Below are 56314 nucleotides of genomic sequence, written 5' to 3'. Positions count from 1 at the left end.
ACCTGCTCGAGGTTGTCGTCGAGCCCGTCACGATCGGAGTCGGTCTGCGCCAGCGGGGTGAGCGCGCCGTCCATGTGCCCGTCGGCGTCCGAGTCGGGCGAGCGCGGGTCGAGGCCCTGGGCGAGCTCGAAGGCGTCGTTGAGCCCGTCGCCGTCGGTGTCCGCCTTGCGGGCGTCCGTCCCGTACGAGACCAGCTCCTGCGCGTCGGTCAGGTTGTCGCCGTCGGTGTCGGCCCGCAGCGGGTCGAGGCCGAGCCGGCGCTCGAGCGCGTCGCTGAGCCCGTCGTGGTCGCTGTCCGGCCCGCCGAGGTTGGGCGGCGGCTGCGGCACGAACGGCTGCGGCGCGGTCTGGGGCATGAGCTGGGACAGCGGGGTCATCACCGGGTTGGCGATCGGCGTCGCCGTGCCGTCCGAGATGCCGGGGATCACGGCCGCGAAGTCGAACCGGTCGCCCGCGTTGGCCTCGCGCACGCCGGCCCGCGGGTTGGCCGCCTCGACCACCTTGCCGTTGCCGAGGCTGATCGCGACGTGGGCGCCCGGGGCGCGGCCGTCGCCCGGCCGGGGCTCGCGGTCGAAGTGGAACAGCAGCGCACCCGGCGTGTCCTTGGCCTTCGCCGGGTCGATCAGCATGCCTTTCTGCTTGAAGAACATGTATTGCGCGGTGGCGCCGTCGGGGATTTTCGCGCCGGCCTGGAACGCGGCCCACTGGGTGAATTCCGAGCAATCGAAAACCGCCGGATTGGGGTCACTCAGTTTGACCTCGGCTCCGAAGACATAGCGGTCACCTATTTGCGCTTTGGCAACTTTCAGGAATGTGTCGAGTGCGGCGTTGCCGCCGGGTGCGGCCGCGGCCGCCGGAGCCGACGGCATCGAGGCGAAGGCCATCGGCGTGCCGGCGACGTCGTGCACCGCCACCCCGGCCGGGTCGTCGCCGGCCGAGGCCGCGACGTGATCGCCGTACCCCCTCGTGCCGGTCCACATGCCACGGCCGGGCCCGTCGCCGTACGCCACCGCGGCCGCCTCGGCGTCCTCTTTGAACCGGACGTATCGCGAGCTGAGGCCGCCGTGCGTGGTCGTCCAGGGTGAAACGTCGTTGCCGCCGTGCGAGACCTCGAACGCCGCCCGTGCATTGTCGACCGGGTCGTAGAGGTTGTACTTGGTCAGGAAGTTCGGGTGCGCCTTGGCGTTGATCTGCCACAGCCCGCGGCTGTCCTCGCCGTGCGGGTTGTGCGCCTTGCTGTTGCCCCCCGACTCGGCCAGCGCGATGGCGGTCATGGTGGCCGACTCGTCCGGCGAGAAGCCTGCCCGGCGGGCGAAGCCGTAGATCTGTTCGGCGGAGTACCTCGGCATGTCACGAGGGTAGACACCGTATTCCACTCTGTATACGGGCCGATCGGGTTGCACGAAAGGGCAGCGAAAGGGGCAACAGAGTTGGATCAACGACAGAGCCGATCGAGCTATTGTTTTGATCGACATTCGAGGGCCATCATGTCTTGGCAGTCGCCCGCTCCCCGGGCGCTGACCAGGGGGAACGCATGATCTCGACCCGGCCGCCGACCGTATGGATCGACGACAGCCACGCCATTGTCCGGCGGGGCATGGCGGCCTGCCTGCAGCAGGCGGAGTTCGTCGTCCGCGGCGAGAGCTCGGCGCTGTCCCCCGAGCCGGCGATCGCCGATCTCGACGTGCTCGTCTTCGAGTACGCGGGACCCACCCTGCGCCGGGCCGTGCGCCTGGCCGACGGCCGCGGCATCCGCCTGGTCGCCACCGTCCGCGACCCCACCGAGCAGGCCGTCCGCGAGATGGTCGACGCCGGGGTCAGCGCGATCCTGCCGCACCGCACGCTCACCGCCGACACGCTGGTCACCAGCCTGCGCTCGGTGGTGGCCGGCAATGTCGCGCTCCCCGCCGACATGCTGTCCCGCCTGCTGCTGCACGTCACCCAGACCTCGCACCTCGGCCCGGCCGGGCTGAACACGCGGGAGCGCTCGGTGCTGCGGCTGCTGGCCGACGGCATGGACACCCGCGGCATCGCGGAGGACCTGTGCTTCTCCGAGCGCACCGTGAAGAACGTCGTCCACGACGTGCTGACCAAGCTGAACTGCCGCACCCGGGCGCAGGCGGTCGCCGTCGCCACCCGGGAAGGCGTGATCTGAGCCGCTCGTGGCCGACCAGTGGATCGTCCTAGCCGACGCCTTGCTCCAGCGCGAGGCCCTGATCTGCCGCCTCGCCGAGGGGCGGCCGCCGCGCGACTTCGCCGGGCTCTACGTGGCCGACGAGGAGGTCGAGCGGCTGCTGGCGACGCTGCCCGGGCTCGACGGTCCCGGGCCCGAGCGGGTCACGGCGGTGCGTGCCGGTGCCGCCGCGCCGGTCGCCGCCGCGCGGGCCGGCTTCGCCGGGGAGGGCCGGTTCTACGACGTGGTGGCGGCGGCCGGGCTGGACCGTGACGAGGCCGAGGTGCTGGCCCTGCTGCTGGCCGTCGAGATGTCGCCGGCCCGGCAGCGGCTGGTGGCGTACATCCAGGACTCGGTGCAGCTGCCGCGGCTGACGCTGGCCACGCTGGGCCGCATCTTCACCGAGAAGGAGCACGTGGGGGTGCGGGCGCTCGCGCCGGGCGGCGGCCTGATCCGGGCGGCGCTGGCCCGGGTGACCGGCGACGGCCCGTGGGCGACGCTGGTGGCCGAGCCGGCCGCCCGCCTGATCTGGCACCTGGCCGGCGACGACTCGCCCGACCCGGCGCTTCCGCCCGGCACCGCGCGAAGAGACGCGAAAAAGGGCGCGGCCGGCGGCGGCCTCGGTGGGCGGGTCACGCTCGTGCATGGCGGAGACCGCGAGAGCCGGCTCCACGCCCTCGCCGCCGGGCGGATGCTCATCGCGCCACCGCCGGAGTCGGACGCCGGGTGGCAGGCGCTGATCCGGGAGGCGACGCTCACCGGGCGGACCATCGTGCTCGAGCTGGAGAGCGCGCTCACCGCGACCGGGCGGGACGTCATCGAGCGGGCCACGCACGTCGGCTGGGTGCTGAGCTCGGCGGGGGAGCAGCCGCTGGAATCCGTCCCCGACCGGCCCTGGCGGGAGATCGCCGTGCACGACGGGGCGGCCGGGCCCGACGACTGGCACGCCCTGCTCGGGCGGGCGCCGGACCCGGCGTACCGGCTCAGTCGCGAGCAGCTCCGCCTCGTGGCCGCCGCCGCCGGCGCCGACGGTGGGATGATCTCGCCCGCCGTGCGCCGGCTCGCCGGCGGGCACCTCGACGGGGTGGCCGTGCGGATCCGCCCGCGCCGCACCTGGGAAGACCTCATTCTCCCGCCGGAGGAGGCGGTTCAGCTGCGCGAGCTGTCCGAGCGGCACCGCTGGCGCGACACCGTCTACGGGCAGTGGCACTTCCGCGCGGCGCCGAGCACCGGCGTCGTGGCGCTGTTCGCCGGGCCGTCCGGCACCGGCAAGACCCTGGCCGCCGAGGTGGTCGCCGGCGAGCTGGGGCTCGACCTGTACAAGGTGGACCTGTCGGCGGTGGTCAGCAAGTACATCGGCGAGACCGAGAAGAACCTCGAGCGGATCTTCGGCGCGGCGGCGGCCGGTGACCTCGTGCTGTTCTTCGACGAGGCGGACGCCCTCTTCGGCAAGCGGTCCGAGGTCAGCGACGCGCACGATCGCTACGCCAACATCGAGGTCGCCTATCTGCTGCAACGGCTCGAGACGTACGACGGCCTGGTCGTTCTCGCCACCAACCTGCAGCGGAACATCGACCCCGCGTTCCTGCGCCGCATCTCGGTGGCCATCGACTTCGTGCCGCCGGAGGAGCCCGAGCGCCGGCAGATCTGGGCCCGCGCGTTCCCGCCGACCGCGCCCGTCGCCGATCTGGACGTCGAGTTCCTCGCCCGCCAGTTCAAGATCACCGGCGGCGTGATCAGCAACGCCGCCCTCGGCGCGGCGTTCCTGGCCGCGGCCGAGGACAGCCCGATCACCATGCGGCACGCCGTGCTTTCGGTGAAGCGCGAGTTCCAGAAGCTGGGCCGGCTGCGCACCGAGACCGAGTTCGACCGCTACTTCGACCTAGTGAACAGGGACCCGGATGCTGCACCTGCTGGATGAGACCCTCGAGGCCTTCCTGCGCGACGTGGTGCCGTTGCCGGCCCGCGACGTCGACGTGGCGTTCGAGGCGCCCGACGGGGAGTGGTCGGCCGCGCTGTCCTCGCGCCCGACGGTCGACCTCTACCTCTGGGACGTCCGGCCCAACCTGGCCGAGCGCGACTACGGCGAGGTGATCGTGGAGGAGGAGGACGGGCGCCGCTTCCGGCGCGACCCGCTGCCCCGGGTCGACTGCCGCTACCTGGTGACGGCGTGGACCAGCGAGGTGCGGGACGAGCACTCCCTGCTCGGCGACGTGCTGAACGCCCTGCTGCTCAACCCGGTGATCAGGGCCGACCATCTGCGGGGTGCGTTCTCGGCCGTACGCCCGCTGCCGTCCCTGCGTCTGCGCAGCGGCGACGGGAGCGAGAACTCCGACTTCTGGTCGGCGCTCGGCGGGCAGCTCAAGCCCGGGCTCGACCTGGTCGTGACGATCACCGTCGACGCGGCGCTGCGTGCGGCCGCCGGGCCGCCCACCGAGAAGGTCGAGGTGCGCACCGCCTCCGTCGGCGACGCTCAGCGGTCCTGACCGGTACCCCGATCGATGGTCCGGCGTGGTTCGGTTGCGGCCGTTCGCGAGAGGGACGACAATGGCCCGAGGTTGATGACCCAGCCGCCCCTGCTCCGTGAGGAGATGGCTGGTGTCCGAAAAATCCCTTTCCGGCATATTCTCGCCCCCGTGCGAGCCGAGTCAGTTCGCCTGGTCGCGGGTTGTCGTCGACGGCGCCGATGTGATCTATCTGTCCGGCGACCTCGACATGGCGACGGTGGACGACCTGCGCGCGCGGCTGATGAACGTCGTCGAGTCGAGCACCGCCGGCGCCATCGTGATCGACATGTTCGGCGTGGACTTCATCGACGCCGGCACCATCGGCGTCATCATGGCCGCCTGGGACGTCGCCCGGACCCGTGGCCGGCGGCTCCGCGTCGACCGGGTGCACGGCACACCGGCGCTGGCGTTCAAGAAACTGGAACTGGAGCCGATACTGATACTCCCACCAGACACGAGCGGTCGCGGGAGGAGTGCGGGTGAGCGGGCAGGACCGGCCGGTGCCGTCCGGGGACGAGCTCTCGCCGGGAGAGCGGATGCGGCGCGCTGACCTGTGGGAGGCCGGCGCCGACGAGCGCGAGCGGCTGGCCGACGAGCGCGAGCTGCTGGCCGACGAGCGGGAGGCGCTGGCCGACGAGCGGGACCGGCTGGCCGATCGGCAGGAACGGTCGCAGGACGAGCGGGAGGCCGACGAGGCGGCACTCGCCGCGGCGGCCGGCGAGATCGAGGACGCGGGCGAGGCGGCCGCCACCGAGGCGGCGGTGCGGCGGGCCGAGGCCGCCGTCCGCCGGGCCGAGGCCGAGCTGGAGCGCACGCGGCAGGCTGCCGACCGGCTCCGGGCTCGCGCCGCCCTGCGCCTGGCCGGCGTCGAGCGGTCCGCGATCGCCCGGCAGGCCGATGCGACAGCCGATGCCGAGGAGTCGGCCTGGTTCGCCGACCGGCGCGATTTCGTCGCGGCCGAGCGCGAGCGCCTGGCCACCGCGCGGGACGGCCTCGCCGACCGGCGGGACGACAGCGCCGGGCTCCGCGAGCGGATGGCCGACCAGCGCGAACACGAGCTGCTCGACCGGGAGCGGAGGTCCGGCCGCCCGGGTGGCGCCGGGCGGCGGGACCGGCCGGCGACGCTTCGCCCCGAACGGGACCGGGCGGCCGACGCCGGGGCGCGGGCCGGCGGCGAGCGCCAGCGGGAACGGGCCACGGCGAGCCGGCACGCCGCGGCGCGGGACCGGGCCCGGGCCGCGGCCGAGTGGGGCCCCCAGGCGTACGGGCCGATGTTGCTCGCGAGTTTCGCCCCGCTGGCGCGGCAGCTGTTCGCCAGCGACAACCTCCGGGATGTGCTGTCAGAAGTCCTGAAGTTCACCGTCGGCGCGGTCGCCGGGTGCGAGTGCGCGAGCGTCACTCTCCACCAGCACGGGCGCGTGGTCGACACGGTGACCAGCGACGCGACCGCCGCCGAGCTCGACGACATCCAGTTCGCGACGGGCATCGGCCCCGGCCCCGAGGCGATGGCGAGCCAAGATCCGATCCACGTGGCCGACCTGGCCACCGCGCCCCGCTGGCCGGTCCTGCGTGCGACCGCGGCCGAGCTGGGCGTGTGCAGCGCCCTCAGCTTCGGCCTGTACGCGCACCGCCCGGCCCAGTGGTCGGCGCTCGGCGCGTTCACCCTCTACGGCGCGGCGGCCGACGCGTTCAGCGACGACGACGAGGAGTTCGGCTCGATCCTGTCGGCGTACATGGCGATCGCCGTGGCCACCGCGATGCGCCACGACGAGATCGACCGGCGCGAGGCCGCGCTGCACCGCGCCCTGAGCACCCGCGACGTAATCGGCCAGGCGAAGGGCATCCTGATGGAACGCCGCCACCTCTCCGCCGGCGACGCGTTCGACCAGTTGCGGCGGGCTTCCCAGCGTCTGAACCGCAAGCTGGCCGACGTGGCGCAGGAACTGGCCGAGACCGGGGAGCTTCCCTAGGGCTGGGCGACAAGCTGTTGCTGGTTGTTGTTCGCGCCGGTCTGGGTGACGCTCCAGCCGGCGCCGGTCAGCAGGGGGATGCCGTTCGTGCCGGGGTACGCCTCGCGGTAGCAGAGCGTCGCCGTCGCGGACTGGGGCATCCAGAAGCGGACGCGGTTGAGGTCCTCGGCGCACGGCGCGCACGGGTTCCAGTCGAACATGTCGATCGTCAGGCTCACCGCGCGGGCCAGGAGCTGGCGGTTCTCGGGCTTCGTGGCCCACTGCACGAACTGCGGCTCGGCGTGGCTGCCGTTGCTGGTGACCCGCCAGTCGAGCTCGCCGGTGTTCCAGGTCAGCACCTGGATGGTGTCCGGCTCGGCCGCCTCCGGCGCGAACAGGAAGCCGCCCGACGCCGAGCGCGGGGTGCCGCCCTTGCCCTCGGTGGTGGTCGGCGGCAGCGCGGCGGGCTGGCTCTCCCACCCGGTCTCCGGAGTCCAGTGCCGGCCGGGCTGCGGGGTGACCCCGGCCAGCGGGTTGCCGGTGACCTTGAGCGTCGCGACCATCCGGACGGCCCGCCGGGGCGGCGCCAGCAGCACCAGCTCCTCGGGCGGGCTGGCCACCGCGATCACCGGGATGCCCTTCTCGGTCTGCTCGCCGAGGCTGAGGCTGACCAGGCCGCGGTTGGAGTACTCGGCCAGGATCTGGGCCAGGATCTCGTCGACGCCGTGCCGCTCGTGCGGCGACTTCAGCCGTTCCACCACGCGCTTCTTCGCGGCCGCCTTCACCCGCGGCGGATCCCACGGCCCGCTCTCGTCCTCGGCCGGATCTTTCGCGCCGCCCAGCCCGAGGGCCGACAGCGCCGCCTTGCCGAGGTCCACGGCCTTCTTGAACAGCCAGTCCAGTGCCTCGTCGATCAGCTTGCGCAGCCCGCCGATCAGCTCGACCAGCTGCTGCGGCACGTCGCCGAGCCCGACCTGGTTGGCGAGGAAGCCGATCGCCACCGGCACCGCCGCCGCCAGTCCCTTTTCGACCTTCTGGGCGCCGGCGGTCACGTTGCCGGCGGCGATGGCGGCGAGCGTGGTCACGTAGTCGTTGACGATCATGAGGATCTCGCGGACGTAGTCGATCACCGACTGGACCGCCTTGAAGAACGCGATCCCGCTGTTGACCACGGCCATGATGCCGGTCGGGTCGAGCATCGAGAGCAGCTTGACCGTGGCCTTCTCGACGATCTCCTGGACGATCCAGTCCTTGACCATCCCGAGCAGCATGTCCCAGAGGTTGCCGAGCTGGCCCTCGACGTGCTTCCAGATCGCCGCGACGCCGTTCTCCTGCACGTCCTTGACGAAGTCGAACGCGCCCCCGGCCATGGTCAGGCCCTTGCGGATCTTGTCGACGACGTCGTGCCCGATCTGGTCGCCCAGCTTCTTCCACAGCTTCTCGGCGGTCACGTCGAGCACCTGCAGCACGAGCGTGAGGATCGAGCGGAACGACAGGTCGGGCGGCTTCTGGATGCCGAGCTTGCCGAGCCCGCGGAAGATCCAGTCGGCGAGGCCGTCGAGCAGGTAGCCGACGGCCCGGTCGATGAACCCGAGGAAGCCCTGTTTGAGCGCCTCCAGCATGTTCATGAGGAAGGCCACCGGGTCGCGCTTGATGTCCTCGATCGCCGCCATCGCCCTGTCGATGATGCTGCCGAGCAGGTCGGGCGGGAAGTTCATCAGCCGCAGGATCAGCGTGACGACGACCTTCAGCACCTCGCCGGCGAACTCGACGATGCGGCCGAGCGGCTCGCCGAACCTCTCCAGGATGCGCACGAACGCGCCGAGCGGATTGACCAGGTCTTCCAGCGAGAGCGAATCCCAGATCGCCCGGAACGTGCCGACGATCATGTCGACGCTGATCCCGAGCCGGGACATCGCGCCTTCGATCTTGGCGGCGGCCTCGGCGATCACGCCGGCCTCGGCGAGCTTCTGGTACGTCGCCTCGCCGCCGGGCAGGAGGGCGATGAAACCCCCGATCAAATTCTCGGCGGTACGCGGCACGGCCTTGCCGGTGACCGGATCCTGCCCGAGGATCACCGTCATCAGCCGGTACCCGCGCAGCTTGCCGGCCTCGCTGCTCAGCCAGTCGAGCAGCGCGTCCTTGATCAGCTTCACCACCTGGGTGAGCACCTCGGACGCGAACGCGCCGATCCGCGCGATCAGCCCCCTGGCCTGAGCGGCGAGCTTGGCCAGGTTGTCGCCGAGCTGGGCGATGTTCGCCGGCTGGATCGCCTCCCAGCCGGCCCGGAAGAGCGCCGACAGCTCGCCGAGGATGCCGAGGAACTGCGCGATCCGCGCGTCCAGCCAGTCGGCCGTCTTCTGCAGCGTGCCCCGCTCGCGCATCTGGGCGAGGGCGTCCTGCTTGCCGATCAGCGTCAGGAAGTCGGCGATGATCTCGACCGTGCTCGCCTCGACCGGCGTGCCGCGCAGCGGATCGAAGTGCAGCACCTTCTTCGCGAGCTCCCACACCGGCGTGCCCACCAGGTACTTCTCCGCGAGCCCTACGGCCGCGTCCCGGATCAGCTGCACGATGGCGTCGAGGATGCCGCGCACGAAGGACAGCGCGTCCGCGTACAGGCCGCTGACATGCCGCCGGACGATGGCGATCGCGCCCTCGGGGTCGGTGAGGTCGATCTCCTTCCAGGCGGCGTCGACCTCGCCCTGAATCCGTTGCAGGGTCAGGTTGCGCTCGCGCAGGCCGTCGTCGAGCAGCCGGTACGCGCCCTGGACCACCCCGAGCTCGATCAGCTTGTTCGCCACCACGCTGCCGAACGGGACCAGCCCCAGAACGCCGCGGGTCAGGCTCTCCGGATTGCGCTCGACGGTGCGGTTGGCGATCGGGTCGTAGCCGGCCACCACCGTCAGCATGTCGTAGCCGGGAACCGTGCGGACCAGGTCGGCGATCGCGCCGGAGAGGAAGCCGCCGGAGTCGCGGAACACGCCGACCTGCTGCTGCGCGACGTGGGTGGCCTCGTGCGCCATCAGCGGCAGGTCGGCGGCCGACTCGCCGGCGCCGAGGAAGATGTGGCCGCCCGCGGTGAACGCGCGGGCGCCGAGCTGGGCGGCGGCGCGCTGGGCGGCCGGGTCGGCGTGGACCCGCACGCCGGCCATCGGTACGCCCAGGTACTGCTCGATGCGGGCGCGGACCTCGGGCGGGATCGGCGCGCCGGTCCCCGGTGACGCGATCAGCTGCTCGAGGCCGGGCGGCGTCTCCGGCGGCTCGCCGGCGTCCGCGCCCGGGCCGGTCAGCCGCGAGATGGCCGGGGGCGACCCGAGGCGATCGGTGGTGATGCCGTCGGCCACGGCGTCGGCCTGCCGCTCGTACGCGTCGCCGGGTCTGCTCACGCTGAGCTTGGGCTGGGTGATCAGCCGGGCCATCGCGCGGCTGCCCCCACCGGCCAGAGCGTGGAGCCCGGCGTCGTGCCGGAGCGGGCGATCGGAGGTCAGCCGCCGCACGACGATGTTGCTCTCCGCGGCCTGGACCCGCGACTGCGTGGGTGCGGGCGAGGGGACGGGCGGCTGCTCCTCCGGGACGGGACCAAGCCGTTCCGACAGCTTCACCGCCCCACCTCCTGACAGTCAGGATCGGTGGCGCGGCACGGCGGGCACAAGCACCCGGCGTCATGCGTGCACCTAAGGCTGCACCGCCGCACCTTATGACCACGCGCGGACGCGAGGCACGCTCATCCCGGCGGCGAATACCGCTTCGAGCGGGGGTGGGGCGATGACGCGGGTCCTGATGGGGGACTTCCAGGCCCTGCATCGCCTCGGGCTGGAGCAGATCCTGCGGGTCGACGGCATCGAGCTGGTCGACACCAACGGCGCCGACGTGCTCGACAGCTTGTGCGAGGCCCTGCCGGACGTGATCGTCCTGGACCTCGACGAGCGCTCGACCGGCGACCTGGTGCACGTGATCGTGCATCGGTTCCCGCGGGTCAAGGTCGTCGCATGCTCGTCCCGGCATCCGCTCATGCGGGTGTTCCCGCCGCTGCACTACGGGGAGTTCTACGAATCCGACCTTGACCCCGCGCTGCTGACCAGCGCGGTGCAGGCCTGACAGGGGGAAGACTTCATGGCCGCGTCGTACGGTGCACCGGGCGTCTACATCGAGGAGCAACCCAGCGGCTCCATGCCCATCGAGGGGGTGGGCACCGCCGTCGCCGCGTTCGTGGGCTTCACCGAGCGCTACGACGCCGAGCAGGGCGACCCGACCGACCCCGCCGGCGTCAAGCCGCAGCTGGTGACGAGCTGGCCGCAGTTCGAGCGGGTCTACGGCGGGTTCGTGCGGGGCGCCATGCTGCCGCACGCCGTCCGCGGCTACTTCGAGAACGGGGGCGGCGCGGCGTACATCTGCCGGATCCCCACCACCGACGGCGACGGCAACGAGGGCGGCAAGCCGACGCTGATGCTGCCGTCGGCCGACAACCCGGGTACGCCGAGCCTGCAGCTCTCGGCCGTCGAACCCGGGCGCAACCTCGAGGTCGAGGTCGTCCCGCCGGCCCCGGCCCCGCCGCCGCAGGAGGGCGAGGGCGGCGGCGAGGCGCCACCGGCCAACGGCAACGGGGAGTACACCCTGCGCGTCTACGAGGGCGGCGCCCTGCGCGAGGAGCTGAGCGGCCTGCAGTTCTCCGGCCGCAGCGCCCGCACGGTGGAGAAGACGGTGAACGACCGCTCCAAGTTCGTCCGCATCGAGGTGCAGCCGCTGCAGGGCGCGTCGCTGGCCGAGCGCACCCCGGCGCCGGGCCGTTACACGCTCGAGTCGCCGCCCGTCTCGTCCAAGTCGGTCACCCCCGCCGACCTGGTCGGCAACGAGAGCGAGCGCACCGGCTACCAGGGCCTCGCGATCGCCGAGAACGTGACCATGGTCGCCATCCCCGACCTCGTCACGGTGGCCAGCCGCGAGGACGGCTCGGTCGACGAGGAGATGTTCCTCGGCGCGCAGAAGCAGCTGATCGACTTCTGCGAGGCCAGCCACAACAAGATGGCGATCCTCGACACCCCGCCGGGGCTCAACGCGACCCGCGCCCTCGAGTGGCGCTCGCGGCTCGCCCGCGACTCGGCGTTCGGCACGCTCTACTACCCGAACGTGGTGGTCAGCAACCCGCTCGCGCGGCCCGGCGCGACCAACGGCGAGCTCTACCTGACCGTGCCGACCTCCGGTCACGTCGCCGGCGTCTGGGCCCGTACCGACGCGACCCGCGGTGTCTGGAAGGCGCCGGCCAACGAGGCGCTGCGCGGCATCGTCCGGCTCGAGACCGACGTGACCAGCGGCGAGCAGGACCTGCTGAACCCCGACGGCGTCAACTGCATCCGGTCGTTCGGCAGCTACGGCACCAAGATCTGGGGCGCCCGTACGCTGGCCAAGACCGACCCGAGCTGGCGCTACATCAACGTCCGCCGGCTGTTCAACTTCGTCGAGGAGTCGATCCGGCGCGGCACCCAGTGGGCGGTCTTCGAGCCGAACGACTACGACCTGTGGCAGCGGGTCAAGCGCACCATCACGTCGTTCCTGCGCGGCCTGTGGATGCAGGGTGCGCTCGTCGGCGCCACCCCCGAGCAGGCGTTCTACGTGCTGTGCGACGACAGCAACAACCCACCGTCCTCGGTGGACGAGGGCCGGCTCATCGTCGAGATCGGCATCGCGCCGGTGAAGCCGGCCGAGTTCGTCATCTTCCGGATCAGTCAGTGGCAGGGCGGCGGAGCCGCAAACGAGTAGCAGGGGAGGGTTCCCATGCCCGATTTGATGACCACCTTCCAGTTCGTGCTGGAGGTGGACGGCATCGAGATGGCCAGTTTCCGCAAATGCTCGGGGGTCGAGTCGGAGACCGAGACCATCGAGTACAAGGAGGCCACCAAGGAAGGCAAGATGATCATCCGGAAGGTCCCCGGGGCGATGAAGTGGAGCGACATCACCCTGGAGCGCCGGATCGACTCGTCGACCGCCCTGTGGGAGTGGCGCAAGCAGGTCGAGGACGGCGACGTCGACTCGGCCCGCCGCAACGGCTCGATCGTCATCAAGGACTCGATGAAGACCGAGGTCGGCCGCTGGGACTTCGACCGCGGCTGGGTGTCCAAGTGGACCGGCGCCGAGCTCGACGCCGGCAGCAACGAGATCGCCACCGAGAAGGTGGTCATCACTCACGAAGGGCTGCGCAGGTCGAAATGAGCGGGCTGCAGACCGAATTTCCGTTCACGCTGCCGAAGGGCTTCGTCGACGACGACGGCACGCTGCACCAGACCGGCGTCATGCGGCTGGCTTGCGCGCGGGACGAGATCGAGCCGCTGCGCGACGGCCGCGTGAAGGAGAACGAGGCGTACGCCACGGTGATCGTGCTGGCTCGGGTGGTCACCGAGCTCGGCACGGTCCCGCGGGTCACCACGAAGACGATCGAGTCCCTGTTCGTCTCCGACTTCTCCTACCTGCAGGACCTGTACCGCATCGTCAACTTCCAGGACCCGAGCATCCTCGAGGCCCTGGAGCCGGGCGCCCCTTTCCCGCCGGCGTCCGTGGAGGTGGGTTAGGGCACTACGCGCACGACGAGCTCTGGCAGGAGATCGCCTTCCTGGCGTACCACCTGCACTGGGATCTCGACCGGCTGCTCGACCTGGAACACGGGGACCGCATCCGCCTGCTGCGCGAGGTGGGCGGCCTGAACGAACGCGCATGGCAAGGAGTGACCGGTGGCTGAGGCGCACACGATCGACCCGCCGTTCGTCGGCAAGTTCATCTTCAAGATCGGCACACTGCAGATCGGGGCCTTCACCGAGGTGACCGGCCTGGCGGTGTCGGTCGACGTGGAGGAGCTGACCGAGGGCGGGCAGAACGCGTACACGCACAAGCTGCTCGGCCGCATGCGCTGGCCGAACATCGTGCTCAAACGCGGCCTCACCGATTCCGACGCCCTGTTCACGTGGCTGCTGAAGTTCTCCGGCAACGGCCTGAACAGCGCCGGCAACAAGGTGGTCGCCGAGACCGGCTCGATCAGCGTGCTGACGCCGGCCGGGAAGCCGTTCCGCACCTGGTCGCTGACGGACGTGAAGCCGGTGAAGTGGTCGGGCCCGCGCCTGGCCGCCTCCTCCCGCGACCTGGCCATCGAGGAGCTGGAGGTGTGCCACAGTGGCTTCACGGCCGCGACGTGAGGGCCTGCGGCGTGCGGCCCGCTTCGTCGCCCGGCTGCTGCCCCGGTCCCTGAGGCCGGGGTTCACCGGTTCCTCGGCGGGTGCCGCCGGTTCCAGGTTGAGTGCCGGTGGGTCCGCCTTGGGTGCCGGCTCCGCGGTGGGCGCCGCTGGTTCCGCGGTGGGCGCCGGCGGCGTTTCCGCGGTCGGCGCCGGTCTGGCCGACAGGCTGCGCGTGCGGGCGCCGTGGTCGCTCATGCGGTGGTATCGCGCGCTCCACCCGGCCGGCGGGGGCACACCCGCCGCCGCCGGCGGCACCGGCGGCACGTCCAGCTCTGCTCACCCGGGCGCGCGTTCGCCGGGCTCTGCTCACCTGGGCGCGCGCAAGCCGGGCGCTGCTTACCTGGGCGCGCGCACGTCCGGCTCTGCTTACCCGGGCCCGCGCACGTCCGGCTCTGCTTACCTGGGCACGCGGGGCGGGTCGGACGGGATCGGGCCGGGATCGGTCGCGCGGCGATCGGTGCTGACTTGGCATGGTGGGCCGGGCGGCGGGCGTTCGGCCGGTTCGGCGCGGCCGCCGCTCACCGACGGTGGGCGCGGATCTCTGGCCGGTCCGCCGCCGGAAGGCCCGGAGGTGCGGCCGGGGAATGAGCTCACGATGGGCTTCGGGCCGGGCGGGCTGCTGTCGAGCCTGGCCGTCCTTTCCGGACTTTCGAGCGGCGATCGTGCGGCGGGTGTCGGCGGTTCTCGTTCTGTCCGCGGTGCTGTAGCTGCCGGCGGTGGCGTCTCTGCCGCTCCTGCCGGCGGTGGCGCAGCTGCTGCCTCTGCCAGCCGTGACGCTTCTGCCGCCATTGCCGGCCGTGGCGCTCCTGCCGTTTCTGACGCCTCTGGCGGCGGCGCCACCGCGGCCTCTGCCGGTGGTGTCTCTCCTGCCGGCGGTCGGTCGGTGGATGGCGGCTCGGCCGGGCCCCGATCGAGGGGTGAGGCCGTTCGGTTGCTTGGACTTCTCAGGAGGACCGGGACGCTCGGTTGGACCGGGTCTCCGGGCGAATCGCCGACCGTGGGAGCGGGGCTTGCCGATGGGTTGCGCGTGCGCGGTTGGACCAGGGTCAACACGGAGCCGGCTGGGTTGGGCGAACCCAACGGCGGGATCGACGGACGAGGTGCATCTAACGGTGGGATCGGTGGGCTGGGCGCGCGTAGCGGCGGGCTGACCGGGACCGGCGCGGGGCGGGCGCTCGGGCACGAGAGGCGCTCACTGCGCGATCCGGAGAGCAGCGACGGGCGCGACCGGCGCGACCTCCGCGACGGGCGCGACCTCCGCGACGGGCGCGATAAGCGCGACGGGCGCGACAAGCACGGCGGAGGCGGCCGCGGGGTCGGGCGCGGTGACGGGCGCGATGGGCTGCGGCGGGAACCGCTGGTGGGGCGGCCGGTTGACGGGCCCACCGTGAGTGACCCGGCCGGCGTGGACGGGCTCCGCGTGCTGGGGTCGGCGTCGCTGCCGCCGGGTAACGTGCCCGACCCGGCGGGAGCCGTCACGGTCACGCCCCCGCGGGTGGAGGCGGCCAGTCCGCGCGAGCGGTGGGAAGCCGCCATCGCGGCGCGGCCGCTCGAGGCGCCTCGGGCGTTGCCGGTGGCGTTGCAGCCGATGGCGTCGGCTATCAGTGGGCGGGCTCGGCCGCCTCTGTTCACGACCGGGCCCAACACGCGGCGGGCGCTGGCGGCGGCCGGAGCGCTGGGTGCGACCACCGGGACCGTCGTGCATCTGCCGTCGGCGCCCAGTGGGTCGGCGGTGTCGGCGGTGCTCGCGCACGAGCTTACGCACACCCGGAGCCCGGTGCGGCGGCCACGGTTCCTGCTCGACGGGGTCTCGGCGCTGCTCGATGACGACGAGCGGAGCGCGCTCGCGGCGGGGGCCGCCAGGGCGCAGAGCATGGGCGCGGGGATCGTCGACTCGCTGCCGGTGGGCGGGGGCGGGCTCGGTGGCGTCAGCGAGGTGGCCACCCGGGCGGCGCGGGCCGCGGTGATCGAGGCCGCGGGAAGCCCGATGGGCGGGGCGTTCGGCGGGCTGCAAAGTGCGGCGGGCGGGGCGTTGGGCGGGCTCCAGAGCGGGGCGTTCGGCGGGCTGCAGAGCGGGGCGTTCGGCGGCCTGCAGAGCGCGGCCGCCGGAGCGCAGAGCGCGATGCAGGGCGCGATGTCCGATGTGGAGAACGCGGCGGGCGGCGCGATGTCGGCGGTCAGCGAGTCGGTCGGCGGCGCGGCCCACGCGGCGGGTGAGGCGGTCGGCGGGGTGGCGCAAGGGATCGCGGGCGTCGGCCAAGCGGTGTCGGGGGCGGCCAAGGCCCTCGATCCGGACCAGGTGGTGGAGATCGTGGAACGCCGGCTGCTGCGGGAGATCGAGCGGCGCGGCGGGCGATGGGCGGGGGTGTTCTGATGGCGGGTGTGCCGACCGCGCCGGCCAAGGCCGAGCTGCGGACCGAGAACAACGAGGTCATTCCGTTGCTGTTCAACCCGTCCGAGCTGACGATCACCAAGTCGGCGTCGTGGAACGCGGCCGAGAGCAAGGGCAACAACGCGCCGCTCCTGAAGTTCTCGGCGGGGCAGCCGGGAACGCTGGCCCTGAGCATCACGCTCGATACGACCGACAAGGGCACCAGCGTCACGAAATATACGGACAAGTTGCTCACGCTAGTGACCGTCGATCCGAAGCTGCCGGGCTCGGACAAGAGCCGCAACAAGGCCCGGCCGCCCTGGGTGACCTTTCACTGGGGACCGGTCACCTCGTTCAAGGCCGTCGTCGAGCGGCTCACCCTGAAGTTCACCTACTTCGCGGCGAACGGCATGCCGCTGCGCGCCAAGGCCGACCTTTCCCTCAAACAGTACGAGGACGAGGCCATCAAGCCGCTGCAGAACCCGACCTCGCACACCCCGTCGCTGCAGACCGTGCACCGGCTCGGCCACGGCGAGACGCTCGACCGGCTGGCCGCCAAACACTACGCCGACGCCACCCGCTGGCGGCTGATCGCCGAGGCGAACAACGTGGTCGACCCGCTCGCGCTCGAGCCGGGCATGCTGCTGATCATCCCCGAGCTCCCGGTGCGGCGCCGTGGCTGAGGAGAAGCGGCGGCTCGACGGCGTCGTGATCACCGTGGACGGCCGGCCGCTGGCCCCGGAGATCTACCCTCAGGTCGCGCTGGTACGGGTGGAGGAGTCGGTGCTGCTGCCCGACTACTTCGCGATCCACTTCGACGACGCCCACTTCGAGCTGTTCGACAAGGGTCAGTTCACCATCGGCACCCGCATCGAGATCGCCTTCCGGGCCGAGGGCGACCCGATGGTGGTCACCACCGGCGAGGTCACCGCGATCAGCGTCGAGCCCGGCATCTCCGGCCGGCACGAGCTGGTCCTCACCGGCTTCGACCTCACCCACCGGCTGGCCCGGGTGCCGAAGTCGCGCAGCTTCCAGCGGGTCACGGACGCCGACATCGCCGCCCGGATCGCCGGCGAGTACGGCCTCGACGCCGAGGTCGACGCGACCGGCGCCACCCACGAGTACGTGCTGCAGGCCGGCGAGACCGACTACGCGTTCCTGCGCCGCCGCGCCGCCCGGATCGGCTTCGACGTCTGGGTCAGCGAGAAGAAGTTCTACTTCAAGAAGACCCCGCGCTCGACCGCCACCCCGCCCAAGCTGACCTACGGCAAGAACCTGTCCCGGTTCAGCACCCGCTTCTCGGCCGCCGAGCGCAGCGACGAGGTCGAGATCCGCGGCTGGGACCAGCTCGGCAAGGAGGCGATCACCGGCCGCTCGGACACCACCGACCCCGGCACCGACGCCCCGGCCGCCGCCGAGATGGCGGACGCGGCCCGCCGCGCGTTCGGGCGGGTGAAGCGCAACGCCGGGCAGTTCCCGGTCACCGACCAGGCCGAGGCCGACGCGCTGGCCGGATCGCTGCTGCTGCGCGCCTCCGGCGAGGAGGTGTTGCTGCGCGGCGAAGCGGCCGGCGACCCGCTGATCGGGGCCGGCGCCAAGGTGCACATCGAGGGCATCGGCTCGCGGATGACCGGCGACTACCGGGTCACGGGAGTCGAGCATTCCTACGGGGCCACCCGGCCGTACCTCACGCGCTTTGTCTGTGGGGGTAAGGAGCCGGCCGGTCTGGCCGATCTCACCGGCGGGGCGACGAGCGACGAACGACGGGGCTGGTCGGGGCTGGTGGTTGGGATCGTGACCAACAACGACGACCCCGAGAAGCTGAGCCGGGTACGGGTGAAGTTCCCGACGCTTTCGCAGGACGACGAGAGCGCGTGGGCCCGGCTCGCCACCCCCGGCGGCGGCAAGGAGCGCGGCCTGCAGTGGATCCCCGAGGTCGACGACGAGGTGCTGGTCGGCTTCGAGCTCGACGACACCACCCGGCCGGTGATCCTCGGCGGGCTGTGGAACCGCAAGGACGCCCCGCCCGATCCCGGCGCCGCGAGCGGGGGAGTGGTCAAGAAGCGGATGCTGGTCTCCCGCAAGGACTCCCGGCTCACCTTCGACGACGACAAGCCGCAGATCGAGCTGCTGCTCGGCGGCACCTCCTGCGCGATCAAGCTGGAGAAGTCCGAGTCGAGCGTCACCGGCGAGCAGAAGCTGGTGGTCAGCGCCACCAACGTCGAGATCAAGGCGACGTCGAAGCTCTCGCTCTCCGGCAGCCAGGTCGAGATCACCGCGTCCGGCCCGCTCACCACGTCCGGCAAGCCGATCAAGTTGAACTGAGGGGAGGCGACCATGCCGCAGCCGGCCGCACGCCAGAACGACCCGGTCACCGGGACCGACATCCACATCCTCATGGTGCCTTCGCCGGGTGGTCCGGTGCCGACGCCGACACCTTTGCCGTACGCCGGGCAGCTCGCCCTCTCGCTCTCCACCGACGTCCTGATCAACGGCCGTCCGGCCGCGACCCAGGGCAGCAAGTCGCAGCAGACGCCGCACATCCCGCCGTTCCCGTTCCAGCGGCCGCCGACCAACCAGGGCACGGTCGTCATCGGCTCGCCGACCGTGCTCGTGAACGGTAAGCCGCTGGCCCGCATGGGCGACCAGGTGGCCACCTGCAACGACCCGGTCGACGCCCCGACCAGCGTGATCAGCGCCGGTTCCCCCGACGTGCTGGTGGCGTGACATGGCGAGCGACGACTTCATCGGCAACGGCTGGGCCTTCCCGGCCGCGATCAACCGCAACGGCAGCGTCCGGCTGGTGACCGGCACCGAGGAGGTGGACGCCGCGATCCGGATGATCCTGTCCACCGTTCCCGGCGAGCGGGTCATGCGCCCCGACTTCGGCTGCTCGATGTGGGAGCAGCTGTTCGCCCCGCTCACCGCCGGCACCCTCGGCCTGATCGAGCGGGCCGTCCGCGAGGCCCTGGAACGGTGGGAGCCGCGGATCGACCTCGAGTCGGTCTCCTCGATCCCGGAGCAGGAGACCGGGACCGTGCACATCACGGTCGCCTACCGGATTCGCGCGACCAACGACGTACGAAATCTGGTGTATCCGTTCTATACGATCCCGACCGAGGAGCCGGCGTCATGAGCCTGCCTGCACCAGATCTCGACGATCGCCGGTTCCAGGACATCGTCGACGAGGCGAAACGGCGGATCAACCGGCTGTGTCCCGACTGGACCGACCACAACGTCTCCGACCCGGGTGTCGCGCTCGTCGAGCTGTTCGCGTGGATGACCGAGATGACGCTGTACCGGCTCAACCAGGTCCCGGACCGGCTCTACATCAAGTTCCTGGAGCTGGTCGGGGTCGAGCTGTTCTCGGCCGTGCCGGCCCGCGCCGACCTGCTGTTCCGGCTCACTGCCGCCCGCGACGACGTGGTGCGCGTGCCGGCCGGCACCCAGGTCAGCACCGAGCGCCGCGACGACGAGGCGCCGATCGTCTTCCTGACCGACTCCGAGCTGCAGGTCACCCCGCCGAAGCTGGTCGCCTGCCTGACCCACGCCGGCGACCGCTACGCCGACCACTGGGAGGAGCTGCGCCGCGAGGCCGCGACCGTCCAGCTGTTCCCGACCCTGCAGGTCGACGAGGCCGTCTACTTCGGACTGCAGGACTCGGCCGCCGGCAACCTGCTGCGGCTCGACGTCACGACCGGGCCCGAGGGCGCCGGCGTCGACCCGCGGCGGCCGCCCCGCGTCTGGGAGGCGTGGGACGGGCAGACCTGGAAGGGCGTGCGGATCCTCGAGGACACCAGCGCCGGCTTCAACAGCACCGGCGAGGTGACCCTGCTGCTCCCGATGCGGCACGAGGCCCTCGCGATCGGCTCCCGCCGCGCGTACTGGCTGCGGTGCCGTCTGGTCCAGGCGGTCGAGGGCCAGCCGGAGTACACCAACCCGCCGATCCTCGAGCAGCTCTCGGCGGTCGCGCTCGGCGGCGCGGTGCCGGCCCACCACGCCGAGCCGGCGCCGGCCGAGCTGCTCGGCACCAGCAACGGCCGCCCCGGCCAGGTCTTCCAGGTGCGCCGGGTGCCGGTGCTGCCGCGGCGCTTCGACGAGACCGTCCGGGTGGTGCTGCCCCGCCACGAGCGCACCGGCGAGCCCGAGGAGCAGGAGTGGACCGAGGTCGCCGACCTGGCCGACGCCGAGGACGACGACCGCGTCTTCACCTGGTCGGGCGCCACCGGCGAGATCCGTTTCGGGCCGCGGGTGCTCGACCGGGAGGGTCGGGTGTGGCAGCACGGCGCGATCCCGCCGATCGACGCCCAGATCTACGTGACCGGCTACCGGTTCGGCGGCGGCCGGCGCGGCAACGTCCCCGCCGACCGGCTCACGATCCTGCACACGTCGATCCCGTTCGTGGCCGGGGTGACGAACCTCGACCCGTCGACCGGCGGCGTCGACGCCGAGACGGTGGAGAACGCGAAGGTGCGCGGCCCGATGCTGCTGCGCGGCGGCCGGCGAGCGGTGACGGCCGAGGACGTCGAGCGCCTTACCCTGGACGCGGCGCCGAGCGTGGCCCGGGCCCGCTGCCTGCCGCCGGACAACCCGGCCGAGCCCGCGCGCCTGCTGGTCGTGCCGAGGGTCGACGTGGCGCCGGAGAACCTGACGCTCGACGATCTGGCGCTCTCCGAGGAGCTGGAGGAGCAGATCAAGGCCTACCTCGAGCCCCGCCGGCTGCTGACCATGCGGCTGCGCATCGACGCCCCGCGATACCAGGGGGTCAAGGTGGTCGCGGAGGTGCGGGCGGCGCCGGGCGTACGGACGGAGACCGTGCGCGAGCGCGCCGAGCGTGCCCTCTACGAGTACCTCAACCCGTTGACCGGCGGGCCGAGCGGGCAGGGCTGGCCGTTCGACACCGACCTGCGGCTCGGCGACGTCTACGGCGTGCTGCACGGCTCGTTCGGCGTGCAGGGGGTCGAGGCGGTGCACTTCTTCTCGGCCGATCTGCGGCGCAAGCGCACGCTCGACCAGGTGGAGCAGCGGTTGCGGTTGCTGCCGGAGGCGCTCTTCATGTCGTACGAGCACCGGGTGGTGGTCCAGCAATGACCGGTCGCGCCGGCTGGCTCGTCGACCAGCTGCCCCGGGTGATGGGAACCGACCCGGTGCTGCGCGACTTCGTCGCGGCCTTCGAGCAGGTGCACGACACCGTACGCGAACGGATCGACGCCATCGAGCACCAGGTGGACACCGGTCTCGCCAGTCCCGAGATGCTGTCCTACCTGGGCTCCTGGCTGGGCGTGATGCTGGAGCCGACCGATCCCGCCGAGTACCGGCGCAGCCTCGTCCGCGAGGTCGGCAAGCTGCTCGGCTGGCGTGGCACGCGCTACGGCGTCGAGGCGCTGCTGCAGGCCGCCACCGGCGCCCGGGTCACCGTGATCGACGCCGGCGGCGTCTACGGCAGCAACGACAAGGTGCCGCCGCCCGACTCGGTGGTGGTCGTGCAGATGGACCACACCGGCCACCTGACCGAGCGCCAGGTGATGGCGTTCCTGCAGAGCGAGCTCCCGCTCGGCGCGAAGGTCCAGCTCGACGTCCGCTTCCAGCCCCAGCCCGCCCGCGGCCGCGCCCGCCCACCCGGCAGCGTTAACGGAGACGACAATGCCTGAGACGTACGGCTCGGTCCGCCAGATGCCCTGCCCCGACTGCGGCAACCCGGTCCAGCCCGACCGCGACCAGCTGTGCCCGAACTGCGGCTACCCGCTGATGTTCCTGCGCAAGGGCGGCGGCGACCACGACGCGCAGGCCCAGTCGATCCCGCGCAGCCCGAGCCCCGGCGACGACGCCACCAACCTGCGCGTGATCCCGCAGCCGGTGCCGCAGCCGCGCACCGACACCCGCCAGTTCCCGGCCGGCGACTACGGCGGCCCGCCGCGCGGCCAGCAGCAGCTGCAGTGCCGCAACTGCGGCTACCCGAACGACATCGCCCGGGTCCGCTGCGAGCGCTGCGGCTTCGAGATGCGCCCGGCCCGCCCGTCCCAGCGCCAGCTCGGCCCGGCGATGTACCAGCAGGCCGCGGAGCGCCGCTCCGGCTTCAACTGGCTCCTGCTCCTGCTGATCCTCGCCGTGGTGGCGCTGTTCGCCATCGCCGCGACCCTGGTCTGGCTCTACCTCGGCTAGTACTTCAGGTACTGCCGGGTCAGCTTGGCGACCTTCTGCACCAGGGCGATGCCGCTCTCCATCGACCGGTTGTCGTGGGAGAGGACGGCGACCGAGACGCTGACGTCGTCGTCCTTGGACACCCGGCCGATCGTGTTGACCGCCCACAAGCCGCCGTCGGCCGAGCGGGTGTCCCAGCCGTTCTTGACCGTGGTCGTCTCGCCGGCCTTGGCGATCGACGGTACGCCCCAGTCCTGGGCCTCGCTGACCGTGTTCATCAGGGTGAACGCCGTCTTGCGGGAATCGGTGTCGAGCGGGCCCTTGGTGTCGACCAGCTCGGACAGCAGCCGGATCTGGTCGTCGGCGGTGGTGCGGGTCAGGCCCCAGCTGCTGTTGACCACGGTCTGGCTCAGGCCCAGCCGCTTGTTGCACCGGGTGAGCCCGCTGCGGCCGCCGACGTGCTGGAAGAGCGACGTGGCGGCGTTGTTGTCGCTGAGCCGGATCATCGGCTTGGCCAGCGTCATCTCGCCCGAGGTGGGGTCGTGGCCGGCATCCTGGTCGTGCAGCAGCATGCAGGCCAGGATCTGCGCCTTGACGATGCTGGCGGTGTCGTACTTCTCGGTGCCGCGGTACGCGTACCTCTGGCCGGTCTTCTTGTCGAGGACCGCGACCGAGAACTCGGGTGAGGTCGCGTCCAGCTTCTTGAGCGCGGCGTCGAGCTGCTTGACCCGCTTGGCCCGCTCCGCCTTCGCCAGCTCCTCGGGGCTCGGCCCGGTCGGCGAGGGCGACGAGGGCGACGAGGAGGGGGTTTTCGTCGCCACCGGCGTGTCGCCCACCATCACGGAACTGGGCGAGAGGCCCGCGGTGCCGCCCTTGTGCAGGCCGCGGGCGATGAGGCCGCCGCCGCCCAGGACCACCACGGCCGCCACCGCCACCGCAAAGATCGCCACCCGGTTGCGCCGCACCCGAGCATAGTGCCGTCTCGGGGGCCGGTTATCAAACTAGGCTGAGGCACGTGGTGCGCAAGCGTGTGCTGGTCTCCGGCCTGGTGCAGGGTGTCTTCTTCCGCGACACCTGCCGCAAGATCGCAGGTCAGCAGGGTGTCGCCGGCTGGGTGCGCAACCTGCCCGACGGCCGGGTCGAGGCCGTCTTCGAGGGCGATCCGGAAAGCGTCGACCGGTTGGTCGCGTGGGCCGGCCGCGGCCCGTCGTCGGCGAGGGTGACCGGCGTCGAGGCCGTCGAGGAGCCGGTCGAGGGCCTGCGCGCGTTCGAGGTCAGGTGAGGGCGAGCCGCATGACCACCCGGCGCGGCGACGGCCGGGCGGTGACCGCGAAGCCGCACGCCGCGAAGAGTCCCTCGGTGCCCAGGTAGCGGTCGTCCCGGTGTGGCCCGGGCCCGGCCAGCGGAAACCCCTCGACCGCCGCGGCGCCGTGCTCGCGGGCCATCGCCACCGCCGCCGCCAGCAGCTCACGGGTGAGGCCGGCGCGCCGCGCGCCGGGCCGCACGAAGAAGCACGGCACGAACCAGACGTCGTCGTCCTCGGCGTCGTCGTGGCCCTTCATCAGCGGGGAGCGCAGGACCCGGCCGTATCGCGACCGCGGCCCGGCCGCGCACCAGCCGACCGGCCGGCCGTCGTCGTCGTAGGCGAGGACGCCGGCCGGCGCCGGGGACGCGGCGACGAAGCGCTCGAAGCGCTCCCGGTTGGCGCCGCTCCAGCCGGAGTCCATCTCCTTACTGGTGAGCAGGAACCACATGCAGTGGCAGCCGCGCGTGATCGAGCTCGCGCCGAACAGCTCGCCGACGTCGGCGAGGAGGGTCGCGTCCACGGGCCGGAGCTCCACGACCGGTCAGCCTAGGGTCTGTCCCGTGGATCACGCGAGTGCGAGGCGCGGTCCAGGTGGTGGCTGGCGTCGGCCGCGAAGCGGCCGCATCCCGGTGTTGGATTCGGGCGTTTCGCGGACGCCGTCAGGCGCCGCCTGGGCCTCGCCGCAGCCCCGCGTGATCCACGGGACAGGCCCTAGCCCGCGACCGCCTCCCGGACGGTCTCCGCGCTGACTGCGCCTCCGCCCGAGCGTGCGCACGCCTCGTCGAGCAGGTCGACCGCCGCGCCGGGCAGCACGCCGGCGGCCAGCTCGGCGGCGGCGGCCAGGGCCGCATCCTCGATCTCCACGCCGTGGTGGGCGGCCAGTCCGGGCCGTATTGCCTCCAGCATCGCGACCGCCTCCGCGGCGGACGGCGTCACCACCTCCACCTGCTGGAACAATGCAGAAATATCCGCATTGGTGGCGGAGCCCGTAGTGATCATCTGCAGGTCGCCTCGGGCCAGCGCCGAGCGGACGAAGGCGGCCACCAGGGGATCGCCGCCGAAGGGCGCGAAGTCCGCGGTCACGACGATGAGGTCGCGCCGGGCGTGGATCTCGGCGAGCAGCAGGGCCATCCGCCGCTCGGTCTCGACCCGGCCCTCCGCGCCCGCCGGGACCAGGGCGAAGTCGACCGCGTACAACGTCTTGTACCGCAGGGGATGCGGCGCCGCGCCCCCCGCGATCAGCCCGGCCACCGCCGTGGCGATGGCCATCCGCCCCGAGCCGGGCGCGCCGATCAGCGCCACGTTGTTGCGCTCGCGCCGGCTCAGGATCTGCACGACGCGGGTGACCTCGGCATCCCGGCCGACGACCGGGCTCAGCGCGCCGGGGTCGATGCCGCGGCCGAAGCGGTCGAGCGCCGGCACGGCCGGCGCGAAGCCCCGCAGCGGCCGGGTGAAGGGGAACGGCGCCGACGCGGTCGCCGCGGCCGGGACGGAGGCGCCGGCCGCGCCGGCTCCCGGGCCGGGGGCCGCAGCGCCGGCCGCGGCGGAGGCGCCGAGCGCCGTCGAGGGATCGGGCGACGAGGCGGCCATCGTGGCGATGACCTGGCGACGCAGCTCGTCGGGATCGGCGCCGAGCTTGCCGAGGATCTGCACGGCCGCGCCGTCGCTCTGGCGCAGCACGCCCAGCAGCAGGTGCTCGGCGTCGATGACGAGGTGGCCGAGGCGCAGCGCCTCGCGCATCGCCTGCTCGATCGACCTCTTGAGGGGCGGCGTGAACGGGATGTGGCCGCCGGGCGGCTCGGACCCGAGCCCGATCGTCGCGATGATCTCCTGGCGGACGGGCTCGGCCGTCACGCCGGCGTCGGCGAGCACGCGGGCCGCGTCGCCACCCGAGGCGATCACGCCCAGCAGGAGGTGCTCGGTGCCGATGTAGTCGTGCGTGAGGAGCCGGGCCTCCTCCTGGGACAGGACGACGACGCGCCGGGCGCGGTCGGTGAACTTCTCGAACATCGGCGGCCTCCGCCGCTACCTGAACGCCGGATGAAGGGAACGAGCACATACGACGGTACGGCAAAGTCCGGCCCTTCCGCCGTACCACATCGATCGATATCTTTCCGTACGTGATGCGAACGAAGCTCATGTATGCCGTCGGCGCGATCGCGCTGACCGCCGCGCTGCTCGCGATGCCGACCCCGGCCGGCGCCGCCGACTCCGCCTACCGGACCCTCGGCGGCGCGACCAACCCGGACTGGATGCGCGGCCTGTCTGGCGCGACCAGCCTCGCCGCCCTGTCGATCCCCGGCACCCACGAGACGATGGCGATCCACGGCGGCGCCTGGACGCAGACGCAGGAGAACTTCGGCGACAGCGGCGGCACCCTTGCGGCCCAGCTGAACGCGGGCATTCGCATGATCGACATCCGGGCCCGGGTGAACACCGGCAACACGTTCACCATCCATCACGGCGCCACCTACCAGAACGCGAACTTCGACGACGTCCTCGGCCGGCTCACCGCCTTCCTGGCCGCGCACCCGGGCGAGACCGTGCTGATGCGGCTCAAGCAGGAGTGCACGGGGGAGATCGGCTCCTGCTCCGACGCCACCGGGATGAACCCGTTCACCAGCATCTTCGACGGCTATGTCGCCCGGTACCGCGCGCTTTTCTGGTCGCCCGCCGTCACCGGCAACGCGCCGGCGCCCACTCTCGGCGAGGCCCGCGGCAAGGTCGTGCTGGCCGTGCTCAACGGCGCGCGCGGGGGCCGCTACGACGGCTACGGCCTGGCCCAGTTCCGGGACTGGAACGACGGCAGCTCCACCTACGTCCAGGACAACTACACCGTGCCCAACGTCGGGGCGATCGCGACCAAGCGCGACCAGGTGCGCCGGTTCCTGGACGCGACGAGCGCCGGCGACCCCACGAAGCTGTACGTGAACTTCGCCAGCGGGGCCAGTGTGTTCGCCCAGCCGCAGCAGGTGGCCGGCGGCGCGCTCGGCGTGCAGGGCGTCGACCCGTTCCTGTTGACCTACCTGAACGAGGGTCCCGAGGTGCACGCACCGGTGGTACGGACCGGTGTGCTGATGCTCGACTTCCCGGGCGGCGGCCTGATCAACAAGATCATCACTGTCAACTGAGAGTGCGGTTTCGCTGCAAGGGCGGTCGCCCGGTGCCGATAAGGCGCGGTGGGAGGGCCGATGAGCGAGATCGCGCAACAGGCGGCAAGGTGGCTCGAGCGAGCGCAGAGCGGGCACGCGGAGGCCGCGCTCGACTTCGCCGAGTCGATGCTGGCCGAGGCCACCGGCGACATCGCCGATGGCCCCGCCTGCATGCACTTCGTACGGGCGGTCGCCCTCGCCGGCCTCGGCGAGCCGGAGCTGTCGCTGGCGGCGCTGGACGTGGCCGCCCGCGCCGCCGAGCGCGACGGCAGCCCGGGCTGGCGCTCGTGCGCCCTGGCCACCAAGGCCGCCCACCTCATGCGCATCGGCGACACCGGCCGCGACTTCGACGAGATCCTGCACGACCTCGTCACGGCCGAGATCCTGGTCGCACACGAGACCGAGCCGATCGCGGCCGTCAACGCCCGGGTCGGCGTCGCCATCGGCTATTTCGAGCTACGCCTCTACGAGCTGGTCGGCCCGCACTACGACGCCGCCTACGCGATGAGCCCGCCCGGCAGCGGCAACCGCGCGATGTGGCTGTTCAACCAGGCCGAGCTGCACTTGTTCTGGGCGCTCGAGCTCTACCAGGTCGGCCAGGTGGCGGCGGCCGAGGAGCACACCGCGGAGGCCGAGCGGTACGCGTTGCGGGCCGCCGACGAGGCCGACGGGCCCGACGCCGGGGCCTGGCGCGACCACGCCATGCTCGCCGCCGCCTGCGCGAAGGCCGACCGGACCGACCCGTGGGGCCCCGCCGCCGAGATCGAGCGGCTGCTCGTGGTGCTGGAGGGGCGGGGGATGCCGGCGGCCGCGCTGGCGTTCAGCCGCCCGTTCCACGCCGTGGCGCTGCGCCGCTCGGGCCGCTCCGAGGCGGCCCTCGAGGTGATGCGCCGGGCGATCGCCGACCTGCCCGCCGACGCCGGCTGGCTGATCGTCTCGGCCACCCAGCGCACCTACGCCGTGCTGCTGGCCGCGCACGGCTCGGCCGACGCGGCGGTCGGCCTCGCCTACGGCGACACGCTGGCCGGGGCGCTCTGGCGGCAGCGGCTACGCACGTTGCAGACGGTGGAGGCGATGAAGTCGCTCGAGCTGCTGCGCCTGCAGCACGAGCAGGCGGCGCGGGCGGCGGCGATGGACGCGCTGACCGGCATCGCCAACCGCGGCGCGTTCGACCGGGCGGTGCGGCAGGCGCAGGCCCGGCCGGCCGAGCTGGTCACCGTGCTGCTGATCGACACCGACAAGTTCAAGCAGATCAACGACACGCGCGGGCACGCGGCCGGTGACGACGCGCTGCGGGCGATCGCCGCGGCGCTGGGCGCTCAGCTGCGGGAGGGCGACCTGCTCGCGCGGCTGGGCGGGGACGAGTTCGCGGCCCTGCTGCCGGGCGTCCCCATCGCCACGGCGCGGACCATCGCGGCCCGGATGGTGGAGGCGGTCCGCGGCATCCCGGACTGCCCGGCGACGGTGTCGATCGGGGTGGCGGCCGCCTACGCCGCCGACCTGCCGGACGCCCTGCGCCGCGCCGACGAGGCGATGTACCGGATCAAACGGCGGGGCGGCGACGGCGTGGAGGACTGTCCGGGGGAGTCCGCCTGGGCGGCCTGATGTGACGCCGGTCACCGCGGGTCACCTCCTCCGTCGTCCCGTCATCTCGTGGGCATGGACGACATCGTGGTTCTCGGCGCCGGGTACGCCGGCATGGCGACGGCGATCCAGCTGGCCGCGCGCAACCGGGGCGACTTCCGGGTGACTTTGGTCGACGCCCACGAGCGGTTCACCGAGCGGCTCCGGCTGCCGATGACCGCTACCGGACAGCAGACCGCCTCACTCTCGATCCCCGGCCTGCTCTGCGGCACCGGCGCGCGCTTCGTGCGCGGCCGGGTCACCTCGGTCGATCTCGGCGCGCGCACCGTCGTGCTCGACCACGGCACGATCACCTTCGACCTCCTCGTGTACGCCCTGGGCAGTGTCGCCGACGCCTCCTCCGTGACCGGGGCCGCCGACCACGCGTACACGCTGAACGGCGTCGCCGAAGCCGCCCGGCTGGCGGATCGTCTCGGGTCGGCGCGGCAGGTCGTGGTCGGCGGGACCGGGCTCACCGGGGTGGAGTCGGCGGCCGAGATCGCGTCCCGGTTCCCGTCGCTGAGGGTGACGCTGGTCGGGCGTACGGCGCCGGGAATGTCGTTGAATGCGAAGGCCGGCGCCTATCTCCGCGGCGCGCTGGACCGGCTCGGTGTGGTCTACGAAGCCGGGGAGATCCGGAACGTGCTGGCCGACGCGGTGGTCGTGGACGACGCGACGCTGCCGGCCGACGTCTTCGTGTGGGCCGGTGGGACCCGGGTGCCGGTGCTGGCCGAGGGGATCGCGACCGACGCGCGCGGGCGGATGGTGACCGACAGTGTCCTGCGGTCGGTGTCGCACCCGTTCGTCTACGCGGCCGGCGACGCCGCGGCGATCCGGCAGCCCTACGGGATCATGCACGGGACCTGCCAGAGTGGCATGCCGACGGGGGTGCACGCGGCGGTGTCGATCGTGCGGTCGCGGCGCGGGCGGGAGCCGCGGCCGTTCCGCTTCGGGTACTACCACACGCCGATCAGCCTGGGGCGCGACGACGCGGTCGTGCAGTTCACGCACGGTGACGACACGCCGCGGCGCCTCCACCTGACGGGCCGGGCGGCGGTTCGCTACAAAGAGACGGTGACCGCCGCGCCCTGGCCCACCTATCGCCGCATGAAGCGCCTGCCGGCGTCGGGGGCGTTCTGGCCGAAGGGCCGCCGGGCATGATCTTCGACGAGCACCGTGGTCTGCTGTTCGCGGTCGCCTACCGCATCCTGGGCAGCGCGGCCGAGGCCGAGGACGCCGTGCAGGAGGCGTGGATCCGCTGGTCGTCCGTCTCCACCCGGGCCGGCATCGCCGACCAGAAGGCCTATCTCTGCCGGATCGTCGCCAACGAGGCCCTCGCCCGCCTGCGCCAGGCCCGCCGGCGGCGCGAGGCCTACGTCGGGCCGTGGCTGCCGGAGCCGATCGTGACCGACCACCCGGCCGACCCCGACTCGATCTCGATGGCGATGCTGGTCGTCCTGGAGGCGCTGAGCCCGCTGGAACGGGCCGTCTTCGTCCTCCACGAGGTGTTCGATTTCAGTCACGCGGAGATCGCCACCGCCGTCGGGCGCTCGACCGGGGCGGTGCGGCAGGCCGCACACCGGGCCCGCGAGAACGTGGCGGCGCGGCGGCCGCAGTTCGCCGCTTCCGCCGCCGGCTCCCGGCCGGTCGATCCGGCTGAAGGGCGAGTGCGGCTTCGCTCCGTCACCGAGCGGTTCCTGGCCGCCGCCACCGGTGGTGATGTCAACGCGCTGATGGAGCTGCTCGCGCCCGACGTCACGCTCTGGACCGACGGCGGGGGCAAGGTGCGGCAAGCGCTGCGGCCGATCACCGGGGCGGGAACGGTCGCCGGGTGGTTCGCGGCGATCGGGACGGTCACCTACCAGGGTGTGGCGCCCGGGGACATGCGGGCGAGCGTGGCCGAGATCAACGGCGGACCGGGAGTGATCTTCCGGGGGCCGGACCGGGTCGTCGCCACGGTGACGTTCGACCTCGACGGGTCGGGGCGGATCGCCGCCGTCCACAACGTCGCCAATCCCGACAAACTCGGAGCGGTGGAGTCGGGTGCGACCTACAGGTTGTAGGGGGCCCGGGAACGTGGGTATAGCTTCGGGCATGCGCTTCACTCGGGCGACCATCGCCGCTGCCGTCGCTGTCCTGCTGCTCGTGCCGTTCGCGCTGCTCGCGGTGCTCGTGATCGGGAACGTGGACTGGCTGCACTCGCTCGATCTGCGGGTGACCGACCGGCTGCACGGGTTCGCGGTCGGCCATCCCGGGTGGGTGTGGTTCGAGAACTGGTGGAGCCTGGTCTTCCATCCGAACACCTGGCGGGTCGCGGCGGCCGGGCTGGCGCTGTGGCTCGTGCGGCGGGGCGATCGGGCGCTCGCCTGGTGGGTCGTCGTCACCATGACGGCCGGCGGGCTGCTGGGCGTACTGCTGAAGTTGCTCGTCGGCCGGCACCGGCCCGACCTGCTCGACCCGGTGGCCCGCGCGGCGGGATATTCGTTTCCGTCCGGGCACGCGCTGACCAATGCGCTCGGGGCAGCGGTATTCCTGATTGTGCTGATCCCGCACACTCGCCGGAAAGGCGCCCGGCTCGCGTTGTGGGTGTTGGCGGTCGTCATCCCGGTGATCACCGCGGTGTGCCGGGTGGCCCTCGGCGTGCACTGGACCAGCGACGTCGTGGCCGGTCTCATCCTCGGGGTGGCCGTCCCGGCGGTGACCGCGTTCGCCTTCCTGTCCTTCGCCAGCCGTCGCGCGGCGCGGCGGGAAATGTTACGCATGGAAACCGATCGAATCGGGTAGAGCGCGGGCCATGCTCGAGAACCGCGCCGAGTTCGGACGCTATCTGGATGCCCCACATCTGGCCGCCGTGGGCAAGCGGATCCTGCTCCCGGTTGTCGTGCTGCTGCTCGGAATGATCGGGCTCGGTCTCCTGATCACCCGCGTGCTGCACGACGTCTGGCCGTTCACCGTCGAGGACGGCGTCAACCGCTACTTCGCGGCCCATCGCACCGACCCGCTGAACAAGGTCACCTGGTTCTTCAGCTTCGTCGGCAGCACGCCGGTGATCATCGGGGTGACCGCGATCGCCGCGATCGTCCTGCTGCGTACGCTGCACAGCTGGCGCGAGCCGCTGTTCCTGTGCGCGGCGGTGAGCGCCCAGGCGATCGTCTTCTTCTTCACGACGCTGGCGATCGACCGCCAGCGGCCGGACGTGCACCGGCTGGACAACTCCCCGCCGACGTCGAGCTTCCCGTCCGGCCACACGTCGGCGGCGTTCGCCCTCTACGCCGGACTGGCCTTGGTGCTTGCCACCCTCGTGCGGCGCACCTGGGTGAAGTGGATGTGCTGGCTGCTCGTGCTGGTGCCGGTCGCCGTGGCGGTGTCCCGCCTCTACCGGGGGATGCACCACCCGAGCGACGTGACCGCGTCGTTCATCAACGGCTCGATCTGCATCACCATCATGGCGTTCGCGATGCTGGACCGGCGCGTCCAGTGGTCACGGCTGAGCGTGAGTCACTGAGCTGATCTGGCCCCTCAGCTCAGCGGCGCGAACTTCAGCGCCGTGACCGCCACCGGCGTCGCCACCCCGCCGCCGGCCACCGCCGGACTGATCAGCACATAGTCGACCCCGCCGTGCTGAGCGGCCAGCTCAGGCGGCACGGTCAGGGTCGGCGCCGGCGCGTTCGACAGGTCCGCGAAGTGGACCTCCATCGTCATCGTGTTCGGCGTCAGCGGCACCACCTGCACGGCCCCCGCCGCCCCGTTCGGCAAGAAGTCCAGCATGAGCGGCACCTCGTGACACTTCGTCGGATCGTCCGGCGTGCTCGACGTCAGGAACCGCTGCCCGGACGTCGCGTCGGTGACCACGGCGGCACTCCGCGCGCTCGCACACCCGGGCACCGAGATCGTCCCCGGGTCGGCGCTCACCAGGAACCCGTCGTTGCGGAAGAAGTCGCTGGCCACCACGCCGTCCGGGGGCTTGGTCAGGTCCACCTGCCGGGCCGCGGTCCCGGCATTCGTCGTCGCCGCGGTCGACGGCGCCGTCGTCGTCGCCGCGGTCGTGGGCGGGGGAGCCGCCGTCTGGCCGCCGGCCGACGCGCCGGCCGAGGCGCCCGCTCCCACCGGCGGCGGCGCCGCGCTCTGCGGGGCCGCCGTGGTCGCCCCCGCCCCCGCGGTGGCCGGCTGGGTCGCGGCCGCCGGCGTCTGCTTGTCGTCACCGCCCTTGGCGATCAACGCCGGCACCGCGATCGCGGCCGCCAGCACGATCACGCCGGCCGCGATCCCGGCGATCTTGGCGAACTTCGACGCGATCCGCGGCTCCTGGACGAACGTGGCCGTACCGGTCACCGGAGTCGCCCCCGGCACCTGCGGGTTCGCCGCGATCGTGAGTTGCCGCTGCTTCTCCTTGTTCCACGGCGGCGGCGCCGCCACCGACAGCAGCGCCCGGCCGGCCGCGCTCGGCGGCAGATCGAGGTAGGCCGGCTGGAAGACCGTGCTGACCCGCCGCTCCGGGTCGGTCGCGGTCAGGAACAACCGCACCGGCGCGTTGCCGCCGTTCGTCAGCTCCACCGTGTACTGACCCGTGCGCCCGCCGGTCACCACCTCGGGCGTGGTGCGCAGCGTGATCTGCTCGACGCTGGCCAGCTGGATCGGCACCTCGACACAACGCGAGACGTCATGCCGGTACGGCGAGCGCACCAGAGCACCGACCACATAGGTGCCGGCCGGGGGTGGCGGCTGCACCGGCAGCGTGACCTTGACAGTGAGGGTCGCACTCTCGGCCGGCCGCAGCTTGGCCACCTCGGGCTCGGCCCGCACGGTCGCCCCCTCGGGCAGGCCCAGCATCTCGACGCCGTAATGCTCCACGATGTCGCTCGCGTTGCGCACGGTGACATCGAATTGGAGGTTGTCCCCGGGCGAGGCCTCAGCCCGCTCCGGCGCGACATTGACACGCAGCGGCAGGGTCACCGGCTCATGCTGTCACCCCCGCGCCAGCAGGGGCTATGCAATACCCGACACGAGATCTTCGAGTGTCGCTCGCGCTCCCTTCTCGTGCAGGCTGGCGAGCACCGACCGGTACGCCGAGACGAAGCGCTCGTTGTCGACCAGGTCGCCGAAGACATCCCGGTCCGACACGAAGGCCAGTGGGTCCTCCCGCTGCCGCCGGGCGTTGGCCATCAGCTTGTCCTTGAGCTGGTCGACGACCTCGATCGGCTCGCCCTGCTCGTCGACGCCCTCGTCGTAGCGCGCCCAGGACGCCACGATCGCCGTCGACAGCAGGATCTCGCCGCCGGTCTCCAGGTTCTTGCGGATCACCGGCAGCAACCACTTGGGGATGCGGTCGGAGCTCTCGGCACACAGCCGGGCGACCGTGTCGCGTACCTGGGCATTGGAGAACCGCTCGATCAGCTGATGCTGATACTCGCGAAGATCGACCCCCGGGACCGGCTCCAGCGTCGGGGTGGCTTCGCGTTCCATGTACGCGAGCAGGAAGCGCGCGAAGAGCGGATCCTGCGCCACCTCGTGCACCAGGCGATATCCGGCGAGCCACCCGAAGTAACAGAGCCCCTGGTGGGAGGCGTTCAAAAGGCGCAACTTCATCAGCTCGTACGGCTCGACGTCGCTCACCACCTGAACGCCGGCCTCCTCGAACGGGGGTCGCCCGTCGCCGAAGGTGTCCTCCAGCGCCCACTGGGTGAACGGCTCGCAGACCACCGGCCAGCCGTCGTCCACCCCGAAGCTCTTGCGCACCTGCTCTCGATCGTCATCGGTGGTCACCGGCGTGATCCGGTCCACCATGCTGTTCGGGAACTGCACATTCTCCGCGACGTACGAGGCCAGCGCCGGGTCCTTGAGGCGCGCAAATGCCACAAAGCTCCGCCGGGCCGCCTCCCCGTTCCCCTGGATGTTGTCGCAGCTCATGATCGTGAACGGCGGAACCCCCCGCTCCCGCCGCCGCTCGATCGCCGCCGTGATCAGCCCGAACGTTGTCTTCGGCAACGCACCCGGTTGCAGATCGTGCTGCACGTCCGGGTTGTCGGCCATGAACTCCCCGGTCACGGCGTTGAAGTTGTACCCGCCCTCGGTGACAGTGAGCGAGACGATCCGAACCGCAGGCGAGGCCATCTTCTCGATCACCGCCTCCGCATCGTCCGGCGCGTAGAGGTACTCGACGATCGACCCGATGACCCGCGCGTCGAGCCCGCCGTCCGGCGACTTGACCACAAGCGTGTAGAGCCCGTCCTGCGCCCGCAGCACATCGCGCATCCGCTGGTCGGCCGGCATCACCCCGACCCCGCAGATGGCCCAGTCGAGGGCCTTGCCGTCGTTCATCAGCCGATCGAGATACATCGCCTGATGAGCGCGATGGAAGCCACCGACCCCGAAGTGCACAATTCCGGCCGTGAGCCGAGACCGGTCATAAACCGGAACGGCGACATCCTTCAGGGACGACAGCGTGGCGTTGCTGAGGGGCAGCATCTTCGGTGACCTCCCGGCGGTGGTTCGGGGATAACCCACAGCATCCCACTGTTACCGCTAGGTCACCGCCGACCGAGTCGGATGATCTTCTGCCCGCTCACGGTCACGCCCGCCGCGCGCTGCCTCGCTTTCCGGTCGCATCCGTTCCCGCGCTGCCCGTTCCCGCGCTGCTTGTTCCCGCGCTGCTTGTTCCCGCGCCGCCCGTTCCCGCGCTGCCTGTTCCCGCGCCGCCCGTTCCCGCGCCGGGCCGCTTTCGATCGCGCCTCTGCGTCGGGCCGGCCGCTCCCACCGCTACGAGCCTTCCGCGTCACGCGGCCCGAGCGTCGGCCGAGTCTCCGCGCTTGCCCCGCCCCTACTGCGGCATCATTCGCACCCCCGGCGTGATGCGACCGGTCTCGTAGGCCCACATGGCCAGCTCAACCCGGTTCCGCGCACCGAGCTTGCCCATCAGGCTCGCAAGATGAGACTTGGTCGTGCTCAAACTGACCCGCAGCGAATCGGCAACCTCGGCGTTGGAGAGCCCTCGCGCAACCGCAAGCAACACATCCTCCTCCCGCGGCGACAGCGGCTCGATCGGCTGAACCGCGACCCGTCCCGTAGGAACGCTGGCAAAGGCCTGCAGCAGCCGCACAGTCACACTCGGTGCGATGAGCGCCTCCCCATCGGCCGCCGCCCGCACCGCCTGAACAAGCAGCTCAGGCCCGGCATCCTTGAGCAGGAAGCCCCGTGCCCCATCCCTGAGCGCCCCATAGACGTACTCGTCCAGATCAAAGGTGGTAATCACCACGACCACCATTGGATCCTCGACGCCCGGCCCAGCCAGCTCCCGGGTGGCGCCCAGCCCGTCCAGCTCCGGCATCCGAATGTCGAACAGACACACATCAGGCCGCAACTCCCGGGCAAGCCGCACCGCCTCCCGCCCGTCCCCGGCCTCACCGACCACCTCGATGCCCGGATCGGTCCCCAACATGATCCGAAGCCCGGCCCGAATGACCGCCTGATCATCAGCGATCAGCACGCGGATCGCCATGCCCGTCCTCCTCGCTGAAGCCGTCCCCGCCTGCCTCGGCGGTCCCGCACCGACCTTCCCGCCGCTAATACTCCCGCCCGTGTCCGGTCTGCCCGCCGTTCCGGTTTTGGCCGTCCCGCTGTTGCCCCTCCCGCTCTTGCCCATCTCGACGCTGCGGCACCCCGTCGCGAGGCAGCTCCGCCTCGACCAGCCACCCGCCACCTGCGCGCGGGCCGGCCCGCAGCGTCCCACCCAGCAGCGCCGCCCGCTCGCGCAGACCGCGAAGCCCGTAACCACCACGCCCAGCCCGACGTCCCAAGTCCTCACCAGCGACCGCAGCAACGTCGGGTCCGCCGCTCGCAGGCTTGCCGTCGTCCCGCACATCCACTCGGACTCGCGACTCCCCGGCGGCTACGTCCACCCGGATGACGGTCGCTCCCGTAGCGTGCCGGGTGGCGTTGGTGACCGACTCCTGGACGATGCGGAAGACGGCCGAAGCAATGGGCGCCGGAAGCGTTTCGACTGTCCCCTCAACGTGCAGATCCACCGGTGGTCCGCTGCCGCGCTCTCCGGCCAGGCGCCGCAGATCGGCCACGGCGGGAAGCGGCGCCAGGTCGACTCCGGCGCCGTCCTCCCGCAGGGCCGTGACCATCGCACGCATCGCCTCCAGCGTTCGTGCTCCCTCTTCCTCGACACCGGCGAGGGACTGGACGGCGCTCGTCGGGTCGGCGCCGGCCAGCACCCGGCCCGCCTGGGCCCGGACGACGATGGACGAAACGTGGTGGGCGACCGTGTCGTGCAGCTCCCGCGCGAGGCTCTCCCGCTCGCGGGCCCGCATCGTCTCGAGCTCCCGCCGGCGGGACGTCGATCTGAGCCGCACCATCGCCCCCAGCGCACCTGGGAAGGTCAGGACCGAGAGCCCACCGACGACATCGCTCACGGGTCCGCGCTCCAAAACTGTGGACAACGCGAAAAGCGCCAGGACGACGGCCGAACCCAGAACGATGTCGCGCCCGGATCCCCAGCGCGTCAACGCGTAAACCAGCACAAGAATGACGCTGCCGGCGTAAAGCCCGATCGGTCTCGCGTGCCCGGCCGCGAGGTCGATCAGCGCGAGGACGATGCCGCCGCCGAAGGCGAGGAGGACCATCTCCAACGGCCGCGTGCGCCGCCACAACGTGGTGAGACAGAGCCCGACCGTCACAAGCACGGAGAACGGCCGCCATGTGACCTCGGCCCGGAAGACTCCCTCGAGCGCCGTCGCGAGCAGACCGGCGGCGAGCAGCAGCCAGTCTCGCCACACCCGCACCGGTGCATCCGGTGCCCGTGGCTCGGTCCACAGCGCTCGCAGCTCGTCTCGCAACACGCGATTCATGCTAGGCAGCGAGCGCCGTGGCGCATCGGCCGAAAGAACGACCGTTTTCACCGGCCAGGAGAACGAGAACACGGCTGCCATGCGCCCGATGTCGCCCCCGGCCCACACCGGAAGACTCACGGCATGCCTCAATCGAAGTCGTACGGACGCCTCGTCGGCGTGCTGTTCATCCTGGCCTCCGTCGCCGCGATCGCCGGCGGCTCACTCCTCCTTCCCCTCGACGATCCGGGCCGTCTGAGCGACGGCGGCCCGCACGTCCAATTCGTCACCGGCGCTCTGCTGGAGGTGGTCCTCGGGATCTCAGTCATCGCGATCGCGGCCATGCTGACACCGGTTCTGAGGCACGCGGGCGAGGGCGCGGCGATGCTGTACGTCGCGGTCCGCACCTTCGAGGGCACGCTGGTCCTGGTCGGCGCTCTCAGCGCCCTGGTGATGACTTCTCTGGCCGGCTCCGGTCTGACACCCGCGCTGGAAGCACTGATATTGCACACCCGCGAGTGGGCCTATCACTTAGGAACGGTGCTGATGTTCGCCGTGAGCGCGGTAGTGCTGAACGCTTTGCTACTCAGAGGACGCCAGGTTCCGCCGTGGCTGGCCTGGTGGGGACTGCTCGGCGGCGCGCTCCTTCTTCTGCGCGGGGTGCTTGAGATGTACGAGTTCCCGCTGCCCACTGCCACGCAGCTGACCTTCGCGGCGCCGATCGCGGTCCAGGAGATGGTCTTCGCTGGATGGCTGGTCGTGAAAGGCCTGGCGCCCGGGGCGGCGCCACCGGTTCCCGCATCGATGGAGCACTAGCGCGAAGCGTCGGGCGAAGGGTGCAGGTCGTGTTGATAAAGGAGGCTGCGATGGGTGGGTTGGTAGCCGAGAGACTCGTTGATCCGGCGCATGGCGGTGTTGCTGTCGGCGGTGTCGGCCAGCAGGCCGGCCAGTCGGGGGAAGCGGGCTCGGGTCCGGGCGATCTGGTCGGCCTTCATCCAGCGGGCGAGGCCGTGGCCGCGGTGTTCGGGCAGGACTCCGGTGCCATAGTGCTGGCCGTCTCCGGTGCCGTCGCCGCGAACCACCAGCTCGGTGAACGCGACCATCTCACCGCCGCCGCCGGCCTTGCCGCCGTCGGCCGCCTTGCCGCCGTCGGCCGCCTTGCCGCCGTCGGCGGTCATGGCGTCGTCAGCGGCCATGGCGTCGTCGGCGGTCATGGCGTCGCCGGTGGTCAGCACGGCGGTGACGAGCAGGATCTCGTTGCGGCGGGCCACGGCGTCGGCCACGGCTTGCAGGCGGGGCACGTCCCAGACCGGCGGGATGTAGGTGGCGTCGTCCATCGGCATGTCGTCCATCGCGCGCCGGGCACGGACGTAAGTCTCGGCCAGGTCGTCGGGGACGCGGCCTTCCCAGTGGACGAGGCGGTAACCGGGGACCGCGCGGACCGCCTCCGGTGCGCCGTGCCCGAGCGAGCCGGCGGCGGAGCGGGTGGAGTCGAGGGCGAGGCGGGTGGAGTCGAGGGCGAGGCGGGTGTAGGTCAGGCGCAGCACGCGGCGCAGGCCCGCCGCGGCGCAGAAGTGGTCGCCGGGCGAGCCCTCCTCCACCGGCTGGGTGAGGATGCCGAGGAGGGCGGGCTCAGCCACGGCCGCGGCGTCGATCGCCGCGTGCAGCAGCTGGGTGCCGATGCCGGCTCGGCGTTCGGCCGGATGCACGTGGATCTCCAGGTCGGCCACTCCGCCGGCGGTGGGGATCCAGAGGTACGCCGATCCCAGCGGATGGCCGTCGGGCGCGGCGGCGAGCCATGCCAGGCGGCGGCTCGTGGCGCTCACGTTCGGATCGACCAGGGCCGTGATCTGTGCGGTCATGGCCGTCATTGTGGCCGACCGGTCGGGCATGCAAGCGATCGCCACCAGGTGCAAGCCGAAGAACGGCGCGGACCAGTGCCGGGACCGCGCCGTTCCTCGTTCTTCCGCTCAGGCCGCGACAGTAGCCTGGTCGGTCGTCGTGGACACCGGGGACGAGCCCGCACCGCCGGACATGTGGCGCAGGTACGCCGGCAGCGTCAGGAACTCGGGACAGGTCCGTTCGGTCAGCAGCACCGTCAGCAGTGTGCGGGCCTGGCCGAACCGGCGGGCGGCGTCCTCGTCCAGGGCGCCGGTCTCGCTGAGGACATCGAGCTCCTCGCGCAGCATCCGGGTGACGAGGGCGGCCGAGACCGGCACGCCGTAGTCGGTGGGGGTGCTGGCGTGGATCCACTGCCACAGCTGGGCGCGGCAGATCTCGGCGGTCGCCGCGTCCTCCATCAGGCCGCCGAGGGCGACCGCGCCGCGGCCGGCCAGCCAGGCGGCGATGTACCGGAGGGCGACGCTGACGTTGTTGCGCAGCGCCACCTCGGTGACCTGGACGCCGACCGCCTTGACGTCGAGCAGGTCGCTGGCGGTCACCCGGACGTCGTCGCGCTTGCGGACGATCTGGTTGGGCTCGTCGCCCAGCCACTGGTCGAACACGTCGCGGCAGGTCGCCACCAGGCCGGGGTGCGCCACCCACGAGCCGTCGAAGCCGTCGCCGACCTCGCGCCGCTTGTCCTGGCGGACCTGGTTGAGGGCCCGCTTGGCGGCGACCGGGTCGCGGCTCGGCACGACGGCGGCCATGCCGCCGATCGCGTGGGCGCCGCGCCGGTGGCAGGTGCGCACCAGCAGTTCCGTGTACGCCCGCATGAACGGCGCCGTCATCGTGACCTGGGAGCGCTCGGGGAGGACCACGTCCGGGCGGTTCTTGATCATGCTGAACAGGTAGTCCCAGCGGCCCGCGTTGAGGCCGGCCGAGTGCTCGCGCAGCTCGTACAGGATCTCGTCCATCTCGAATGCGGCCGTGATGGTCTCGATCAGCACCGTGGCCCGGATCGTGCCGCGCGGGATGCCGAGCTGCTCCTGGGCGAAGACGAAGACGTCGTTCCAGAGGCGGGCCTCCAGGTGCGACTCCAGCTTCGGCAGGTAGAAGTACGGGCCGGAGCCCCGGTCGAGCTGGCGCTGCGCGCAGTGGAAGAGGTAGAGCCCGAAGTCGAACAGCGACGCCGAGACGGCCCGGCCGCCGATCCGCAGGTGAGCCTCCGGCAGGTGCCAGCCGCGCGGCCGGACCATGATCGTCGGAATCTCCGAGCCGACCTTGTACTCGCGGCCGTCGGGGGCGGTGAACTGCAGAGTGCCGTCCAGGGCGTCGCGCAGGTTGAGCTGGCCGAGGACGACGTTCTCCCAGGTGGGGGAGGTGGCGTCCTCGAAGTCGGCCATCCAGACCTTGGCGCCCGAGTTGAGGGCGTTGATGGTCATCTTGCGCTCGGGCGGGCCGGTGATCTCCACGCGGCGGTCGGTCAGGTCGGGCGCGGCCGGTGCCACCTGCCACGAGGCGTCCTCGCGGATCGCCAGGGTCGACGGCAGGAAGTCGAGCTCGTCGGTCCGGGTGGTCCGCCGCCGGCGGCGACGCTCCAGCAGCTGGACGCGGCGGGCGCCGAACTCCCGGTCGAGCGCCACGACGAAGGCGATCGCCTCGGGGGTCAGGATCTCGCCGTAGCGGCCCTCGGTCGTACCGGTGATGGTGACCTCTTCGTTTCCGCTGAACGAGGTGCCGACAGATGAAGAAGACATCAGAACTGCTCCGCCTCGGTCGAGCCCTTGAGGGCAGTGGTCGAGCTTTCCGGGTTGAGGGCCGTGGACACCGCGTCGAAGTAGCCGGTGCCGACCTCGGCCTGGTGCTTGGTCGCGGTGTAGCCGTCGGCCTCGGCCGCGAACTCGGCCTCCTGCAGCTTCACGTAGGCGGTCATGCCGCTCTCGGCGTAGCCGCGGGCCAGCTCGAACATCGAGTGGTTCAGCGCGTGGAAGCCGGCCAGCGTGACGAACTGGAACTTGTAGCCCATCGCGCCGAGCTCCTTCTGGAAGCGCGCGATGTCGGCGTCGTCGAGGTTCTTCTTCCAGTTGAACGACGGCGAGCAGTTGTACGCCAGCATCTTGCCCGGGTGCTCCATGTGCACCGCCTCGGCGAAGTCGCGGGCGAAGTCCAGGTCGGGCTTGCCGGTCTCAACCCACAGCAGGTCGGCGTAGTCGGCGTAGGCCACACCGCGGGCGATCGCGGCGTCGGCGCCGGGGCGGACCCGGAAGAAGCCCTCGGCGGTGCGCTCGCCGGTGAGGAACGGCTTGTCGCGCTCGTCCACGTCGGTCGTCAGCAGGTCGGCGGCCAGCGCGTCGGTGCGGGCGATCACCAGCGACGGAACGCCGAGCACGTCGGCGGCGAGGCGAGCGGCGTTGAGCGTGCGAATGTGCTGCTGGGTCGGGATGAGGACCTTCCCGCCGAGGTGGCCGCATTTCTTCTCGCTCGCGAGCTGGTCCTCCCAGTGCACGCCCGCCGCGCCGGCCGCGATCATCGCCTTCATCAGCTCGAACGCGTTGAGCGGGCCGCCGAAGCCGGCCTCCGCGTCGGCCACGATCGGGGCGAACCAGTCGCGCTCGTGCCGGCCCGCGGCGGTGTCGATCTGGTCGGCCCGCATGAGGGCGTTGTTGATGCGGCGCACGACGGCCGGGACCGAGTTGGCCGGGTAGAGCGACTGGTCCGGGTAGGTGTTCCCGGAGAGGTTGGCGTCGGCCGCGACCTGCCAGCCGGAGAGGTAGATGGCCTTGAGGCCGGCCCGGACCTGCTGCACGGCCTGACCGCCGGTGAGCGCGCCCAGCGCGTTGATGTAGTCCTCGCTGTGCAGCAGCTCCCAGAGCCGCTGCGCGCCGCGCTCGGCCAGGGTGTGCCGCTCCTGGACGGTGCCGCGGAGCTTGATCACGTCCTGCGCGGTGTAGCTGCGCTTGATGCCGAGCCACCGAGGATCGCCGGCCCACGCCCGAGTGAGGTCCGATGCGGTACCGCCCCTGACTTCGGTCAGCTGATCAGTCATCAGTATCCCTTTCCTACCCTGTCGCGCGCCCCTCCGGTGAAGGAGAAGCGGTGGAAGAATTCGACTGTCGCGCAGGGCGCAAGGGGTCAGGGAGGCGATTGTGACCAGAAGAAACGCGAAAATTCTGCTAGCGTCAAAACCCGTGACGGCTTCACTTTCTTCAGAGTCTGTTGATCTAGTGACCCTCGGCCAGCGGCTGCGGCACCTGCGCAAATCCAAGAACATGACGCTGGAGCAGTTGAGCGAGGCGGTCGGCCGGGCGCCGTCGCAGCTCTCGATGATCGAGAACGGGAAGCGCGAGCCCAAGCTCTCGATGCTGCAGGGCATCGCCTCGGCCCTCGGTGTGCCGATGGCCGACCTGCTGCGTCCCGAGGCGCCCACCCGGCGGGCCAAGCTCGAGATCGACCTGGCGCATTTTCAACAGGATCAGGCGTACGCCCGATTGGGGTTGCCGGTCGTGCGAGGTGGCCGCCGCTTGCCGGCGGATGCGCTCGAAGCGCTGGTGGGTCTGCATCGGGAGTTGGGCCGGGTGCTGGCCGAGCAGAGCGCGACGCCGGAGGTCGCCCGGAAGGCCAACGCGCAGCTGCGGGTCAACATGCGTGAGCGCAACAACTACTTCCCGGAGATCGAGGACGCGGCGGCCAAGGTGCTGCGGTCGGTGCGGTACACGACCGGTCCGCTGTCGCAGCGCGGCATCCTCGACATCGCGGCGTCACTGGGGTTCTCGTTGCACTACGTGAACGATCTGCCGGGCTCGACACGTTCGGTGACCGACCTGAAGAACCGGCGGATCTACCTGCCGCAGGTGGCGAGCGGGAAGGGCCACGACCCGCGGGCGGTGGTGCTGCAGACGCTCGGGCATTTCGTGCTCGGGCACAACGACCCGGCCGACTACGGCGACTTCCTCCGGCAGCGGGTCGAGGCGAACTACTTCGCGGCGGCGCTGCTGATGCCGGAGAAGTTCGCGGTCGAGTTCCTCCGCTCGGCGCGCGCCGACCGGGCGCTGGCGATCGACGACTTCCGGGACGCGTTCGGTGTCTCCTACGAGACCGCGGCGCACCGGTTCACGAACCTGGCGACCCAGCACTTCGGCATCCCGGTCCACTTCACGCGGGTGCACGAGAACGGGATCGTCTACAAGGCGTACGAGAACGACGGGGTGCGCTTCCCGACAGACGTCACCGGCGCGATCGAGGGGCAGCCGATCTGCCGCAAGTGGGCCTCCCGCACGATTTTCCACGCGGAGGACCCGTACTCGTCGTTCTACCAGTTCACCGACACCTCGGCCGGCACCTACTGGTGCACCGTCCACATCGAATCGACACGGTCGGGCGAGTTCTCGGTCACCGTCGGGACGCCCTACGAGCACGCGCGGTGGTTCCGCGGGGGAGACACCAGCAGGCGTACGGTGTCCCGCTGCCCCGATCCCGACTGCTGCCGCCGCCCACCGGCCGACCTGGTGCGGCGCTGGGCGGGGAACGCCTGGCCCAGTGCCCGCGTGCACTCGCACCTGCTCGCGGCGCTGCCGCCGGGCACCTTCCCCGGCGTCGACAACCAGGACGTCTACGACTTCCTGGAGCGCCGAGCCTAGGGCCCGCCAACGGGGCGCCGTGTCGGCGGGCCGCGCACGTCGGCGGGCCGCGCACGTCAACGGGCCGCGCACGTCGACGGGCCGCCGCGGTCAAGGCGACCGCATCGGTGCGGCGGCCCCACATCCGTCAGCCGAGGCCGACCGCCGAAAGCTCCTCCGACCGCACCGGCGCGATCCAGCCCAGCAGCGACCGAGCCGCCTCCAGCACCAACCCCCGGTCGTGCGTCAGCGCGAACTCGAACCGCCGCTCTCGGTCCGGGCCGTCGTCGCCGAGGTCGTGAGCGACCAGGGCGGCGGCCCGGTGCGGGCCGATGACCAGCACGTTCCACTCGTCGCGCAAGGTGTCGTCCTCGCCCAGGCAGGCGCCGCGCACGCCGGGCGCCGGCTCGTCGTCGAGGCCCGCGCCCAGCGCCGCCACCAGCGGGCCGCGCGCGGCCATCCGGGCGAAGCGGCGGGCGGTGCCGGGCGTGAAGTGCCGGGCCTCCTGGAAGCAGGCCAGCAGCACGCACGGCTCGCGGCCGTCGGCGGCGACCGCCTCCAGGTGCCGGCTCATGGGCATGAGCTGCGCCTTCGTGGCCTGCGCGACCGGGCGGCGGGCGGCGACGACCTCGAACGGCGTGCGGTCATCGGAGCGTGGCGGCGGCAGGAACGGCAGGCGTGACCCGGCCCGTACGCCGCGGGGCAGCGGCCCGGGCCGGCCGAAGAACCAGCCCTGACCGACCGTCGCGCCCATCGCCCGGGCGACGGCCAGGTGCTCGGCGGTCTCGATGCCCTCGGCCAGCACCACGGCGCCGCTGGTCTCGGCGTGCGCGGCCACCGCCGTCACCACCCGGGCGGTGTGCGGGTCGCCGGGCGCGCGCAGCAGGCCCATGTCGAGCTTGACCACGTCGGGCTGGACGAACGGCATCAGCGCGAGCGACATCGGAACCGCGCCGACGTCGTCGAGGGCCACGCCCCACCCGGCGGTCCGGCAGGCGGCGGTGGCGGCGAGCAGGCCGGACGGGTCGTCGGCGATGGCCCGCTCGGTCATCTCGGTGACCACCCGAAGCCGGGCCTCGGCCTCGGCCACCACCGGGGCGAGGTCGGGCGGGCACGCCGCCTGCCACGCGGTCGGCTCCATGTTGACGAACCAGGTGAGGTCGGGATCGGCGCCGGCGGCCAGGATCGCCCGGTACGCCTGGGCGCGGCAGATCCAGTCGAGCTCGTGCTCCCGCCCGGCCGCGCGGGCCGCCGCGAACAGCGTCGCCGGCGACTCCCACGGGGTGCCGGCCGGCCCGCGGCTGAGCGCCTCGTAGCCCAGCACCTTGCCGGTCGCGATCTCGACCAGCGGCTGGAACACCGGCGTCACGGCGCGGCGGTCGAGCACCTCCCTGATGTCCTGCATGATGCTGCCTATCGGCAGGGCCGGCGAAGATCTGAGCCGGCTAGCCGGCCAGCACCCGCTTGACGAAGCCGTTGAGGTTGGTCATCGCGCGGTCGACGCGCTCGTCGAGGGTGAGCGTCTCCTCCTGGCGCACCAGGCGGCCGCGCGGCTGGCGCTTCCCGCGCAGGTAGAGCGAGCAGGCCAGGTCGCTGCAGATGTACTCGCCGACCGTGTTGCCCTGGCGGCCGGACGCCCCGGCCAGCGGCGCCACGAACAGCGTCACGCCGTCGGAGGAGTGGCCGGTGTAGCAGACGCGGCACATGCTCGAGCGCAGCGCGCTGGTACGGCGGGACTCCGGCCGGCGCAGCACGATGCCCGTCGCGTCCGGCATCACGATCACGGCTCGCTGCGGGGCGCCCGGGTCGGTCCAGCCGAGGAAGTCGAGGTCGCGCCACGGCACGGCGGCGAGGTCGGGCAGCTTGATCCGGCCCGCCTCGCCCTTGGAGCAGTTGGCGAGGCCGCCCCGGATCTGCGGCTCGGTCAGTGGTTCCATCCGGCGAACGTAACGGATCACCTCGCGCCCGGCAGCCGATTATCGGGGCATCGAAAAACTTCGTTAAGTCTATTTACTGTTAACACTCCTTAACTTATGTTGGGCTCACGAGCGGGTTGCTTCGACCCCCATCGAGGCAGCGCCGCGCGGATCCCCATGAAGAGCGCGGATCCCCCATGAAGAGACGGAGTACTTCATGAGACGCCGATTTCTCCTACCCGCACTGACCGTCGCCGCGACCGCCGCCTCGCTCCTGGTGGCCGTCGCCCCCGCATCCGCACACGGATACATCTCGTCGCCGCCCAGCCGGCAGGCCAACTGCGCCAGCGGCGCGGTCGCCAACTGCGGCGACATCATCTACGAACCACAGAGCGTCGAGGCGCCCAAGGGCTCGAAGCTGTGCAACGGCGGTGGCAGCCGCTTCGCCGTGCTCAACGACAACAGCAAGGCGTGGCCGGTCGCCGGGGTCGGCAAGACGGTCACCTTCAACTGGGTCCTCACCGCCCGGCACTCCACCGCCACCTGGGAGTACTTCATCGGCAACACGCTGCTGGCGTCCTTCAACGACGGCGGCGCCCAGCCCGGCGCGACCAAGCAGCACACCGTAAGCATGGGCAGCTTCACCGGCCGCCAGACGATCCTGGCCCGGTGGAACATCGCCGACACCGTCAACGCGTTCTACTCCTGTGTGGACGTCAACATCGGCGGCGGTTCCACCACGCCCACCACGCCGCCGGCCACCACGCCCACCACGGCCCCGACCACGGCGCCGCCCACCACCACGCCGCCGACCTCGAATCCGACGGGCACCTGGAAGGCCGGCACCGCGTACAAGGTGGGCGACGTGGTGACGTACAACGGCATCTCCTATCGCTGCCGCCAGGCGCACACCGCCCTGGCCGGCTGGGAACCGCCGAACGCGCCGGCCCTGTGGCTCGCCGTCTAGCACGGCTCGCGCTGATCCTGGCGCTGGCCGCCGGTTGCTCGCACGAGCGGCCGGCGGCCACCGCCGAGCCGTACAACGCCACCGACGTGATGTTCCTGCAGATGAGTCTGGAGCAGATCACCGAGGGCGACCAGGTGGCGTCGCTGGCCGAGGAGCGCGCCGCCGACCCGCGTGTGCGCGCGATCGCCACCGAGCTGCGCACGCAGTGGAAGGACGAGTCGGGCACGATGCGGCGCTGGTTGCTGGGCTGGCAGCAGCCGCTCACGGCCGATCCGTCGGCGGGCGCGCACGCCGGGCATGGCGCGCTGCACGCGCTGCGGGCCTCCGACATCGAGGAGCTGCGCGCGGCCCGCGGAGGCGATTTCGACCGTACGGCGGTAAGCCTGCTCCTCGGGCACCTGGCCAACTGTGTCGAGACGTCCCGGATGGAGCAGTCCGCCGGTGGCTACCCGCCCGCGAGATCACTGGCCACGACCGCCACCGAGCGGCGCCAGAGCCAGGTGCGGCGGCTGCTCACCCTCGCCGCGGCCGGCGGCTAGCGTGGGGGCATGCCGGAGCTGATCGCACCCACCACTCGTCTGCATCGGGCCTGGATCGAGTCGTGGGAGGAGTGGGGCCGCGGCGTTCACCAGGACGGCGCCGGGATGCGGCCGGGCGACGAGTTCGAGAGCGCGGCCGGGTTCGCGGCCTGGGTGCGGCGGCTGCGCGACGAAGAGGACGAAAGCCTGCCGGTGGCGGCCGACTGGGTGCACTGCACGTACCGCTGGATGATCGACGGGGACCGCATCCTGGGAGCGATCTCGCTGCGGCACACGCTCAACGCGTTCCTGCTCGACTGCGGCGGCCACATCGGCTACGGCGTGCGGCCGTCGGAGCGGCGCAAGGGGCGGGCGAGCTGGGCGCTCGGGCTCATGCTCGACGAGGCCCGGAAGCGGGGCATCGAGCGGGTGCTGATCACCTGCCGGCCGGGCAACGTGGCGTCGGCGCGCACCATCGAGATGGCCGGCGGGGTCTTCGAGGACATCCGCGGCACCGGTGAGCGCGAGGTGCGCCGTTACTGGATCTCTCTGGACTGACGGCGGCCCTTCCGCGGCGCCGGTGCCGGGGCCGGAGCGGGAGCCGGGTCCTGGGCCGACGCGGAGGTCGGGCGGGCGGCCGAGTTGGGCGGCGGGAAGGCCCGGCTGTTGCGCGGCTGACGGTCGCGTGGTGGCCCGGGCGGCTCTTCCTCCGGGATGGCGGCTCCCGATGACGCGCCGGCCGATGAGGGCGACGGCGAGGAAGGGGAAGAAGGGGAGGAGGGCGACGAAGGGGAAGAAGGGGAGGAGGGCGAGGAAGGGGGAGAGGAGGAAGGCGAAGAGGAGGAAGGCGAGGAAGGCGAAGAGAGGGAGGACGAGGAGGGTGACGAGGAGGGGGACGAGGAGGAGGGCGCGGAAGAGGGAGCCGGCGAGGAGTCGGGCGCTGCGGAGGCGAGGCCCGGTTCACCGGCGGCCGGGGGAGCGGCGCGGCGCTGCAGTGGCAGGGAGCGCAGGATCGGGCGGCGCGGCCAAAGACGGACCTCTACATGCGTCCGGGGGTGGGTACGAAACCAGACCCACAGCAGGGGCGTGCCGATGACGCCGGCCCCCACGGCGGCGAGCAGGATCGGCAGCCAGCACTCGCGGCCGCCGGTGACGGCCAGCCAGGTGAGCGCCACGAGGGACACCGCGACCGTCCACAGGCGGCGCCGGCCGGCGGCGGTGAGGCCGGCCGGGATCGCGAAGATGATGTGGACACCCAGGAGCGACGCGAGCAGCGCCCGCGTCGGCAGCACGTCGCCCGCGCCGACCACGACGAGCAGGACCACGAAGGCCGCCGTCCAGTAGCGCAGGTTTCCGGCCGCCGGCAGCAGCAGGAAGGCGATGATCACCCAGATCGAGATGACCAGTGTGGCGGCCGTGCCCAGTCCGACCATATCTCCGAGCGTAATTGCTATGCGTACCGAACGCATTCGCTGAGAAGTGTCTTACTGTGCCGATCTCTCGCATGATCGTGACGATCTGCTATTTCGAGGTGACAATCGGTCATTTCATTTCGTCAATGGCGCGGGGCTCAGCTGACCAGGCGGCGCTCCCACGCCCAGGCCGCGATCTCGACCCGGCCGCGCGCATTCAGCTTCGTCTGCACACTGCCGAGGTGCGTTTTGACCGTGCCGATCGAGATGAACAATTTCTCCGCGATCTCCGCATTCGTCAGCCCCCGCGCCACCAGCTTCACGACGTCGAGCTCTCGCGGCGAGAGGCCACCGTCGTCACTCGCGGGCGCGGGCAACGACAAATGCTCCAGCAGCCGTACGGTGATGGAGGGACTGATCAGCGCATCACCGCTGACCGCCGCCCGGACCGCCTCGACGAGCAGCGCCGGGCCCGAGTCCTTCAGCAGGAATCCGGCCGCGCCGTTGCGCAGCGCCTGATGCACGTACTCGTCGAGGTCGAAGGTCGTCACCACGACCACCTTGACCGGGTCGGCCACCCCCGGCCCGGCCAGCAGCCGCAGCGCCTCGAGCCCGTCCATCTTGGGCATCCGGATGTCGAGCAGCACCACGTCCGGCCGCTCCCGGCGGGCCAGCGCCACCGCCTCGACGCCGTCGGCGGCCTCGCCGACCACCTCCATGTCGGGCTGGGCCCCGATGATCATGCCGAAGCCGGTGCGGACCATGGCCTGGTCGTCCGCGATCAGGACCCGGATCACTGATCCACCTTCCCATTGAGCGGGAACGCGGCGTCGACCACCCAGCCACCCTCGATGCCGGGGCCGGACGTGAGACGGCCGTCGACCGCGCGGACCCGTTCGTTAAGGCCCACGAGACCGTACCCCGACCGGTCGAGCGGCCCCGACGGACGGGCCGAACCGTCGTTCGCCACCCGCACCAGCAGCCACTCCGGGGTGCGCCGGACCCACACGTCCACCGCCCGGGCACCGGTCGCGTGCTGCCGCACGTTGGTGAGCGCCTCCATCACCACCCGGTAGGCCGAGGTCGACACCTCGACCGGCAGCCCGTCGAGCGTGCCGTCCAGGTGCAGCCGCCCGGACGGCCCGCCGGCCGCGGTGAACTGCTCGAGCAGCGGCCCGAGCTCACCGACCCCGGCGACCGGCGCGAGCGGCGCGTCCGGCTTCGACAGCGGGTCGCGCAGCACCCCCACCATCCGGCGCATCGAGGCCATCGTCTCGGCCCCGGCCCGCTCGATCTGGTCGAGGGCCTGCAACGCCCGCTTCGGGTCCTGCTCGGCGATGAACTTGGCGCCCTGGGCCTGGACCACGATGCCGGTCACGTGGTGGGCGATGAAGTCGTGCAGGTCACGCGCGAACTCGGCGCGCTGCTCCGCCCGTACGGCGTCGACCGCCCGCTCCCGGGAGCTCTCCAGGATGCGCAGGTAGATGCCGACGCCGAGGGCCGCCGCGGCGGCCAGGGCCTGGATCAGCCCGAAGATCACGAACTCGGCGCTCTGTCCGCCGCGCAGCGGCAGGAAGCTGACCGCCGCCCCGACGCTGATCACGGCGGCGACCGCCCAGCCCGGGCTGGCCCGCCGGCCGACCACGAACATCACCCCGAGCAGGGCCAGCGACTCGGCCAGCCCCCAGCTGCCCGGGTAGTCCGTCGACGTCGCCGCCGTCACGAGGGTGACCGCCATCGAGGCCAGCGCCAGCCAGACCGCGGACTTGGGCAGCGCGGTCGAGTTCTGCCGGTGCGCGGGCAGCCAGATGGCGGCGGCCGCGACCGCCAGCAGGATCCGGATCAGCGCGAGCAGCTCGTTGGTCGTGCGCAGGAGGCCCTGGGCGGTGTCGAAGAGGCCGAGGACGGCCAGAAGGACCAGCGCGCCGACCTGGGCCAGGCGGAGCAGGATGATCCGGTTCGGGTTGTTCTCCATCGTGCACCCAGCGTAATGGCAGGTCACGACGCCCCCATCGGCCGAAAGACAGATACGGCGGCCGCGGTGATCCCCGCCGGCGACGGATGGTCCCGGACCGCGGTCCACCCCGAGACTTCTCGCCGACAGAGATCGAACGTGCGAGTGGAGTGCTCATGCAGACGCAGTTCCCGGCCGCCACCCAGGACTCGCTGGCCGCCGTGGCCGCGGTCGACCTGGTGAAGGTCTACGGCAGCGGTGACACGGCGGTACGCGCGCTGGACGGGGTGACGGTCGGCTTCACCCGCGCCCAGTTCACCGCGATCATGGGGCCGTCCGGCTCCGGCAAGTCCACGCTCATGCACTGCCTGGCCGGCCTCGACACGGCCACCTCGGGACAGGCGCTGCTGGGCGGCACCGACCTGACCCGCCAGTCCGACAAGGTGCTCACCAAGGTGCGCCGGGAGCGGATCGGCTTCATCTTCCAGTCGTTCAACCTGCTGCCGCAGCTGACCGCCGAGCAGAACATCCTGCTGCCGCTGGAGCTGGCCGGCCGCAAGGTGGACCGGCACCTGTTCGCCCACCTCACCGAGTCGCTCGGCATCGTCGGCCGGCTCAACCACCGGCCCGGCGAGCTCTCCGGCGGCCAGCAGCAGCGAGTCGCCGTCGCCCGGGCGCTGGTGTCCCGGCCCGAGGTCGTCTTCGCCGACGAGCCCACCGGCAACCTGGATTCCCGCTCGGGCGCCGAGGTGCTGTTGTTCCTGCGCAACTCCGTCCGGGAGCTGGGTCAGACGGTGGTCATGGTCACCCACGATCCGGGCGCCGCCGCGTACGCCGACCGGGTCGTGCTCCTCGCCGACGGCAAGGTCGCCGGCGAGATCGAGCACCCGAACTCCGCCTCGGTCGCCGAGGCCCTGCAGTCGCTGGCGGCGCGCCGATGAGCGCCGTCCTGCGCACCCAGCTCCGCGGCGTCGCCCGCCGCCCGGCCCGGCTGCTGCTCACCGGCCTCGCCGTGCTGGTCGTCTCGTTCGTCGTCTACGCCACCGTGCTGGCCCAGCAGATCACCGAGCGCAGCGTGCTCGACGGCCTCAGCGGCACGCCCGCCGCCGTCGACCTGGTGGTCCGCAACGGCACGATGACCACCGACGAGCTCGCCGCCGTCGGGAGGATCCCGGGCGTCGCCGAGACCGCCGGGCGGGCCGAGGCCGGCGGCCAGATCGGCGCTGACTACCTCTCGGTCACCGCCGACTCGTCGACCGGGCCGCTGGCCGTCACCCGCCTGCGGTCCGGCCGGCTGCCGAAGGGCCCGAACGAGATCGTGGTGACCCCGCGGACCGTCGACCGGCTCGGCCTCAAGATCGGCTCGACGGCGAAGGTGGTCCTGCGCTACGACAAGGACGGCAAGCCCGAGGCGCCGACCGCCCTGACGGTGGTCGGCCTGGTCACCGGCCGCGACGACTACGGCTTCCAGGCGTACGCGCCGCAGCCCGCCGTCGCCGCGATGACCGGCGCCAAGGAGCTCAACCAGATCGATCTGCGGCTCGCGCCCGGTGCCGACGCCGACGCCGTCCGGCGCCAGGTGGAGGCCGTCACCGCCGCCGGCGCCGCCAAGGTGAAGGACAGCCAGAAGCCGGAGATCGCGGCCGGCAACGACGTGCGCCACGAGGAGGCGCGTCAGAAGGCCGACGACGTCGACAGCGTCTTCGAGGTGATCGGCCTGTTCGTGGCGATCGCCGTGGTCGCGGCCGGCCTGGTCGCCGCCTCGACCTTCCGGATCGTGTTCGCCCAGCGGATGCGCCAGCTCGCCCTGCTGCGGGCGGTCGGCGCCGGCCGCCGCGGCATCACCTGGTCGCTGGCCGCCGAGGGGGCGCTGACCGGCCTGGTCACCGGCGGCGCCGGCGTGCTGCTCGCGCTCGGCGCGGGCCAGCTCGTCCCGCCCCTGGCCCGCGCGTTCGGCCCGCACATCGCCGGACCCGGCTTCCCGCTGCGGCCCGCGCTGCTGACCGTGGCGCTGGCCGTCTTCCTCACCGTCGTCGCCGTGATCGCGCCGGCCTTCACCGCCGGCAAGGTCTCGCCGCTCGAGGCGCTGCGCGGCGCGGGCGTCACCGGCGGCCGCCGCGACATCGGCAAGCTGCGCGGGGCGACCGGCATCCTGCTGGTGATCGGGGCGGCCCTGCTCGCCGTGTTCGTGATCCGCAACCTGCCCGGACGGGACCCCAAGGACTACCAGCCGTCGACGAACCTGCTCGCGATCGTGGCCTCCGGCGGCCTCGCCTTCCTGGCCCTGATCGCGCTCGGCCCGGCGCTGGTCCGCCCGGTGCTCGCCGTGCTCGGCGCGCCGATCCGGCGGTCCGGCCCGGTCGGCCGGCTCGCGGCCGGTGGCGTCGGCGGGGCGCCCCGGCGGGCGGCCGCGGTCTCGGTGGTGGTCGCGCTCGGCGTCACGCTGATCGCCGGCACCCTGGTCGGCGGCGCGTCGATCCGGATCCTCGCCGAGCGGGAGACGGTCTCGTCGTCGCCCGCCGACTACGAGATGACCACCAACGACGCCCCGATCGGCGCCGCCACCGTGGACCAGCTGCGCCGGCGCTCCGAGCTGAAGAACGTCACCCCGTACCGCCGGCTGCCGGTCAAGGTCTCGTCGACCGTGGGTGAGCTGGACGCGGTCGACCTCGACATCGACGACGTGCCGCGCCTGGGCCGGCTCGACGTCATCGACGGGACGCTCGCGAACCTGAAACCCGGCCAGGTGATCATCTCCGGCTTCACCGCCGACACCACCGGCTGGAAGGTCGGCGACCAGGTCAGCATCAGCCACGACAAGAACGCCGCGAACGTCACCGTGGTGGCCAAGCTGCCGGCCTCGGCCCCGCTCGGCGCGGCCGTGGTGCTCGACCCGGCCGACCTGACCGCGCTCGGCGCGCCGGCCGGCTACAACGGCCTGCTCGCCGACGCGTCGAAGAGCGGGGAGACCGGCCGCGCCGACGGCCGGCGGGTGCTCACCGAGGCGGCCGCCGCCTCCGGGAGCACCTGGGCGGTCGACGTGCTCGCCGACCAGCGGGACGAGATCGACAGCGAGCTGACCGTGCTGCTCGCGATCGCGCTCGGCCTGATCGGGCTGACCGTGATGATCGCGGTGGTCGGCGTCGGCACCACCACAGCGCTGTCGGTGGTGGAGCGGGTGCGCGAGTCCGGGCTGCTGCGCGCGGTCGGCCTCTCGCGGGGTGCGCTGCGCACGATGCTGACGACCGAGTCCGCCCTGTACGGGGTGATCGGCGCCGCGCTCGGGCTGGCGCTCGGCGTCCCGTACGCCTGGCTCGCCGTCAAGGCCCTCGGCGTGAACGCGCCGTTCGCCGTCCCGATCGGGCAGCTCGCCGTGGTCTTCGGAATCCTGGTGGCGCTGACCGCCGCGGCCGGCGTACTGCCCGCCCGCCGGGCCGCCCGGGTCAGCCCGGTGGTCGCGCTCGGCACCGAGTAGAGCCCCGATCGCCGGCCGCCGCCAAGGAAGCCCCCTCGGCGGCCGGCGATCGGCTATACAGCGTTCCATGAACTCGCACTGGCCCCTTTTCGACCTCCGGCTGCGGCACCGGGACCTCCTGCTGCGGCCGGTGCGCGAGGCCGACCTGCCCCACCTCTGCGCGGTGCTGCCGCCGGACGTGGGGCACGACCCGCGCCTGGCCCTCTTTCCGCACCAGAGCCTGCTGGAGAACGAGCGGCGGCTGCTCTGCATGAGCTACTGGAAGTCGCTGGGCACCTGGGACCCGGCGTCCTGGGAGCTGCACCTCGCGGTCGTCCTCGACGACGCGATCGTCGGCGTGCAGACCCTCGAAGGCGACAACTTCCCGGCCCTGCGCACCGTCGACTCGGCGTCCTGGCTGGTCCCGGCGGTGCGCGGCCGGGGCGTCGGCGTGCGGATGCGTACCGCCGCCCTGGGTTTCGCCTTCGGATCGCTCGGCGCGACCGCGGCGATCAGCTCGGCCACCCTCGGCAACCACGCCTCGCTCGGCGTCTCCCGCCGGATCGGATATCTCGACAACGGCCGCAGCCGCATCGTCGACACCGGCGGCGACGTCGCCGAGCTGCAGCATCTGCGGCTCACCGCGGACCGCTGGCCGGGCGCCGAGGTGACGGTGGAGGGCTTCGACGCCTGCCGGCCGTGGTTCGGGCTGGCCTAGAGGCGGCCTCGTGTCCCCTCGGCTAGCCGTTACGGCGGGCCTGGCCGCGACGTTCCGCCGCCGGCCCCGGCGGGCCCGGTGGCAGGGTGAACCAGAAGGTGGCGCCGCTGCCGTCCTCGCCCTCGGCCCAGATCTCGCCGCCGTGCCGCTCGACCGCCCGCTGCACGGTGGTCAGGCCGATGCCGTGCCCGGGGAACTCGTCGGCCTTGTGCAGGCGGGCGAACGGCCGGAACAGCTCGCCCGCCTTGCCGGCCGGGAAGCCGGCGCCGTTGTCGCGCACGAAGAACCGGTCGCCGGCGCGGCCGATCTCGATCACCGGCCGCTCGACCTTGCCGGTGAACTTGACCGCGTTGTTGATCAGGTTCTCGAGGATGACCCGGACCAGACCCTCGTCCGCGTGGGCGGTCATGCTCCCGTGCACCCGGAACTCGACCTCGCGGTCCGGGTAGCGAGCCTCGACGTCGCTCACCACCGACCACGCCGTCGCGGTCAGGTCGAACTCGGACCGGCGCAGGTCGCCCCGGCTGGCCCGGGCCAGGATCAGCAGCGACTCCACGAGGTCGGCCATCCGCAGGGCCGCCGCCTGGATGCGGCCCAGCCGGCGGCGTGCCTCCTCGCTGAGCGGGTCGTCCTCGTCGTCGAGCATGTGCTCGGCGAAGCTGCTGATCACCTGCAGCGGCCCGCGCAGGTCGTGCGAGACCGAGCCGGAGAACGCCTCCAGCTCCCGGTTGCGCCACTCCAGCTCCTCGACCAGCGCCGCCCGGGTCTCGGCCAGCTGGCGGGCGGCGCGCTCCTCGGCCGCGTCCAGCTCCCGGCGCATCAGCTCCTCGCGGATGCGGCGGCTCTCGTCGTGCGACTGCTTGCGCCGGATCTGGGTACGGACGTGAGCCCGCAACGCCTCGGCGCCCGCACCCGCGCGCACGTAGTCGTCCGCGCCCGCGGCCAGGCAGGCCAGCATGTCGTCGTCGTTCTCGCCGGTCATCACCACCGGCGTCTCGCCGATCACCGGCACCTCCTTGATCCGGCGGCAGGCGTCGCGCCCGGCGTCGCCGGCGAGGCCGAGCCCGAGCACGATGCAGTCGACGGGCTGGGCCGCCAGCAGCTCGAGCGCGTCGCCGGTCACCGCGACCGGCACCACGTCGTAGCCGTCGTCGCGCAGCGCGTCGGCCAGGTCGGCCAGCCGGTCGCGGTCGGGGGTCAGCGCGAGCACCTTGCTCGGCCCGTGCAGGCTGCCGGTGACCTCGATCGGCAGCTGCTCGGCGCTCTGCCGCAGCACCGCGTTGAGCTTGGCCGGCACGATCGCCAGGTTCTGCTGCTTGCGGACGAACGCGTCGGCGCCGGCGTCGAGCATCTGCAGCTCGGTGGCGTAGTCCTCGGCCGCGGTCATCAGGATGCAGGGGATGTCGCGCAGGGCCGGGTCGAGGCGCACCCGGCGGATCACGGTGGCGCCGTCGATGCCGGGCATCACGCCGTCCACGATGATCGCCTGGGGGCGGCGGTCGGCCGCCGTGCGCAGCCCCTCCTCGCCCGAGGGCGCGGTCAGCACCCGGTAGCCCTCGTGTTCCAGCAGCTCGCGCAGCTGCTCCCGGAACGTCATGCTGTCGTCGA

52 protein-coding genes (2 of these 52 cut by a window edge) are annotated in these 56314 nt (G+C 72.1%); 34 read left to right on the top strand and 18 right to left on the bottom strand.

What is annotated here, in order from left to right; translation table 11 throughout:
* Window positions 1-1349, bottom strand: partial view of a transglycosylase SLT domain-containing protein gene (locus ACQP2F_RS27945; RefSeq protein WP_433292416.1) — the 5' portion only. Its footprint begins 385 nt before the window's first position; the window shows 1349 of its 1734 coding nt (coding positions 1-1349); its start codon is at window positions 1347-1349; its stop codon lies off the left edge, out of view.
* 185 nt (window positions 1350-1534) lie between these two features.
* On the opposite strand from ACQP2F_RS27945, the gene ACQP2F_RS27940 reads away from it, so the two are divergent.
* The 5 genes from ACQP2F_RS27940 to ACQP2F_RS27920 all read left to right on the top strand — a co-directional run bounded on the left by ACQP2F_RS27940 (window position 1535) and on the right by ACQP2F_RS27920 (window position 6650).
* Window positions 1535-2155, top strand: a complete 621-nt coding sequence (locus ACQP2F_RS27940; protein WP_433292414.1) for a LuxR C-terminal-related transcriptional regulator — start codon at window positions 1535-1537, stop codon at window positions 2153-2155.
* Between the two features lie 7 nt (window positions 2156-2162).
* The gene (locus tag ACQP2F_RS27935) at window positions 2163-4094 is read left to right on the top strand and encodes an ATP-binding protein (protein WP_433292412.1); all 1932 of its coding nucleotides are present in this window, start codon (window positions 2163-2165) and stop codon (window positions 4092-4094) included.
* Complete coding sequence (locus ACQP2F_RS27930; RefSeq protein ID WP_433292410.1) at window positions 4075-4659, top strand: DUF4255 domain-containing protein; 585 nt, start codon at window positions 4075-4077, stop codon at window positions 4657-4659. Before ACQP2F_RS27935 ends, ACQP2F_RS27930 begins: the two co-directional genes overlap by 20 nt.
* 112 nt (window positions 4660-4771) lie before the next feature.
* A complete protein-coding gene (locus ACQP2F_RS27925) occupies window positions 4772-5230 on the top strand; it encodes an STAS domain-containing protein (protein WP_433292408.1) in 459 nt (152 codons plus the stop codon).
* The gene (locus ACQP2F_RS27920; RefSeq protein ID WP_433292406.1) at window positions 5160-6650 is read left to right on the top strand and encodes an ANTAR domain-containing protein; all 1491 of its coding nucleotides are present in this window, start codon (window positions 5160-5162) and stop codon (window positions 6648-6650) included. Before ACQP2F_RS27925 ends, ACQP2F_RS27920 begins: the two co-directional genes overlap by 71 nt.
* Here the strand turns inward: ACQP2F_RS27920 and ACQP2F_RS27915 are convergent.
* Window positions 6647-10231 carry an eCIS core domain-containing protein gene (locus tag ACQP2F_RS27915; protein WP_433292404.1) on the bottom strand — a complete coding sequence of 1195 codons (3585 nt, stop codon included), beginning with the start codon at window positions 10229-10231 and terminating at the stop codon, window positions 6647-6649. The two genes, ACQP2F_RS27920 and ACQP2F_RS27915, sit on opposite strands and share 4 nt — an antisense overlap.
* A gap of 163 nt (window positions 10232-10394) precedes the next feature.
* On the opposite strand from ACQP2F_RS27915, the gene ACQP2F_RS27910 reads away from it, so the two are divergent.
* The 14 genes from ACQP2F_RS27910 to ACQP2F_RS27845 all read left to right on the top strand — a co-directional run bounded on the left by ACQP2F_RS27910 (window position 10395) and on the right by ACQP2F_RS27845 (window position 22382).
* Window positions 10395-10727 carry a hypothetical protein gene (locus ACQP2F_RS27910; RefSeq protein ID WP_433292402.1) on the top strand — a complete coding sequence of 111 codons (333 nt, stop codon included), beginning with the start codon at window positions 10395-10397 and terminating at the stop codon, window positions 10725-10727.
* Between the two features lie 15 nt (window positions 10728-10742).
* A complete protein-coding gene (locus tag ACQP2F_RS27905) occupies window positions 10743-12386 on the top strand; it encodes a phage tail sheath family protein (RefSeq protein ID WP_433292400.1) in 1644 nt (547 codons plus the stop codon).
* A gap of 15 nt (window positions 12387-12401) precedes the next feature.
* Window positions 12402-12836 carry a phage tail protein gene (locus ACQP2F_RS27900; protein WP_433292398.1) on the top strand — a complete coding sequence of 145 codons (435 nt, stop codon included), beginning with the start codon at window positions 12402-12404 and terminating at the stop codon, window positions 12834-12836.
* Complete coding sequence (locus ACQP2F_RS27895) at window positions 12833-13192, top strand: hypothetical protein (RefSeq protein ID WP_433292396.1); 360 nt, start codon at window positions 12833-12835, stop codon at window positions 13190-13192. Before ACQP2F_RS27900 ends, ACQP2F_RS27895 begins: the two co-directional genes overlap by 4 nt.
* 32 nt (window positions 13193-13224) lie before the next feature.
* The gene (locus tag ACQP2F_RS27890; protein WP_433307631.1) at window positions 13225-13359 is read left to right on the top strand and encodes a DUF6760 family protein; all 135 of its coding nucleotides are present in this window, start codon (window positions 13225-13227) and stop codon (window positions 13357-13359) included.
* Window positions 13352-13810, top strand: a complete 459-nt coding sequence (locus ACQP2F_RS27885) for a phage tail protein (protein WP_433292394.1) — start codon at window positions 13352-13354, stop codon at window positions 13808-13810. Before ACQP2F_RS27890 ends, ACQP2F_RS27885 begins: the two co-directional genes overlap by 8 nt.
* Before the next feature lie 1426 nt (window positions 13811-15236).
* Window positions 15237-16223 (top strand): eCIS core domain-containing protein, encoded by a 987-nt coding sequence (locus ACQP2F_RS27880; protein WP_433292392.1) that lies wholly within the window; start codon window positions 15237-15239, stop codon window positions 16221-16223.
* Window positions 16223-16903: a CIS tube protein gene (locus tag ACQP2F_RS27875; RefSeq protein ID WP_433292390.1), complete on the top strand. Its 681-nt coding sequence runs from the start codon at window positions 16223-16225 to the stop codon at window positions 16901-16903. Before ACQP2F_RS27880 ends, ACQP2F_RS27875 begins: the two co-directional genes overlap by 1 nt.
* Window positions 16896-18545, top strand: a complete 1650-nt coding sequence (locus tag ACQP2F_RS27870) for a VgrG-related protein (RefSeq protein WP_433292388.1) — start codon at window positions 16896-16898, stop codon at window positions 18543-18545. The genes ACQP2F_RS27875 and ACQP2F_RS27870 overlap by 8 nt, the downstream gene beginning before the upstream one ends.
* A gap of 12 nt (window positions 18546-18557) precedes the next feature.
* Window positions 18558-18947, top strand: a complete 390-nt coding sequence (locus ACQP2F_RS27865; protein WP_433292386.1) for a PAAR domain-containing protein — start codon at window positions 18558-18560, stop codon at window positions 18945-18947.
* A 1-nt stretch (window position 18948) separates the two neighbouring features.
* Complete coding sequence (locus ACQP2F_RS27860; RefSeq protein ID WP_433292384.1) at window positions 18949-19356, top strand: GPW/gp25 family protein; 408 nt, start codon at window positions 18949-18951, stop codon at window positions 19354-19356.
* Complete coding sequence (locus tag ACQP2F_RS27855; protein WP_433292382.1) at window positions 19353-21311, top strand: putative baseplate assembly protein; 1959 nt, start codon at window positions 19353-19355, stop codon at window positions 21309-21311. Before ACQP2F_RS27860 ends, ACQP2F_RS27855 begins: the two co-directional genes overlap by 4 nt.
* On the top strand, window positions 21308-21871 hold the full coding sequence (locus ACQP2F_RS27850; RefSeq protein ID WP_433292380.1) for a phage tail protein: 564 nt from the start codon (window positions 21308-21310) through the stop codon (window positions 21869-21871). Before ACQP2F_RS27855 ends, ACQP2F_RS27850 begins: the two co-directional genes overlap by 4 nt.
* Window positions 21864-22382, top strand: coding sequence for a zinc ribbon domain-containing protein (locus tag ACQP2F_RS27845; protein ID WP_433292378.1), 519 nt, complete (start codon window positions 21864-21866; stop codon window positions 22380-22382). Before ACQP2F_RS27850 ends, ACQP2F_RS27845 begins: the two co-directional genes overlap by 8 nt.
* On the opposite strand, the gene ACQP2F_RS27840 is transcribed toward ACQP2F_RS27845, so the two are convergent.
* Window positions 22379-23326, bottom strand: a complete 948-nt coding sequence (locus ACQP2F_RS27840; RefSeq protein ID WP_433292376.1) for a serine hydrolase — start codon at window positions 23324-23326, stop codon at window positions 22379-22381. The genes ACQP2F_RS27845 and ACQP2F_RS27840 overlap by 4 nt on opposite strands.
* A 50-nt stretch (window positions 23327-23376) precedes the next feature.
* Between ACQP2F_RS27840 and ACQP2F_RS27835 the strand changes: the two genes are divergently transcribed.
* Window positions 23377-23643, top strand: coding sequence for an acylphosphatase (locus ACQP2F_RS27835; RefSeq protein WP_433292374.1), 267 nt, complete (start codon window positions 23377-23379; stop codon window positions 23641-23643).
* Here the strand turns inward: ACQP2F_RS27835 and ACQP2F_RS27830 are convergent.
* Complete coding sequence (locus ACQP2F_RS27830) at window positions 23636-24202, bottom strand: N-acetyltransferase family protein (protein WP_433292372.1); 567 nt, start codon at window positions 24200-24202, stop codon at window positions 23636-23638. The genes ACQP2F_RS27835 and ACQP2F_RS27830 overlap by 8 nt on opposite strands.
* 176 nt (window positions 24203-24378) lie before the next feature.
* A complete protein-coding gene (locus ACQP2F_RS27825) occupies window positions 24379-25677 on the bottom strand; it encodes a Clp protease N-terminal domain-containing protein (RefSeq protein ID WP_433292370.1) in 1299 nt (432 codons plus the stop codon).
* 113 nt (window positions 25678-25790) lie between these two features.
* Here ACQP2F_RS27825 and ACQP2F_RS27820 point away from each other — a divergent pair, with 113 nt between their 5' ends.
* From ACQP2F_RS27820 to ACQP2F_RS27795, 6 genes are read left to right on the top strand one after another with little or no spacing between them, the layout of a single operon-like run.
* Window positions 25791-26798: a phosphatidylinositol-specific phospholipase C gene (locus tag ACQP2F_RS27820; protein ID WP_433307629.1), complete on the top strand. Its 1008-nt coding sequence runs from the start codon at window positions 25791-25793 to the stop codon at window positions 26796-26798.
* Window positions 26799-26858: 60 nt separating this feature from the next.
* A complete protein-coding gene (locus ACQP2F_RS27815; RefSeq protein WP_433292368.1) occupies window positions 26859-28424 on the top strand; it encodes a diguanylate cyclase domain-containing protein in 1566 nt (521 codons plus the stop codon).
* Between the two features lie 54 nt (window positions 28425-28478).
* Complete coding sequence (locus ACQP2F_RS27810) at window positions 28479-29603, top strand: NAD(P)/FAD-dependent oxidoreductase (RefSeq protein ID WP_433292366.1); 1125 nt, start codon at window positions 28479-28481, stop codon at window positions 29601-29603.
* The gene (gene sigJ / locus ACQP2F_RS27805) at window positions 29600-30505 is read left to right on the top strand and encodes an RNA polymerase sigma factor SigJ (RefSeq protein WP_433292364.1); all 906 of its coding nucleotides are present in this window, start codon (window positions 29600-29602) and stop codon (window positions 30503-30505) included. Before ACQP2F_RS27810 ends, sigJ begins: the two co-directional genes overlap by 4 nt.
* Window positions 30506-30536: 31 nt before the next feature.
* A complete protein-coding gene (locus ACQP2F_RS27800) occupies window positions 30537-31226 on the top strand; it encodes a phosphatase PAP2 family protein (RefSeq protein ID WP_433292362.1) in 690 nt (229 codons plus the stop codon).
* Window positions 31227-31236: 10 nt separating this feature from the next.
* Entirely contained in the window at window positions 31237-31947 is a 711-nt protein-coding gene (locus tag ACQP2F_RS27795) for a phosphatase PAP2 family protein (RefSeq protein ID WP_433292360.1), read from the top strand.
* A 14-nt stretch (window positions 31948-31961) separates the two neighbouring features.
* Here the strand turns inward: ACQP2F_RS27795 and ACQP2F_RS27790 are convergent, their stop codons facing one another.
* The 4 genes from ACQP2F_RS27790 to ACQP2F_RS27775 form a co-directional block, all read right to left on the bottom strand.
* Window positions 31962-33395 carry a COG1470 family protein gene (locus ACQP2F_RS27790; RefSeq protein ID WP_433292358.1) on the bottom strand — a complete coding sequence of 478 codons (1434 nt, stop codon included), beginning with the start codon at window positions 33393-33395 and terminating at the stop codon, window positions 31962-31964.
* Between the two features lie 33 nt (window positions 33396-33428).
* Complete coding sequence (locus tag ACQP2F_RS27785; protein WP_433292356.1) at window positions 33429-34778, bottom strand: mannitol dehydrogenase family protein; 1350 nt, start codon at window positions 34776-34778, stop codon at window positions 33429-33431.
* A gap of 481 nt (window positions 34779-35259) precedes the next feature.
* A complete protein-coding gene (locus tag ACQP2F_RS27780; protein WP_433292354.1) occupies window positions 35260-35937 on the bottom strand; it encodes a response regulator in 678 nt (225 codons plus the stop codon).
* Between the two features lie 64 nt (window positions 35938-36001).
* Entirely contained in the window at window positions 36002-37372 is a 1371-nt protein-coding gene (locus ACQP2F_RS27775) for a sensor histidine kinase (protein ID WP_433292352.1), read from the bottom strand.
* A gap of 78 nt (window positions 37373-37450) precedes the next feature.
* Between ACQP2F_RS27775 and ACQP2F_RS27770 the strand changes: the two genes are divergently transcribed.
* Window positions 37451-38086 (top strand): DUF4386 domain-containing protein, encoded by a 636-nt coding sequence (locus ACQP2F_RS27770; RefSeq protein ID WP_433292350.1) that lies wholly within the window; start codon window positions 37451-37453, stop codon window positions 38084-38086.
* Here ACQP2F_RS27770 and ACQP2F_RS27765 read toward each other — a convergent pair.
* From ACQP2F_RS27765 to aceA, 3 genes are all read right to left on the bottom strand, one after another.
* The gene (locus ACQP2F_RS27765) at window positions 38083-39132 is read right to left on the bottom strand and encodes a GNAT family N-acetyltransferase (RefSeq protein ID WP_433292348.1); all 1050 of its coding nucleotides are present in this window, start codon (window positions 39130-39132) and stop codon (window positions 38083-38085) included. The two genes, ACQP2F_RS27770 and ACQP2F_RS27765, sit on opposite strands and share 4 nt — an antisense overlap.
* Window positions 39133-39240: 108 nt before the next feature.
* Window positions 39241-40908, bottom strand: a complete 1668-nt coding sequence (gene aceB / locus ACQP2F_RS27760) for a malate synthase A (RefSeq protein WP_433292346.1) — start codon at window positions 40906-40908, stop codon at window positions 39241-39243.
* Entirely contained in the window at window positions 40908-42197 is a 1290-nt protein-coding gene (aceA, locus tag ACQP2F_RS27755; protein WP_433292344.1) for an isocitrate lyase, read from the bottom strand. The genes aceB and aceA overlap by 1 nt, the downstream gene beginning before the upstream one ends.
* A gap of 178 nt (window positions 42198-42375) precedes the next feature.
* Between aceA and ACQP2F_RS27750 the strand changes: the two genes are divergently transcribed.
* Entirely contained in the window at window positions 42376-43788 is a 1413-nt protein-coding gene (locus ACQP2F_RS27750) for a helix-turn-helix domain-containing protein (protein WP_433292342.1), read from the top strand.
* A gap of 127 nt (window positions 43789-43915) precedes the next feature.
* On the opposite strand, the gene ACQP2F_RS27745 is transcribed toward ACQP2F_RS27750, so the two are convergent.
* Both ACQP2F_RS27745 and ACQP2F_RS27740 read right to left on the bottom strand, forming a co-directional pair.
* Window positions 43916-45172, bottom strand: coding sequence for a sensor domain-containing phosphodiesterase (locus ACQP2F_RS27745; RefSeq protein ID WP_433292340.1), 1257 nt, complete (start codon window positions 45170-45172; stop codon window positions 43916-43918).
* A 40-nt stretch (window positions 45173-45212) separates the two neighbouring features.
* A complete protein-coding gene (locus ACQP2F_RS27740) occupies window positions 45213-45704 on the bottom strand; it encodes an FBP domain-containing protein (protein WP_433292338.1) in 492 nt (163 codons plus the stop codon).
* Between the two features lie 196 nt (window positions 45705-45900).
* On the opposite strand from ACQP2F_RS27740, the gene ACQP2F_RS27735 reads away from it, so the two are divergent.
* From ACQP2F_RS27735 to ACQP2F_RS27725, 3 genes are read left to right on the top strand one after another with little or no spacing between them, the layout of a single operon-like run.
* Window positions 45901-46650, top strand: a complete 750-nt coding sequence (locus tag ACQP2F_RS27735; protein WP_433292336.1) for a lytic polysaccharide monooxygenase — start codon at window positions 45901-45903, stop codon at window positions 46648-46650.
* Entirely contained in the window at window positions 46635-47189 is a 555-nt protein-coding gene (locus tag ACQP2F_RS27730; RefSeq protein ID WP_433292334.1) for a DUF305 domain-containing protein, read from the top strand. The genes ACQP2F_RS27735 and ACQP2F_RS27730 overlap by 16 nt, the downstream gene beginning before the upstream one ends.
* A gap of 9 nt (window positions 47190-47198) precedes the next feature.
* Window positions 47199-47726, top strand: a complete 528-nt coding sequence (locus tag ACQP2F_RS27725) for a GNAT family N-acetyltransferase (protein ID WP_433292332.1) — start codon at window positions 47199-47201, stop codon at window positions 47724-47726.
* On the opposite strand, the gene ACQP2F_RS27720 is transcribed toward ACQP2F_RS27725, so the two are convergent.
* From ACQP2F_RS27720 to ACQP2F_RS27710, 3 genes are all read right to left on the bottom strand, one after another.
* Window positions 47705-48601: a hypothetical protein gene (locus ACQP2F_RS27720; protein ID WP_433292330.1), complete on the bottom strand. Its 897-nt coding sequence runs from the start codon at window positions 48599-48601 to the stop codon at window positions 47705-47707. The genes ACQP2F_RS27725 and ACQP2F_RS27720 overlap by 22 nt on opposite strands.
* Before the next feature lie 137 nt (window positions 48602-48738).
* The gene (locus ACQP2F_RS27715; protein ID WP_433292328.1) at window positions 48739-49377 is read right to left on the bottom strand and encodes a response regulator; all 639 of its coding nucleotides are present in this window, start codon (window positions 49375-49377) and stop codon (window positions 48739-48741) included.
* Window positions 49374-50555: a sensor histidine kinase gene (locus ACQP2F_RS27710; protein ID WP_433292326.1), complete on the bottom strand. Its 1182-nt coding sequence runs from the start codon at window positions 50553-50555 to the stop codon at window positions 49374-49376. The genes ACQP2F_RS27715 and ACQP2F_RS27710 overlap by 4 nt, the downstream gene beginning before the upstream one ends.
* A 155-nt stretch (window positions 50556-50710) precedes the next feature.
* On the opposite strand from ACQP2F_RS27710, the gene ACQP2F_RS27705 reads away from it, so the two are divergent.
* The 3 genes from ACQP2F_RS27705 to ACQP2F_RS27695 all read left to right on the top strand — a co-directional run bounded on the left by ACQP2F_RS27705 (window position 50711) and on the right by ACQP2F_RS27695 (window position 54706).
* A complete protein-coding gene (locus tag ACQP2F_RS27705) occupies window positions 50711-51475 on the top strand; it encodes an ABC transporter ATP-binding protein (RefSeq protein ID WP_433292324.1) in 765 nt (254 codons plus the stop codon).
* On the top strand, window positions 51472-54009 hold the full coding sequence (locus ACQP2F_RS27700; protein WP_433292322.1) for an ABC transporter permease: 2538 nt from the start codon (window positions 51472-51474) through the stop codon (window positions 54007-54009). The genes ACQP2F_RS27705 and ACQP2F_RS27700 overlap by 4 nt, the downstream gene beginning before the upstream one ends.
* Window positions 54010-54076: 67 nt before the next feature.
* On the top strand, window positions 54077-54706 hold the full coding sequence (locus tag ACQP2F_RS27695; protein ID WP_433292320.1) for a GNAT family N-acetyltransferase: 630 nt from the start codon (window positions 54077-54079) through the stop codon (window positions 54704-54706).
* Window positions 54707-54728: 22 nt separating this feature from the next.
* On the opposite strand, the gene ACQP2F_RS27690 is transcribed toward ACQP2F_RS27695, so the two are convergent.
* A protein-coding gene (locus ACQP2F_RS27690) for a response regulator (RefSeq protein WP_433292318.1) crosses the window boundary here: on the bottom strand, window positions 54729-56314 show its 3' portion. The gene runs 406 nt beyond the window's last position; only the last 1586 of its 1992 coding nucleotides appear in the window; its start codon lies beyond the right edge, outside the window; it ends in the stop codon at window positions 54729-54731.

It is taken from the genome of Actinoplanes sp. CA-030573 (assembly GCF_050951115.1).
GTDB lineage: Bacteria > Actinomycetota > Actinomycetes > Mycobacteriales > Micromonosporaceae > Actinoplanes.
The sequence above is the reverse complement of the archived record's forward strand: the minus strand, read 5'-3'. Positions and strand labels throughout refer to the sequence as shown.

Coding starts and splice junctions, on each gene's coding strand:
- ACQP2F_RS27695 (WP_433292320.1), top strand. CDS start 54,077: ATGAACTCGCACTGGCCCCTTTTCGACCTCCGGCTGCGGCACCGGGAC.
- ACQP2F_RS27860 (WP_433292384.1), top strand. CDS start 18,949: ATGGCGAGCGACGACTTCATCGGCAACGGCTGGGCCTTCCCGGCCGCG.
- sigJ (WP_433292364.1), top strand. CDS start 29,600: ATGATCTTCGACGAGCACCGTGGTCTGCTGTTCGCGGTCGCCTACCGC.
- ACQP2F_RS27795 (WP_433292360.1), top strand. CDS start 31,237: ATGCTCGAGAACCGCGCCGAGTTCGGACGCTATCTGGATGCCCCACAT.
- ACQP2F_RS27875 (WP_433292390.1), top strand. CDS start 16,223: ATGGCGGGTGTGCCGACCGCGCCGGCCAAGGCCGAGCTGCGGACCGAG.
- ACQP2F_RS27910 (WP_433292402.1), top strand. CDS start 10,395: ATGACGCGGGTCCTGATGGGGGACTTCCAGGCCCTGCATCGCCTCGGG.
- ACQP2F_RS27815 (WP_433292368.1), top strand. CDS start 26,859: ATGAGCGAGATCGCGCAACAGGCGGCAAGGTGGCTCGAGCGAGCGCAG.
- ACQP2F_RS27905 (WP_433292400.1), top strand. CDS start 10,743: ATGGCCGCGTCGTACGGTGCACCGGGCGTCTACATCGAGGAGCAACCC.
- ACQP2F_RS27810 (WP_433292366.1), top strand. CDS start 28,479: ATGGACGACATCGTGGTTCTCGGCGCCGGGTACGCCGGCATGGCGACG.
- ACQP2F_RS27820 (WP_433307629.1), top strand. CDS start 25,791: ATGCGAACGAAGCTCATGTATGCCGTCGGCGCGATCGCGCTGACCGCC.
- ACQP2F_RS27940 (WP_433292414.1), top strand. CDS start 1,535: ATGATCTCGACCCGGCCGCCGACCGTATGGATCGACGACAGCCACGCC.
- ACQP2F_RS27700 (WP_433292322.1), top strand. CDS start 51,472: ATGAGCGCCGTCCTGCGCACCCAGCTCCGCGGCGTCGCCCGCCGCCCG.
- ACQP2F_RS27800 (WP_433292362.1), top strand. CDS start 30,537: ATGCGCTTCACTCGGGCGACCATCGCCGCTGCCGTCGCTGTCCTGCTG.
- ACQP2F_RS27710 (WP_433292326.1), bottom strand. CDS start 50,555: ATGGAGAACAACCCGAACCGGATCATCCTGCTCCGCCTGGCCCAGGTC.
- ACQP2F_RS27855 (WP_433292382.1), top strand. CDS start 19,353: ATGAGCCTGCCTGCACCAGATCTCGACGATCGCCGGTTCCAGGACATC.
- ACQP2F_RS27775 (WP_433292352.1), bottom strand. CDS start 37,372: ATGGCAGCCGTGTTCTCGTTCTCCTGGCCGGTGAAAACGGTCGTTCTT.
- ACQP2F_RS27865 (WP_433292386.1), top strand. CDS start 18,558: ATGCCGCAGCCGGCCGCACGCCAGAACGACCCGGTCACCGGGACCGAC.
- ACQP2F_RS27930 (WP_433292410.1), top strand. CDS start 4,075: ATGCTGCACCTGCTGGATGAGACCCTCGAGGCCTTCCTGCGCGACGTG.
- ACQP2F_RS27705 (WP_433292324.1), top strand. CDS start 50,711: ATGCAGACGCAGTTCCCGGCCGCCACCCAGGACTCGCTGGCCGCCGTG.
- ACQP2F_RS27825 (WP_433292370.1), bottom strand. CDS start 25,677: ATGTTCGAGAAGTTCACCGACCGCGCCCGGCGCGTCGTCGTCCTGTCC.
- ACQP2F_RS27780 (WP_433292354.1), bottom strand. CDS start 35,937: ATGGCGATCCGCGTGCTGATCGCTGATGATCAGGCGGTCATTCGGGCC.
- ACQP2F_RS27900 (WP_433292398.1), top strand. CDS start 12,402: ATGCCCGATTTGATGACCACCTTCCAGTTCGTGCTGGAGGTGGACGGC.
- ACQP2F_RS27895 (WP_433292396.1), top strand. CDS start 12,833: ATGAGCGGGCTGCAGACCGAATTTCCGTTCACGCTGCCGAAGGGCTTC.
- ACQP2F_RS27745 (WP_433292340.1), bottom strand. CDS start 45,172: ATGCAGGACATCAGGGAGGTGCTCGACCGCCGCGCCGTGACGCCGGTG.
- ACQP2F_RS27725 (WP_433292332.1), top strand. CDS start 47,199: ATGCCGGAGCTGATCGCACCCACCACTCGTCTGCATCGGGCCTGGATC.
- ACQP2F_RS27785 (WP_433292356.1), bottom strand. CDS start 34,778: ATGTATCTCGATCGGCTGATGAACGACGGCAAGGCCCTCGACTGGGCC.
- ACQP2F_RS27735 (WP_433292336.1), top strand. CDS start 45,901: ATGAGACGCCGATTTCTCCTACCCGCACTGACCGTCGCCGCGACCGCC.
- ACQP2F_RS27740 (WP_433292338.1), bottom strand. CDS start 45,704: ATGGAACCACTGACCGAGCCGCAGATCCGGGGCGGCCTCGCCAACTGC.
- ACQP2F_RS27845 (WP_433292378.1), top strand. CDS start 21,864: ATGCCTGAGACGTACGGCTCGGTCCGCCAGATGCCCTGCCCCGACTGC.
- aceA (WP_433292344.1), bottom strand. CDS start 42,197: ATGACTGATCAGCTGACCGAAGTCAGGGGCGGTACCGCATCGGACCTC.
- ACQP2F_RS27850 (WP_433292380.1), top strand. CDS start 21,308: ATGACCGGTCGCGCCGGCTGGCTCGTCGACCAGCTGCCCCGGGTGATG.
- aceB (WP_433292346.1), bottom strand. CDS start 40,908: ATGTCTTCTTCATCTGTCGGCACCTCGTTCAGCGGAAACGAAGAGGTC.
- ACQP2F_RS27765 (WP_433292348.1), bottom strand. CDS start 39,132: ATGACCGCACAGATCACGGCCCTGGTCGATCCGAACGTGAGCGCCACG.
- ACQP2F_RS27720 (WP_433292330.1), bottom strand. CDS start 48,601: ATGGTCGGACTGGGCACGGCCGCCACACTGGTCATCTCGATCTGGGTG.